This window comes from Roseomonas sp. SRI_022, assembly GCF_057586215.1.
The window spans coordinates 56934-111502 of the sequence record NZ_JBYCZL010000017.1 but is presented as its reverse complement, the minus strand read 5'-3'; the positions used below and the strand labels follow the sequence as shown (position 1 = coordinate 111502).

Genomic DNA, 54569 nt, shown 5'->3' with positions numbered 1-54569 from the left:
CGTTGGCGCGGCGGATGATTTCCGGCGGCAGTCCGGCGGGGCCTTGCAGGGCGATGTGTTCCTCGACCACGACGCCGGGGAAGCCCTGTTCGGCGAAGGTCGGGATCTCGGGTGCGAGCGGGCTGCGTTCGCGCGACGCGATGCCGAGCGCGCGGAGCGTGCCGCCCTGGATCTGCGGCAGGATGCCGGAGGCCGCCTGGAACACCATCGGCGTCTCGTTGGCGATCACCCCCTGCACGGCCGGCCCGCCGCCGCGATAGCCGACATCGGGAATGGTCAGCCGCGCTTCCTGCAGGAAGAGCTCAGTGGCGAGATGCGTGGAGGACCCGATGCCGGAATTGGCGTAGGTGATGCGGTGGTCGGGCCGGCGCGCCATCTCGACGAATTCCGTGAGGGTGCGGGCCGGGAAGTCCTTGTTCACCACCATGATGATCGGCATGGCGGCGAGCAACCCGATGCCGACCAGGTCGCGTTCATTGTCGTAGGGAAGTTGGTAGAGCCACGGCGCCATCGCATAGGTGCTGACGGTGCTGACCAGCAGCGTGTAGCCATCCGGACGGGCGCGGGCGACCGAGTTGAAGCCGATCGTGCCGTTCGCGCCGGTGCGGTTGTCCACGACGAAGGACTTGCCGCTGTCCTGCGACAGGCGCTGCGCGAAAATGCGCGCGACCGCGTCGGTCGATCCACCGGCGGCCCAGGGCACGACGAGGGTGACGGGGCGGGACGGCCAAGCGTCCTGCTGCTGCGCCGCGGCGGTGCGGGCAAGCCCGGTGGCGGCCGCGAGGCCGAGCGTCGAGCGACGGGTGAACATGGCGTTTGCGCCCTCCCAGGGATCGGCCGGTTCAGGCCGTTGCGGGGGGCTTCTAGACGGTCTGCCGCGGCAGGGGGAAGCGGCGTCTAATCCGCCGCCGCCTGCCGGCGCGGCCGCAGCAGCGACCGCCCGGTCATCGCCGTCGGCTGGGTCACGCCGAGCAATGCCAGCAGCGTCGGCGCGATGTCGGCCAGCCTGCCATCGGCCAGCGTCGCGCCGCCCGGCCCGCCGAGCAGAATCGCCGGCACCGGGTTGGTGGTGTGGGCGGTGTGCGGGCCGCCGGTCGCGGGGTCGCGCATCAACTCGGCATTGCCGTGGTCGGCGGTGACGAACAGTGCACCGCCGGCCGCGCGGATCGCCTGCGCGATGCGGCCGAGGCCGGTGTCCACCGCCTCCACCGCCTTGGTCGCGGCGTCCAGGCTGCCGGTGTGGCCGACCATGTCGGCATTGGCGAAGTTGAGCACGATCAGGTCGTAGGCACCCGAGCCGATCGCCGCGACCGCCTTGTCGGTCAGTTCCGGGGCCGACATCTCCGGCTGCAGGTCATAGGTCGCGACCTTGGGGGAGGCGACGAGGATGCGCTCCTCGCCGATATAGGGCGTCTCCTCCCCGCCGTTCAGGAAGTAGGTGACGTGGGGATACTTTTCGGTCTCCGCCATGCGGAGCTGCTTCAGCCCGGCGGTCGCGGCGACCGAACCGAGGATGTCGGCCATGGATTGGGGCGCGAACAGCGTCGCGAGATGCGCGTTCAACGCCTCGCTGTATTCGGTCATGCCGGCGGCGGCGGCGAAGCGCACGACGCGCTTGCGGGGGAAGCCGGTGAAGGCGGGATCGACCAGCGCGGCGAGGATCTCGCGCACCCGGTCGGCGCGGAAGTTGAAGCACAGCAGGCCGTCGCCGTCCTTCATGCCGGCGTAGTCGCCGATGACGGTGGCGGGGATGAACTCGTCGGTCTTGCGGGCGGCGTGCGCGGCGGCGATGGCGGCCTGGGCGGTGGGCGCATGGGCGCCCTCGGCCAGGACCATCGCGTCATGCGCGGTGACGACGCGCTCCCAGCGGTTGTCGCGGTCCATCGCGAAGTAGCGGCCGATGACGGTGGCGATGGAGACGCCAGGCAGGGCGGCGATGTCGGCCTCGAACTTCGCCATGAAGCCGGGCGCGGCCTTGGGCGCGGTGTCCCGGCCATCGGTCAGCGCATGGATCGCGACCTTGATGCCGGCGGCCGACAGGATGCGCGCGAGTGCCGCCGCATGGTCCTGGTGCGCATGCACCCCGCCCGGCGAGAGCAGCCCCATCAGGTGGCAGGTGCCGCCCGAGGCCTTCAGCGCGGCGATCAGCCCGGTCAGCGCCGGCAACGCGGCGATGGACCCATCGGCGATGGCGCGGCCGATGCGCGGCAGGTCCTGCATCACCACGCGCCCGGCGCCGATGTTGAGGTGCCCGACCTCGGAATTGCCCATCTGCCCGTCCGGCAAGCCGACATCCTCGCCCGAGGTGCGCAGGAAGGCATGCGGGGAACCGGCCCAAAGTGCGTTGAAGGCAGGTGTCTTCGCCTGCAGCACCGCGTTGTCGGCACGGTCCTCGCGCCAGCCCCAGCCGTCCAGGATGACGAGCATGACGGGGCGGGGGCGGCTGGCGGACATTGGCGGGTTCCTCGGCTTCGGCGCCGGATTACCCCCCGGCATGGCCGGGCGGCAAGGCCGGGCCGTCAGCCCGGGATCAGCACCGGCACGCCGAACAGGATGCGATGCCCATGCAGCACCGCCGCCCACAGCAGCACCCCGGCCAATGGCGCGATCCAGCCGATCTCGCCCGCCACGAAGCGGTTCCGCCCCGCCAGGATCGCTCCGAAGGGCAGGATCGAGGTGGCCGCGGCGAAGCCCGGCCAAGCGTCCGGATGGCGCTTCGCCATCTTGGCGTCGATGGACGGCATGCCGGCGACAGCGGTGACCAGGAAGGCGCCGAAGAAGACGATCGCTGCCGTGTCGCCATTGCCGAGGATGTGCAGCGCAGCCCAGGCGCTGAAGGCGCACATCATCGGATGCCGCGTGACCCGCTGGACGCCGCGCGGCCCGCGCGCGACCAGCCCAGCCCCGCCCATCGCTGTCGGGTTGCCGATCAGCGAACAGGCGAAGAGCATGAAGACCGGCAGCATCAACGCGGCGATGACCCAGCGAAGCCAGCCCGGCGCGAACCAGACCGGCATCGTCCCGGAACCCTGCCAGGCCATGACCAGCAGCGCGATGGCGGCGAAGGAGGCCGCCGAGAAGGCCATGGTGAAGCCCGCCTCCCCGATGCGCCCGCGCAGCGCGGTGCCGGAGATGCCGACATGCACACCGATCCACAGCAGCGCAGCGAGAATGAGGAACAGCATGCCGGCATCATCGGCGCGCCGCCGCCACGGCGTCCAGCACCGGCGTCAGCCCCAGGCGCGACCTCGCCCAGCCGCCTGGGACCGGAGAGAGACCCCGCGCAGGGCACCACGGTGCAACCATGAAGGATCGGCGCGACCCCATCGGATCGCGGCCTTGCCGCGATCCGCGAGCGCCAAGCACGACCGCGCCCGGGCGGTCCGTCGCACCCAACGCGGCAGTGCATGGCGCGCAAGCCGAGCCGGAGGATGCCGGCGCCGGCGCCTGAGGCCAAACAAAGCCTCAGGGCCGCCAGGCCCTATGATAGGGATGGTTCTGCCGGATCGCCTGGGCGCGGTAGAGCTGTTCCGCCAGCATCCCGCGCACCAGGAAATGCGGCCAGGTCATCGGGCCGAGCGCGATACGGTGATCCGCCCGCGCCGTGACGGAAGGATCCAGGCCCTCCGCCCCGCCGATCAGAAAGCAAGGTGCGCGGCCGGCTTCCTCCCAGCGCGCCAGCAGCGTGGCGAAGCGCTCGCTGTCGGGCTGTTCGCCGCCGAGGTCGAGCGCCACCGCCACCGCATCCGCCGGCAGGGCAGCAAGCAGTGCCATTCCCTCGCGCCGGCGGATCTCGGCGGCGGAACCGCGCGCCTCGGGGATCTCCGTCACCTCGGGCGGTGGGCGGAGACGCGCGGCGTAGTGCGCATACAGCGCCGCCTCCGGCCCAGCCTTCATCCGCCCGACGGCGAGGATCCTAGCCGGGCGCGGCGTTGGATGCCCCCGGGCTTTCCGGGCCCCACATGCGCTCGATGCGGTAGAGCTCGCGCGCTTCGGGGCGGAACAGGTGGATCACCAGGTCGCCCGCGTCGATCAGCACCCAGTCCGGCGAGGCCTGGATGGCATCGCGCCGCAGGTTCAGCCCGGCTTCGCCAAGCGCCTCGTCCAGATGCGTCGCCATGGCCTGGAGCTGGCGCTCCACCTGGCCGGTGGCGATGATCAGGCGGTCGGCGTAGTCGGCCCGGCCGGTGACGTCGAGCAACACGATGTTCTCAGCCTTGTCGTCCTCGAGGCTCTTGACCGCCGCGGCGACGAGCAACGAGAGGCGGTCGGGCGACAGCTTCTCCCGCTTGCGCGTGCGCGAGGGGCGCGGCGCGGCGGGGGCCTCGGCCGGCTTGGCCTTGGGTGTGGCCTTTGCCTTGGGTGCGGCGGCCTTGGCCTTTGATGCAGCCTTTGCCTTTGGCGCAGCCTTCGCCTTTGGCGCGGCCGCCTTGGGCGTGGCCTTCACCTTCGGCGCGGCGGCCTTGGCCTTGGGCGCAGCCTTCGCCTTTGGCGTGGCCTTGGCACTCGGCTTCACCGCCGCCTTCGCCTTGGGCGCCGCCTTGGCCTTCGTCGCCGGCTTCGGGGCTGCGGATTTCGCCTTCGGCGCAACCTTCGCCTTGGCGGCGCGGGCCTTCGGTTCGGCCTCGGCCTTCGCCTTGGTGGCGCTTGCCTTCGGCTTGGCCGCGGCCTTCGCTTTCGGTGCGGCCTTGGCCTTGGCGGCCGGCTTCGTCTCGGTGGTCTTCGGCGTGCGGGCTATGGCCCCCTCCTCTCGCCCGTGGAACCGCTCGCCCGCGCTCTTCGGATGGCGGTGGCGGATGCGGCGTGCTCCCGCGCCGGAACCAAGCACCAAGCGGCGTGCGGCGCAAAGGATTCTGTCAGCAGCCCGCCCGGCGCCCGCCTGTGATGGCGCAGGACATGCGCCGCGCGACCCGCCAATGCCCGCCGCGTCCAGCCCGGCCGCGGCAGTACCGCGAGCGCCACATGCCGCGCAATCCCGCGCCACCGCTTCCAGCGCGGCAATTGCACGAGGTTGTCCGCGCCGACCACGAAGGCGAAGCGCGAACGACGAAACCGTCGCCGCAGCAATGCCAGCGTATCGGCCGTGTAGCGCGTGCCGAGCAGCCGTTCGAGATCCGTCGCGATGACGCGCCGGCCATCCGCGATGCGCCGCGCCGAGGCCAGCCTTTCGGCCAGCGGCGCCATACCCTTCATCGGCTTCAGCGGATTGCCCGGCGAGACGAGCAGCCACACCTCATCGAGCCGCAGCGCCCGCATGGCCATACGCGCGACGTGCCGATGCCCCGCATGCGCCGGATTGAACGATCCGCCGAGCAGCCCGATGCGCCGCCGGCGCGAATCCCCGAATCGGCCTGGCGTCACCGCGTCCGGACGCTCACGCTGACGGGCTGCGCCACCAGCCCTTCATAGCGCACCGTATAGGTCCGCCCGGCCTCCAGCGGCAGCGTCGGCGAATAGCCGGCGACCGAGAGCAACTGCCCCGCCTCCAGCCGCAGCCCCGCACGCGCGAGGTCCTCGATCAGGAAGGCGACGACGTCGAGCGGATGGCCGAGTGCCGCGGTGCCCGGCGCACGCGCGCGTTCCTGCCCGCGGTCATCGACCATGGTCACCGTCATCGAGGCCAACCGATCGACGAAATCCTGCGTAGGCTCCACCGGGATCGGCGTGCCGACCACGCCGAGCCGTGCGCCGACATTGATGGCGAGCAGGTTCGGCCCGTCGAAGCCGCCGGACAGCACCAGGTCCGGCAATTCGATGTAGGGGATGACGACGTCGATGTGGCGCAGGATCGCCAGCCGGTCCCGGCCGGCCTGGTTGATGCCATCGTCGCGCACACGCACCAGGAAGTCGCTTTCGATCACCGGCACGGCCCCGAAGCGGGCTGGCACCTCGGCGCCGTCGCGCAGGCTGACGCTGCTTTCCATCAGCACGCCGCGCACCGGATGGTTCACGCCGAAGCGCTGCTGCACCGGCGCGCTGGTCAGCCCGACCTTGTAGCCGACCGGCCGGCCCCAGGATTGACGCAGCAACTCGACCAGCTGCGCCTGCGCGCAGAACCCATCCGCCAGCGAGGTCATGCCGGTGAAGGCCGGGGAGGATTGGTTGTCGAGCAGCGCCTCGGCGACGCGCCCGACCGCCTCGGCATCCGGGCAGGCGGCGTGGGCCGCGGCGGGCAGGGCGATCAGGCTCGCGAGCAGCAAGCGGCGCATCGTTCGTTCCTCCGGTGGCCGCCGATGCTACCGGCGGCATGGTCCCGCCGTGAAGGCCAGTTCAGCGGAAGTTCAACACCACGGCGCCGAGACCCTCAATGGACAGCCGCCAGGTCTCGCCGGGACGCGGCGCCATCGGCGCTGGGGCGGCGAGCAGCGCGACCAGTTCCCCGCCGCGCAGTGGGCGGCCCTCCGCGAGCAGGTCGCGAGCCAGCGGGTCGATCAGTGCCTGCGGTGGCGCGGCGATGCCAAGGCGCGGCAGCGCCGCGACGGTGCTGCCATCGACCTGCAGCAGGCCATCCGGTGCGGCATCGGGCAGCGGCATCTCCGGCCCCACCACGCCGAGGCGCAGCCCGAGATTGCCGGCGATGCGCGCCGTCGCATCCGTGCCGCCGGCCAGCGCCGCCAGGTCGAGCAGCGCGAGATAGGGGCTGACCGCGACGGCGCGGCCTTCGCCGTTGACGCGCAGCAGCACGCCGGGTGCGACGGCAGGCCGCGCGCCGAAGCGCGCTTCGAGCGTCGCACCGGAACTTTCGCGCAGCGTCGCGTGCAGCAGCGCGCCGCGCAGCGGCGGCAGGGACTCGGCGGCGAGCGCCACGCCCTCGATATCACCCCAGGGCTGGGCGAGCATGGCCACCAGCCGGTCCTGCGCGCACCGCGTGTCGGCGGGCGTGGTGAGGGTGAAGGGCTGCGGCACGCCGCGTTCCAGCAGCGCGCGGGCGAAGCGCGCGACGGTCGCGATGTCGGGGCAATCGGCGCGAGCCGGGGTGGCGAGGCCGAGCGCGGCGACGCAGGCGAACAGGATGCGCTTCATGGCGGTTCTCCCGCCCGTCATCCTACACGGCGACAATCGGTGCTGCCATGTCAGGGATGCGGTTGCCCCCGCATCGGACCAGGAGCGCAAAGCGCGACCGCGCCCAGACCGACAGCCGCCGCAGGCGCGCCAGTGTGGGGCGCGAAGGCAAGCGGGCCGGATGGCCCGCGCCCGCCGATTGAGGGCGTGAGAAATCTACCTCGTCTGGCCGGTGCCGATCACGTGGTAGCGGTAGGTGCAGAGCTGCTCGAGCCCGACTGGCCCGCGCGCATGCATCCGACCCGTCGCGATGCCGATCTCGGCGCCGAAGCCGAATTCGAAGCCGTCGCAGAACTGCGTGGAGGCATTCCACATGCCGACTGCGGAATCGAGGCCGTCGAGGAATTCGCGTGCCGCTGCCTCATCGTTCGTGACGATCGCCTCGGTGTGCTCCGAGCCATAGCGGCGGATATGCGCGAGCGCATCGGCCACGCCATCGACCACCTTCACGGACAGGATGGCGTCGAGCCATTCGGTGCCGAAATCCTGTTCGCTCGCCGCGGGCAGGCCGGCGACGATGGCCCGCGCGCGATCATCGGCGCGGAAGTCACAGCCGAGCGCGCGCAGGTCATCGATCAGCAACGGCAGCAGCGACGGGGCGATGGCGGCGTCGATCAGCAGCGTCTCCGTCGCGCCGCAAATGCCGGTGCGGCGCATCTTCGCGTTGGCGAGGATGCTGCGCGCCATCGCCGGATCGGCGCCGGCGTGGATGTAGGTGTGGCAGAGCCCCTCGGCATGGGCGAGGACCGGCACGCGCGCTTCTTCCATCACCCGCGTCACCAACCCCTTGCCGCCGCGCGGCACGATCAGGTCGATCAGCCCGGCCGCGCGCAGCATCGCGCCGACGAAGGCGCGGTCGGCGGTGGGGGCGACCTGGATCGCGGACTCGGGCAGTTGCGCGGCGCGCAGCCCATCGACCAGGCAGGCATGGATGGCGGCGGCGGAGCGCGTGCTCTCCGACCCGCCGCGCAGGATCACCGCATCGCCGGATTTCAGGCAGAGTGCCGCGGCATCCGCCGTCACGTTCGGGCGGCTTTCGAAGATCATGCCGATGACGCCGAGTGGCTGCGCGACGCGGCGCATTACAAGGCCATTGGGCCGCGTCCATTCGGTGAGCACGCGGCCGACAGGGTCCGGCAGTGCTGCGACATCCTCGAGGCCCGCGGCCATCGCTTCGATGCGTGACGGCGTCAGCGTCAGCCGGTCGCGGAAGGCCGAGGTCAGGTTCGGCGCGCCCTCGAGGTCCGCCGCATTGGCAGTGAGGATCGCCGGCGCGTTGCGGCGCAGCGCCGCGGCGGCTTCCCGCAGCGCCAGGTCCTTCGCCGGGGTCGGGGCGCGCGCGACGATGGCGGCGGCCTCGCGCGCGGCGCGGGCGACGGTGTCGAGAAGGCGGGCAGCGTCCTGGGGGATGGCGTTCACGATAAGGGTCTCCGGTGGGGAGGCTTATCGCGACGGCGCCGCCGGGGGAAGCGGCGGATTGCGGAACGGTGCGTAACCGATGCCGTGCGGGGGGCGAAACATCACACGGCACAGGGCCCGTGCCTTCACATCACGATGCATGGAGAAACTGCTATGTCGAACAGGACCCTGCGTCTTGCCGGTGCCGCGCTGCTCGGCGCGCTCGCTGCCGGCCCGGTGCTGGCCCAGACCGCTCCCACCCCCGAACCGCGCCGCTACGCGGTGACGATCGGCAGCGGCGAGAACCAGATGGTGATCTATGTGGACTCCATGATGATGCCGCGCACCGCGGGTGGCGCGAGCGGCACCCGCGCCGGCCTCGCCGGCTCCTTCGAGGCGGTGACGATCGGCGTCGGCGAAGGCGCGATGACCGTCTATCGCGATACGAATGGACGCATGGCGATGACGCAGACAGCGTTGATGTCAGCACCCGTCGCGCTCGCCCCGGGCCGCGCCGTCACGATCGGCTCCGGCTCCAGCGAGATGGTCGTCTATGTGCAGGAAGTGCAGATGACGACGCCGGCGCGGCGCTAAGCCGTTCCGGCTGACGGCACGTCGCGGTGCCGCCACCTGGTCATGCCCGCTGCGCTTCGTCGCGCAGCGGGCATCATTCGATGCGGATGCCGCTTTCGCGGACGATCGGCTCCCACTTCGTGCGTTCCGAAGCCCAGGCTTCGGCGAAGGCCGCCGGCGTCGTCGGCATGGGTTCGAGGCCACTGCGGTTCAGCGTCGCCGTCACCTCCGCATCGTCGAGCGCCGTGCGCATCGCGGCGGCGAGGCGCGCTATCACCGGCTCCGGCGTGCCGCGCGGCGCGGCCACCGCATACCAGCCCGGCACGTCGAAGCCGGGCACGCCGCTTTCGGCAACGGTCGGCACCTCCGGCAGCAATCGCGAACGATTGATCGTCGGCACCGCCAGCGCGCGCAGCCGGCCGGCCTGCACATGCGGCAGCACGGACGGCGCGGTGGCGAAGGAGTAGTCGATGCGTCCCGACAGCAGGTCCGTCGCGACCAGCGCGCCGCCGCGATAATGCACGGGCACCGTCTCGATCCCGGCCATCCGGTCGAACAGCACGCCCGCGAGATGCGGGCTGCCGGCAATGCCGCTGGTGCCATAGGACAGCCGGCCCGGCGCCGCCTTCGCCGCCGCGATCAGGTCGGCGGTGCTGCGCCAGGGGCGATCCGCCGGCACCACCAGGATGTTGAACAGGTCGACCGCGATGGACACCGGCACCAGGTCGCGCTGCGGGTCGAAAGACAGGCGCATCACCATTGGGCTGATCACCAGCGCGCCGATCGTGCCGAGCAGCAGCGTATGGCCATCGGCCGGAGCGCGCGCCACCGCCTCGGTCGCGATGTTGCTGCCCGCGCCGGGACGATTCTCGATCACGACGGGTTGACCGAGCAACTCACCCATCTTCGGCGCGAAGCTGCGCGCGGCGATGTCCACCGCGCCGCCCGGCGTGAAGCCCACCAGCATGCGGATCGGACGATTGGGGAAGCCATCCTGCGCGATGGCGGGGCTCGCGACCGTGAGTGCGCCGGCAGCCAGCAGGCCGCGTCGAGTGATGCGTTCGATCATGGATATTCGTCCCGGTCGATGATGTCGTTGTGCGGAGTGTCGCATGGTGGTGAATCGCCACAAGTCATCATTCGCCGAACGCATGGCGGTGATAACCATGGTGCGTTGGGATGGTCGCGTTACCGTCCCATCTCCTTTGGCGAAGTGGTGGTCAGGAAGCTTCCGACACCACGACACACCAAAGGACGACAGATCATGAATGCCATCGTCACCCGCATCGCCGCCGCTGCCGTGTTCGGCCTCGCCGTGTCGCAGGCTGCCATCGCGGCGCCGACGACCATCACCGCGCAGGCCTATGTCGGCGGCAGCGGCGAGAATGAATCGGTTGCCTATGCCGGCGCGGTCCCGCAGGGCACGCCGCTTGCGCCTGCGACCATCAGCGGCACGGGCGAGAACATCTCGGTCGAGCTGCCGCGCCCCGTGCTGCCCGCGCAGTCGGGCTACGTCGCGGTGGTCGAGGGCACCGGCGAGAACCAGTCGGTGCGCTACCTGCCCGTCGCGCCGCGCGGCTGATGTGGTGCGGGGGAGGGCAGTGTCCTCCCTCGCTCCGCGCTACAGCAGGACGAGGTCATCCCGGTGGATGATCTCGTCACGCCCGCGCCAGCCGAGGAGCGATTCCAGTTCCTCGCTGCGATGCCCCGCGATCAACCGGGCCGCTTCCGCATCATAGGCCGACAGGCCGCGGGCAAGTTCATGTCCCGCTTCATCGCGCACGCTGATCGGATCGCCGCGCGTGAAGTCGCCTTCCACGGCGCGCACGCCAGCCGGCAGCAGCGATGAACCGCGCCGCAACGCGCGCGCAGCACCCGCATCGACGCGAAGCACACCCAGCGGCGCGAGGCTGCCCGCGATCCAGCGCTTGCGCGCGGTGCGCCCCTCCGGCGCTGCCAGGAACCAGGTGCAGCGCGCTCCATCCACCAAAGCCGCCAGCGGATTGTCGCGCTGGCCGAGCGCGATCGCCATCGCGCAACCCGCGCCGGTCGCGATGCGCGCGGCGATCAGCTTCGTGCGCATCCCGCCGGAGGAATAACCCGGCGGCGGTTCGCCACCCATCGCCATGATCTCATTCGTGATGCGATCGACGGCGGGAATATGCGCGGCAGCCGGGTCCTTGCGCGGATCGGCGGTGTAGAGGCCGTCGATGTCCGACAGCAGCACCAGCGCATCGGCGCTGATCATTTCCGCGACACGCGCGGCGAGGCGGTCATTGTCGCCGAAGCGGATCTCCGCCGTGGCGACCGTGTCGTTCTCGTTGATCACCGGCACGCAGCCCAGCGACAGCAGCGTCGAGATCGTCGCGCGGGCATTGAGGTAGCGGCGGCGGTCCTCGGAATCCTCGAGCGTCAGCAGAAGTTGCGCGGCATTCATGCCGTGCGCGGACAGCGCTTCCTGCCAGGCACCGGCGAGGCGGATCTGTCCGACCGCGGCGGCGGCCTGCTTTTCCTCAAGCCGCAGGGTGCGGCGCGTCAGCCCCAGCGCGCGGCGGGCCAGCGCGATGGCGCCTGAGGACACCAGCACCACCTCCGCGCCCCCGGCGCGCAAGGCCGCGACATCCGCCGCGACCGAGGCGAGCCAGGTGGCGCGCGGAACGGCCGTCTTCTCCTCCACGACGAGGGCGGAGCCGATCTTGATGACGATGCGACGGGCGCTGGCGAGGGAGGGAAGCTTGGTGTCCATGCGATAACGATGACGAAAGGCGGCGTAGCCTTAATGCATTCCGACCCGCGGCGGAACCGGGGGAGGCGCCTTTCCCTCGCATCCGGATGGCAGAAATGCCCCCCATCAAAGTCGGGAGTCCTGTCTGCCTTCTGGCGGCCCGTTGGTGTCCCATCACATGGTCGCAAACCCCAAGGAGGACAGCCGACATGAAGCGTTTCATCATCGAACGGGAACTGCCGGGCGTCGGAGGCTTCGACGCCGGTCAGCTCAAGCAGGCCGCCGCGACGTCCAACGACGCCCTGGCGCAGCTTCAGGGCAAGGTGCAGTGGGTCGAATCCTTCGTCGCCGACAACAAGACCTTTTGCGTCTACCTCGCCGAGGATCAGGCCCTGGTGCAGGAGCACGCCCGCATCAGCGGCTTCCCGGCCAACAAGGTCACCGAGGTCCGCGGCGTCATCAGCCCCATGACGGCGGCGGCCTGAGCGAGCCCCGCGCGCGCCGGATTGCCTGGGCGCGCGCGGGACGCTGGAGGGTGCAAGGCCATGATCGACAGCATCGACGCTTCGCTCGGCCACTTCTGCTGGGTCGACCTGGCGGCGACGGACGCCGCCGCGGCCGCCGGCTTCTACCGCAGCGCCTTCGGATGGACGGCCCGAGAGGAACACGCCGGCGGCGGCACGGTCATCCGGTTCCGGCATGGGGGAGGGGATGTCGGGTCGGCCTACCAGCTGCGGCAGCAGCATCTCGCGGCCGGGGTGCCGTCGCATTGGACGCCCTATCTCCGTGTCGCAGCGCTGGAGGCGGCGATCGGGCGCATCACCGCGTGCGGCGGGCGGGTGATCGTGCCACCCTTGGCGGCCTCGGGCCGGGTGCGGATCGCACTGGTCCAGGACGTGGTCGGTGCGCTTGTCGGTCTGTGGCAGCAGGACGCGACGCGCGAGGAGAGGCAGGCTGATGTCCCGGCGTGACAAGGCACCCGCGGAGGACCGCCGAGCCAAGGATGCGGCGGTGATCGACGTCACCGTGGTGCTGACCGAAGGCAGCTTCGCCTCGACCGCGGTCGCCCCGATCGAGGTTCTGCATTCCGCCGGACTGCTGTGGAACACGCTCCGCGGGGATGCACCCGAGCAACGCTTCAACGTCCGCGTCGCCTCGCTCGATGGCCTGCCCGTGCAAAGCGCCTGCGTCGTCGGCCTGGTGCCGCAATACGCGCTCGAGGACATTGCCCGGCAGGATATCGTGATCGTCGCGGCGAGCGGGCTCGACCTCGACGGCCAGATGCGGCGCCATGCGCCGCTGCTGCCCTGGCTGCGTGCGCGCCATGCCGAGGGTGCGATCATCGCGAGCATCTGCAGCGGCGCCGCCTTCCTTGCCGAGGCGGGGCTGCTCGATGGGCGGCGTGCCACCACGCATTGGGCGATGGCGGAGATCCTACGGCAGCGATACCCCGCCGTGCGCTGGGAGCCCGACAGTTTCGTGACCGAGGACGGGCGGGTGCTGTGCAGCGGCGGTGTCTATGCCGCGATCGACCTTTCGCTTCACCTCGTCGAGATGTTTTGTGGCCGTGAGGTAGCCGTCCGCTGCGCCAAGGCGCTGCTCGTCGGCATGCCGCGCGCGCGGCAATCGGGCTACGCGGTGCTGACCCTCGCGCGGCCGCACGATGACGCGCGCATCCGTGAGGCCGAGGAATGGCTGCAGGCGCGCTTCGACTCCGATGTCTCTCTCGATGCGATGGCCAGCGATCTCGGCATGGCCGCGCGAACCTTCATCCGGCGCTTCAAGGCGGCGACGGGCCGGCAGCCGCTCGCCTACCTGCAGGCGCTCCGCGTCGAGGCCGCGAAGCAGATGCTCGAGCAGGGGGCAAACTCGGTCCAGGCCGTGTGCGACCGCATCGGCTACGAGGACATCGCCTTCTTCCGCACGGTATTCCGTCGCCACACGGGCATGACCCCCGCCGAGTACCGCAAGGCTTTCGCCGGCTTCAACCTTCCGCGACGCCGAATTGAAGGCGCGTCCCACGGCTGAGCCGAGCGAGCAGATTTCATCCCGATCCGGCTGCCGCGCCCGCCAAGGAGGCTCTAGGGTGAGATCCAGGGGGTGGCGCCATGCCGGCGAGCATCTCCGTCACCCATAAGGAGGATGCCATGGCCGATCTGGTGATCATCGCCTACCCCGACGTCGCGACGGCGGAGGCAGCGCGTGCGAAGCTGATGGAGCTTCAGAAGGAATACCTGATCGAGCTCGGCGATGCCGTGGTCGCCGAACGCCAGGCGGATGGTGCGGTGAAGCTGCACCAGCTGATCAACACCACGGCAGCGGGTGCCGCCGGCGGCGCGATGTGGGGGACGCTGATCGGGTTGCTGTTCCTCAACCCGTTGCTCGGCGCGGCGGCCGGGGCAGGGGCTGGGGCGCTCAGCGGCTACCTCACCGATGTCGGGATCGACGACAAGTTCCTCAAGGAAGCCGCCCAGGCACTGACGCCCGGCCAGGCGGCGCTGTGCGTGCTGGTGCGCAAGGTGACGGCGGACAAGGTGCTGCCGGCGATGGCGCATTTCGGTGGCACCGTGCTGCGCACCAACCTGACGAGCGAGCAGGAGACGAAGCTGCGCGAGGCGCTACGCGCAGGCTGAGAGTTCCATGTCCCGATGGCGGCGCGCGCGTTCGCAGCGCGTCAGCCGCCGTCATGCCTGATGATCCCGGCCCCATGCATCGGGCCGGGAACAGCGTCAGAGCGCGGCGTCGGCCTCGGCCTGATTGCGCGTGTGGATGGTGTCGGCGAGCGCGCGCAGGGCTTCGGGCACGCCGTCGCCGGTCGCGCCGCTGATCACCAGCACGGGGCGGCCGCAGGCGCGTTCCAGCGCCTTGATGCGGGAGGCGCGGCCCTGCGGCGTCATCGCATCGGCCTTGTTCAGCGCGACGATCTCCGGCTTGTCGGTCAGGCCGTGACCATATCCCGCCAGTTCGGCGCGGATGGTGCGGTAGGCGCCGGCCGGATCGGCCTGCGTGCCATCGATCAGGTGCAGCAGCACGGCGCAGCGTTCGACATGGCCGAGGAAGCGGTCGCCGAGTCCCGCACCTTCATGCGCGCCCTCGATCAGGCCGGGGATGTCGGCGAGGACGAATTCCTCGGTCGCGTTCAGCCGCACCACGCCGAGCTGCGGATGCAGGGTGGTGAAGGGGTAGTCGGCGATCTTTGGCTTCGCCGCGGAAACCGCCGCGAGGAAGGTGGACTTGCCCGCATTGGGTAGCCCGACCAGGCCGGCATCGGCGATCAGCTTCAGGCGCAGCCAGAGCCAACGCTCCTCGCCAGGCCAGCCCTTGTCGGCGCGGCGCGGGGCGCGGTTGGTGCTGGTCTTGTAGTTGGCATTGCCGAAGCCGCCATCGCCGCCGCGCGCCACGACCACCCGTTTGCCCGGGGCATCGAGGTCGGCGATCAGCGTTTCCTTGTCCTCGGCGAGGATCTGCGTGCCGACCGGCACTTTCAGGATGACTTCGTCCGAGCCCGCGCCGGTGCGGTCGGCGCCCGCACCGTTGCCGCCCTTTCGGGATTTGAAATGCTGCGTGTAGCGATAGTCGATCAGCGTGTTGAGGCCTTCGACCGCCTCGGCGATCACGTCGCCGCCCTTGCCGCCGTTGCCGCCATCGGGGCCGCCGAACTCGATGAATTTCTCGCGCCGGAAGGCGACGACGCCGTCGCCGCCGTCGCCGGCCTTCACCCAAACCTTGGCTTCATCGAGGAATTTCATGGTGCCTGGCGCTCTGCAAACGAAAACGGGGGCCCTGAGGCCCCCGCCAACGCGCGACGCGGATGCGTGCGGTTATTCGGCGGCCTGGGCGGCCGGCACGACCGTCACGTGCACGCGGCCTTCGGCGCGGCGCACGAACTGGACGCGGCCATCGACGCTGGCGTGCAGCGAGTGCGTGCGGCCGGCGTAGACGTTCTCACCGGGGATCATCTTCGTGCCGCGCTGGGTCACGATGACGGAGCCGGCATTCACGGTCTGGCCGCCGAACAGCTTCACGCCGAGGCGCTTGCCGGCGGAGTCGCGACCGTTGCGGGACGAGCCGCCTGCCTTTTTGTGAGCCATTTGTGTGCTCCTTACGCCGCGGTGATGGCGGCGATCTTCAGCACCGTCTGGTGCTGGCGATGGCCGTTCTTGCGCCGGCTGTTCTGGCGGCGGCGCTTCTTGAAGATCAGGACCTTGTCGCCGCGCGACTGCTCGACAACCGTCGCGGTCACGGACGCGCCCGGCACGGTCGGCGCGCCGACGGACAGGCCGCCCTCGCCGCCCACCAGGAGCACGTCATGGAAGGTCACGGTCGAGCCGGGTTCGGCCTCGAGCCTCTCGACGGTAAGCACGGCGTCGGGGGTGACGCGGTACTGCTTGCCGCCGGTGCGGATCACTGCATAGGTCATGGGTCGCCCCGGGACTCTTTCAAACTGCGTGTGGTTTCTGGGTGTCGGCCCAAAAACGACCGTCGGCGGCACCGAGGCGCCGCCGTGGGAGGGGGCCTATAGCGCTGGGCGGGGTCCGCCGTCAACGGCTTGGGGGCGTTGCGCGGCGCGAGGGAGACGACTATACGGCGGGACCCCTCGACCGGGGAACCTTATGCCGGCTTCGGCCGGCGCGCGGAGAGGTGCCGGAGTGGTCGAACGGGTCGGTCTCGAAAACCGAAGTACGGGCAACTGTACCGTGGGTTCGAATCCCACCCTCTCCGCCATCATTAACTCAATGATTAGAAAGCATATCTGGCATTTCCGCGATCTTGGCAGAGGGCTGGCACGTGGCCGCCATTTGCCCGGGGGTGCGGTGGTCTCGGGGAGGCTGCGGTTCAAAGCGATCCGGACGAGTCGGAGGTGACCACGAAGCTTGCCTCCGCCACCTTCAGGCCATTTGACCGCCGGATAGTACGGGCCGCCGAGTAGAGCATGCCGCTCTGGCGCATCGCCGAACTCGGCATCCTAGTCATAGGGCGATAGTCGAACGTCCTTCTGCTGAGCGGCCCAAGCCGTGCCTGGGTGATCCGCTCAGGCCGGTCCCGTATGACCGGATATGTCCAGCAGCGGGGACGGGCGCGGAGGGCGCTGCAACTCGCCGTGCCGAATGCTCCGGACCCTTGCGATCCACCATTGGCAAGGCCGCGCTCCGATCTTTGAACACCACACCGGCGCGGGTGCATGACACGTGAGAATACGTCAGTGACGCTGCCTTGTTGTGGCAGTGACGCCGCTCAAGATCAAAGAGATCAGTAGCGTCGGCATGCGATCGCATCGCAGCCGGGAGATCGGGATGGTTGAACTCCGCGACGTCTTCTCCGAGCACCGCGCGATGCGCGACAGGCGTGGTGAAGTCGAGTTGAGTCTCGCTGACTACTTGGATGCGTGTCGCCAGGATCCCCAATGCTACGCGAGCCCGACCGAGCGGATGCTGCGGGCCATCGGCGAGCCCGAGCTCGTTGATACGGCGCGCGATCCGCGTCTCGCTCGCATTTTCATGAACCGCACCATTCGCGTCTATCCCGCCTTTGCCGAATTCTTCGGCATGGAGGAGACGATCGAGCGGATTGTCGGCTTCTTCCGCCACGCCGCGCAGGGCCTCGAGGAACGCAAGCAGATCCTCTACCTCCTGGGGCCCGTCGGTGGCGGCAAATCCTCGCTCGGCGAGCGCCTGAAGAGCCTGATGGAGCGGGAACCGATCTACGTTCTCAAGGCGGGACCGGATCTCAGCCCGGTATTCGAGACCCCACTCGGCCTGTTCGACCCGGAGCGAATGGGACCGATCCTGGAACAGCAATACCGCATCCCCACCCGATATCTGAGCGGCGTCGCCAGCCCGTGGGCGCTCAAGCGGCTGGAAGAGTTCGATGGCGACCTGAGCCGCTTCCGGGTCGCGAAGGTCTACCCATCGCGCCTGCGCCAGATCGCGGTCACCAAGACCGAGCCCGGCGATGAGAACAACCAGGACATTTCCGCCCTGGTCGGCAAGGTCGATATCCGCAGGCTCGAGACCTTCAGCCAGAGCGATCCCGACGCCTACAGCTTCTCCGGTGGGCTGAACCGGGCCAATCAGGGCATCCTTGAATTCGTTGAGATGTTCAAGGCGCCCATCAAGGTCCTGCATCCCCTTCTGACAGCCACGCAGGAGGGCAGCTATGTCGGCACCGAGAACATCGGCGCCATCCCCTTCCAAGGCATCATCCTGGCCCACTCGAACGAGGCTGAGTGGCAGGGCTTCCGGAACAACCGGACCAACGAAGCGTTCCTCGACCGCGTCAGCGTGGTGAAGGTGCCGTATTGCCTGCGCGTCACGGAAGAAATCCAGATCTACGAGAAGCTGATCCGCGGTTCCGCCCTGGCCGAGGCACCCTGCGCGCCGCACGCGCTGGAGATGCTGGCCCGCTTCGCGGTGCTGTCGCGGCTCAAGCCCCACGAGAACTCGCCGCCCTTCACCAAGATGCGCGTCTATGACGGGGAAAATCTGCGCGAGACCGACCCGAATGTGCGGACCCTGCAGGAATACTGCGACGCGGCCGGCGTGGATGAGGGGATGGACGGGATCTCCACGCGCTTTGCCTTCAAGGTGCTATCCGCCACCTTCAATCATGACCCGACCGAGATTTCGGCCGATCCGGTCCACATGATGTATGTCCTGGAACAGTCGATCAGGCGCGAGCAGTTCCCACAGGAAACGGAGGCGACTTACCTCGCTACCGTCAAGTCCGAACTGGCTTCCCGCTATGCCGAGTTCATCGGCAACGAGATCCAGAAGGCCTATCTCGAGAGCTATCACGACTACGGTCAGAACCTGTTCGACCGTTACCTCGACTATGCGGATGCATGGATGGAGGGTCAGGACTTCAAGGATCCCGACACCCGCCAGATGATGAACCGCGAACTGCTCAACGCCGAGCTGACCAAGATCGAGAAGCCGGCCGGCATCGCCAATCCCAAGGACTTCCGCAACGAGGTGGTCAAGTTCGCCCTGAGAACCCGGGCGAGCAGCGGGGGGCGGAATCCATCCTGGACGTCCTACGAGAAGATCCGCGACGTGATCGAGAAGCGCATGTTCAGCCAGGTGGAGGATCTGCTGCCGGTAATCAGCTTCGGCTCGAAGAAGGATGGCGAGACCGAGAAGAAGCACAGCGAGTTCGTGGCACGCATGGTCGCCCGCGGTTATACCGAACGCCAGGTGCGACGACTGGTCGAATGGTATATGCGGGTCAAGCAGTCGGCCTGAGTCGCGCGGGGTACAACCGCTTGGACATCATCGATCGACGCGCCAATCCACACGGCAAGAACCTCGAGAACCGGCAGCGCGTCCTCGCCCGCGCCCGCGCTGCCCTAAGGCAGGCGGTGCGCGAAGCGGTTGACCGGGGCACCTTGCGCGAAATCGGTCATGGCCAGGTCGTGACCATCCCGGCAGATCCGCTGCACGAGCCTTCCTTTCACACTGTCTTCACCGGTGGCGCGCGCCAACTGGTGCTTCCGGGCAATCGCGAGTTCTCGGTGGGCGATCGGCTCGCGCGGCCATCGAGGGGCGGTGGAACGGGCGGCGGCACCGGCGCTTCCGAAGGCGGCGCTGCGGAGGATAGGTTCCGTTTCGTGCTGACCCGGGAGGAGTTCCTGGACCTGTTCTTCGACGATCTGGAATTGCCCGACCTGGTGAAGCGTCAGATCGTCGAGATGGAGAACCTGGCGCCGACCCGCGCTGGCATCAGCGTTGCCGGGATGCCGTCACAGCTCGACCTCTCGCGCACGATGCGCCAATCCATGTCGCGCCGGGTCGGCCTGCGCCGGCCGAAGCCGGAGGACGTCCGCAAGCTGGAGGTCGACATCGAGGAGCTCGAGGCGAGCGGAGAGGATCACGGGCGGCTCGAGATCATGCGGGCGGAACTGGCGCTCGCGCTGCGCCGGCTCGCGCGGATTCCGTGGATCGACCCCGTGGATCTGCGCTACCGGCGCTTTGCTCTGGTGCCTCGGCCCTCTGCGCGGGCTGTGATGTTCTGTCTGATGGATGTGTCCGGCTCCATGACCGAGGAGATGAAGGACCTCGCCAAGCGCTTCTTTCTCTTGCTCCGAATCTTCCTCGAGCGACGCTACCGCAAGGTCGAGCTGGTCTTCATCCGCCACACGGACATGGCCGACGAGGTGGACGAGAAGACGTTCTTCACGGACCCGCGGACTGGCGGCACGGTCGTCTCCAGTGCGCTTGCGGAGCTCATTCGAATCCAGCGCGAGCGCTACCCCGCTGACTCCTGGAACATCTACGCAGCGCAGGCCTCGGATGGCGACAACCTCGGCGGCGACACGGTGAGAGCGGTCAGCATGCTGGAGGCGGATATCCTGCCGATCGTGCAGTATTTTGCCTATATCGAGATCGCGCCCCCAGGATCGGCGAGGGCGGTAAACTCGGACCTCTGGCAGGGCTACGAGGCAGTCGCGGAACACGCACCCAGTCTCGCGCTGCGCCGCGTGAGCGAGCGCCGCGACATCTTCCCGGTCTTCCGCGATCTGTTCGCGAAACGCATGTTGGCCAGTTGAAAATCCGAAGCCGATCCCAGTGAGGAGGGACCGCCCATGTCCTCCCGGCTCCTGTTCGACGACGCGCACTGGAATTTCCAGACGCTTCAGCGGTGCTACGATGCGGTCGAGCAGATCGCCACCGAGGAACTCGGCCTGGAGGTCTTTCCGAACCGCATCGAGGTGATCACGGCCGAGCAGATGCTCGACATCTATACGGCCCATGGAATGCCGCTGACATATCGCCACTGGTCCTATGGCAAGCGCTTTCTGCAACATGAGACGAGCTATCGGCGCGGTTGGACGAGCCTCGCCTATGAGGTGGTGATCAACTCCAATCCCTGCATCAGCTACCTGATGGAGGGAAACAGCGCGACCATGCAGACACTGGTCATCGCGCATGCCGCCTTTGGCCACAACCACTTCTTCCGCAACAACCATCTGTTTCAGCAATGGACGGAGCCGTCGTCGATACTCGACTACCTGGAGTTCGCACGCGGCTACGTTGGTCGGTGTGAGGATCAGCATGGGCCGGCGGCGGTGGAGCGGATTCTTGATGCGGCGCATGCGCTTTCGCGTCACGGGGTGCACCGCCACGCCGGAAGCCGCCCGCTCAACCTGAAGGCAGAGGAACAGAGGGAACGCGAGCGCCGCGAGCATGACGCGCGCGAGTTCAATGATCTGTGGCGAACCGTGCCGCGCACCCGGACGGCGCGCGACAGCGATGCGTCCGCGGAGCGGCGGCGCCGGCTCGGGCTGCCCGAGGAGAATCTGCTCTACTTCGTTGAGAAGCTGTCGCCACGCCTCAAGCCATGGGAGCGGGAGATTGTTCGCATCGTGCGGCTCATTGCGCAGTACTTTTACCCGCAACCGCAGGTGAAGCTGATGAATGAGGGATGCGCAAGCTGGGTGCATGCGCGCATCATGACGCGGCTGCACGAAGCGGGCCGGATCAATGATTCAGCCTTCATGGAGGCGCTTCATTCCACGAGCAATGTCATGATGCAGCCGGCCTTCGATGAACCAGGCGGCGCAGACTTCAACCCATACGCCCTGGGCTACGCCATCATGAGTGATATTGAACGCATCTGCACGGCGCCCACTGACGAAGACAGGCGCTGGTTCGCGGATATCGCCGGCAATGGTGACCCGCTCGGTTCCCTGCGCCATGCATGGGCGAACTTTCGCGACGAAAGTTTCATCCTTCAGTTCCTGTCGCCCGCCGTCATGCGGCAGTTCCGCATGTTCCGGCTTCTGGATGACGTGAGCGATCCCATGCTGAAGGTCGATGCGATCCACGACCAGGCTGGCTATCGGGAGATTCGTCGTACCTTGGCGCGGCACTACGACCCTGGCGAAACCGATGCCGATCTGCAGATCGTGGATCTTGATCTGGAGGGAGATCGCGAGCTGCGGGTGGAACATCGCACGCGCCCTGGGCGGCTCCTCCATCAAGCCGATGCCGAGGCAACCCTGCGTCACCTCGCGCTACTCTGGGGCTACGGCGTGAAGCTTCAGGAGGTTGACGGCAATACGGGTGCAGTTCTTGCCACTCACCGTGGCAATCCGCCGACGAGCTGACCGGTTCCGCCCCTGGCGCAGGAAGCCGCCAGGAGCCCGCCTGATCAAGGGTCTCGGCGGTGACCTCACCGCGGCGCAGTCAGTGAACTACGCCACCGGTCCGGGTTGATGGCGGCAACGCCAGGCTTGGCAATCAGACGCCCGGCGTGCGCGGCGAGATCCATCACGATCTTCAGCAGGCGCGCATCCGGCCGCGCCGCGATATGCTGTATCGATCCGACAAGCGAGACAGCGGCGATGACGATCCCGTGGTCATCCCGAACCGGTGCCGCCAGTGCGTTCACGCCCAGCAGCACCTCCTCCGGCGCGACGGCATAGCCCTCGGCCCGAACACGCGCGATCTCCGCCCTCAACGCCTCCGCGCCCGTGATGGTATGCGCCGTGAAGGCCGGCAGCGGCGATGCCAGCAGACGATCCAGCAGACCGGCGCCGCCATAGGCCACAAAGACCTTTCCCTGAGCGGAGGCGTGCAACGCCAGGCTGCTGCCGACCCGAACGCCGATATCGACGGCCTGCGTGCCGGACATGGTGGCGAGCACGAAGGCGCCCTGCGGCGTCGGCGTGCTGAGCACGACGGCCAGGCCCGACGCGTCACGCGCCTCGCGCAAGGCCGGCTGAATGGCTGTGGCTAGATCCTGGCCGCCAGGCGCCATGCGGGCCAGGAGGAACACCCTGGATCCCAGGCGGAAGCGGCTGGAGACCGGATCCTGCACCAGATAGCCGCGTTCGAGCAGCGTATGCAGGTGGCGGAAGGCGGCGCTTTTCGCGATGCCAACCGCGGCGGCGACCTGCGTGACCCCGATCGGTTCCTCGGCGAAGGCCACGACCTCCAGCACAGCCAGCACCGTATCGGCCGCCTGGACGCCCGTCGTCAGCCTCGGTTTCGATCCCTGCATCGCTTCGTCCAATACCCGACTGTTCGCCAGTGAAGAACAACAGCACGCGCCGGCCTGGTGTCAAGGCTCCGGTCAAACTGTACCGAGAGGCCATTATTCATCTGATAATTAATAAGAAAGATGGCCGGCCTGCCACTCGTCACCGATATGATGCTTGACACGGCGAGGCGCGTGAAGTTCTCTATACGGGAACGATGTTCGCGTAGGAGGAACGTCAATTGCAGCAAGCAAATCTCGGGTCCGTGCCTGCGCTTGCTCCCGCGGTGGCGCCCGTGCGGGGCCTCCCGGCATGACCGTCGCGCTCGACATCGCGATCGGCGCGCTGCGGCTGAAGAACCCGGTCATCGCCGCGCCGGCCGAACACATGGTGGATGCCGAAGGCGTGCGTGCGGCGATCCGTGCCGGCGCCGGTGCCGTCGTCATCAAGTCCACCAATGAATCGGACGCCGCGAAGGATCAGCTCCAGCGCGCGGAATACGTCGCGCTGGATGAACGCTGGCAGCCCGTGCCGTGGGGCGCGCAGGCGCCGCGTTCCGTCACCCTCGCGACGCGTTCGGGCCTGTCGCCGCAGCCCTTTGACGCCTGGCTGGAATCCGCGGTCGCCTTGGACCGTGAGGCGCGGGCCAGCGACACGCTGCTGGTGCCGAGCCTCATCCTCGGTGCGATGGATCCGGCGCTCGCCATGGCGCGGCGCGTCGAGCAGGCGGGGCTCCGCGTGCTCGAATTCAATATCGGCACGCCCTATGCCAGCCAGGCCGCCAAGGGCGCCGTCGCGACCGAGCTTTCCCCCGCGCGAGTGGCCGAGATCGTCGGCCAGCTTCGCGCCACGGTCTCGCTACCGGTCTGGATCAAGATCACCGGGCAGAGCGAGCGCGTTCCCGAGCTGGCCGAGGCGGCCTTCGGGGCGGGCGCGCAATCGGTCGTCATGGCGGGCCGGCTGCTCGGCATGGTGCCGGATCTCGACACGCTGGCACCGATGCTCGGCACGAGCCTTGGCATCGGCGGCTTCTGGAACCTGCCGCTGACCTGCCATTGGCTGGCGCTGTCCCGCGCACGGCTTGGTCCGGACGCGTCGCTCATCGGCATCAACGGCGCGCAGGACGGGCTGGATGTGGCGCGCATGATGCTCGTGGGCGCGTCAGGTGTGGGCATTGCCTCCAACGTCATGCTGCGCGGCTTTGGCGTATTGACCGACGCGGTGGCGCAACTCGCTGGCTACCTGGAACGCAAAGGTCTGACGGCCGAACAGATCGTCGGCCGCGCCGCGGACGTGCGGCGCAGCTTCGCTGACATGCCGCTGCGCACCGATCATTGGCGCGCATTCATCCCGCCGACGGGCGGGCAAGACACGAAGGAACGCTGAAGTCATGCCGGAAAGGACTCCTCCTATCCCCACGCTTTCTCGCCGCGGGGCGTTCGCCGCGGGTGTGCTGCTTGCCGCACCTGCCCTGCTGCGCGCCCGCCCAGCCGGCGCCGTCGAGGGTTGGCCCGATCGCCCGCTGCGTCTCGTTGTCGGCTTTGGGCCAGGCGGCGCGGGGGATCTCACGGCCCGGCTGATCAGCCCCAAGCTCGCGGAATCGCTTGGCCGTCCTGTCGTCGTCGAGAACCGGCCGGGCGCGGGCAGCATCGTTGCGGCGGAGTCGGTCGCCCGCGCGCAGCCGGACGGCCACACATGGCTGCTCGCCACCAACACCACCGCGACGGCACCGGCGCTCTACAACCGCCTGCCCTTCGACCCGATGGCGGATTTCGAGCTGGTTTCGCGCGTTTCCTTCTTCGACCATGTCATCGCCGTCACGCCGAACTTGCCGGTGCAGAAACTGTCTGACCTGCCGGCCTATGCGCGGGCCAATCGGGGCAAGCTCAACATCGGCTCGATCAGCGTCGGCAACGCGACGAACCTGGGCGCGGAGCTGCTGCGCAGCATGCTCGGTCTGCAGGATGCGACGCTCGTCACCTATCGCAGCACGCCCGAATTGCTGAACGCCACCGCGACGGGGGAGGTGCAGGTGGCTTCCGAGATCCTGCCGCCGGCCCTGCCTCAGATTACCGGCGGGCGCATCCGCGCCATCGCGATCGCAGCACCCGAACGCTTCGCCCGTCTGCCCGATGTCCCGACATCCGCCGAGAGCGGGTTGCCGGGCTACATCGTGCGGTCCTGGAACGGCATCGCACTGCCGGCGCGCACGCCGCGCTCCATCGTGGACAGGCTCAATGCGGAACTGAACCGCATTCTCGGCCTGCCCGATGTCCGCGACAGGCTGCTCGACATGGGCGTCAGCCCGAGCCCGACGACGCCCGAGGCGTTCCGCGCCTTCTTCGTCGAGGAAGCCGCACGCTGGTCCCGTGTGATCGCGGACGCCGGGATCGAGAAGCAATAGGCAACCACTGGAACAATCGGCGTAGAGGAGGAGGAAGCATGACCAAGCAAGACGGGCGCGCGACGCCCTGGCCCGTGCAGCCCGCAATGCGCCGCCGCGCGGTATTGGTCGCGGGCGCAAGCCTGCTCGCCACGCCGGCGCTGGCGCAACAGGCGTGGCCATCGCGGCCGATCCGCTGGATCGTGGGCTTTGCGCCGGGCGGCGTGGGCGACCTGACCACCCGCCTGGTCGCGGCGAAGCTGGGCGCGGCGCTCGGCCAGACGGTCGTGGTGGAGAACCGTCCCAGTGCGGGCGGCATCGTCGCGGCGGAAACCGTGGCGCGCGCCGCACCGGATGGCTACACGCTGCTGCTGCTGACCACCACCGATTCCACGGCCGCCGCGACCTATCAGCGCTTGCCCTACGACATCATGCGCGACCTGGAATTCGTCGGTCAGATGTCCTTCTTCGACCATGTGTTGGTCACCGGCGCCAATTCACCCTACCGCACCTTGGGCGACGTGGTTGCCGCGGCGCGGGCGCGCCCGGGCAGCATCAATCTCGGCTCCATCGCGGTGGGCAATGCGCAGCATCTGGGCGCCGAACTGTTCCGCAGCATGACGGGCACCGAGATGGTCACCGTTCCCTATCGGAGCACGCCGGACCTGCTGAACGCCACCTCGACCGGCGACGTGCAGCTGGCCTCCGAGATCCTCGCGCCGGTGCTGCCGCAGGCGACGGGCGGGCGGCTGCGGGTGCTCGCCGTCGCCGCTCCGCAGCGCTTCTCCGGCATGCCGGATGTGCCGACGGCAGAGGAAGCCGGCGTGCCGGGCTATGTCGTGCGATCCTGGAACGGCATCGCCGTGCCCGCCCGCACGCCGAGGCCGATCGTGGATCGGCTGAATGCCGAGCTGATGCGCGCCGTGGCCCTCCCCGAGATCCGCCAGAAGATGCTGGAACTGGGCGTGCTTCCGGCGGAGGGCAGCACGCCCGAGAACTTCCGTGCCTATGTCGCGCAAGAGAATGCGCGCTGGGCGCAGGTGGTCGCGCAGGCAGGCATACCGCGGCAGTAGGCCGCGGTACTGGATGAGGATCGATTGCCATGTATGACGCTTCCGACCCGCGTGCCGCCCTGGCCGGTGCCCCCACAACCCGTGCGGCTGCGACCGAGTTCGCCGGCGCCGAGATTGCTCGCTTCTATGAGGAACCGCCGCAGGAAAGCGGACCGGCGGGCGACACCTGGTATGTGCGCGGCCAGAATTTCCTGGTCGCCTATACGCGCGCCAAGCCGGGGGCGGTGTTGTCGCGCGGCGCGCAGGCGGACGAATACGTGGTCCTCCTGCAGGATCCCGGAACCTCGGTGGTGATCGAGGCCGGCGAACAACGGGAGGACGTGCCCGGCTATTCCCTCGCGGTGGTGCCGCCTGGCGCGAGCCGCGTCACCGTGCCGGCGGGCGGCGAGGTGGTTCGCATCTTCAGTACCCAATCGGACGATCTGGCCGCGAAATGCAGCAACGCCACCTCCTACGCGAAGCCGCATCCGAACCTGCCGCCCTTCGCCCCCTGGCCGGCGCCGCGCGGCGGATACCGCGTCCGCGCCTACAGCCTGGACGTGCCGCCGGAACCGGGTCGCTTCGGTCGGATCTTCCGCTGCAGCACGCTGATGGTGAACCTCATCGACCCCTATGAGGGGCCGCGCGACGTCACCAGGCTCTCGCCGCATCACCACGACGATTTCGAGCAGGGCTCGCTGGCGCTGAGCGGCGCCTTCGTCCACCACCTGCGCTGGCCCTGGACGGTGGATATGACGCAGTGGCGCGAGGACCTCGCAGCGCATTGCGCCTCACCTTCGGTCTGCGTGATCCCGCCGCCGTCCATCCATACCAGCCGCGGCGTGGATGCGGGCGTGAACCAGCTGATCGACATCTTCTCTCCGCCACGCATCGACTTCTCGGAGAAACCGGGCTGGGTGCTGAACGCGAATGACTATCCGATGCCCGGCCAGGGCTGAGCACCGTTCCGTTTCCATACTTCATCGGAGGACTCCGCATGTCCGCCACCGCTGACGACCTCGATGCCCGCATCGACCGCATCCTGGTCGGTGCCATCGACCCGCATGTGCATTCCGGCCCGTCCATCGCGCCACGCGCCATCGATCATCTCGAACTGGCACGCGCCTACGAGAAGGCCGGCTTCGCCGCGGTGATCACCAAGGATCACGACTACAGCGGCGTGATGACGGCGGCGCTCATCGCGCGCCACAATCCCGATCTTCGCACGAAGGTGTATTCCAGCCTGGTGCTGAACAACGTGGTGGGCGGCATGAATCCTTACGCCGTCGAGCACCACGCGGCGATGGGCGGCAAGATCGTCTTCATGCCGACCCTGGCCGCGGAGAACCATCTGCGCTGGGAGAAGTCCTCCAACTGGAGCCATCCGGCCTCGACGCAGAAGATGCGGCCCGCCGCGCCGGTCCCTGTTCTGGATGCGAATGGCAAGGTCCGCGACGACGTGAAGGAGGTGCTGGACATCGTCGCCCGCACCGGCATGGCGCTGGCCAGCGGGCATATCCATGTCAGCGAAACCTGGCTGGTCTTCGAGGAAGCGCAGCGTCGTGGCGTGAAGCGCCTCGTCTTCACGCATCCCGAGGAGATCGTCGGCGCGAGCCTCAACGATGTGCGCGGCATCGCGGCGATGGGCGCCTTCGTCGAGCATTCGCTCTGCATGTTCATCGAGGGATCGAAGTTCAAGGTCTGTGAGGAGGAGGCGCTGCGCGGCCAGATCGACGCCGCCGGGATCGGCCAGACGATCCTCGCCTCGGATCTCGGCCAGACCGGGACGCTGACGCCGCTTGAGGGCATGCGGCGCGGGGTCCGGCTCTGTCTCGACCTCGGCTATGGCGAGGCGGACATCCATCGCATGGTGTCGAGCAACGCTGCGCGGGCTTTCGAGCTCGAGGCGGAGGTGGCGGCGGCGACCGCCGGCTGATCCGGTCGCGGCGAATCAGGCGCCCTCGCTTGCTCCTTGCGGCATCCCGGCCAGGACGTCGAACACGCGTGCGCCGACCCCTGCCGGCATCGGCGCCAACCAGGGCGATGCCCGCAACGTCGCCTCGGCATCCGCCCGTCCGCGCGCCCAGCGCGCTTCCATCACGCGCCGGCTGAACGCGTAATCCTTGGCGTGGCCCTGGCCTTCGCGCGGACGGTCCACCAATCCGACGATGTCCATGGTGGTGACGCAGCCGAAGGCGTAGAGGAACTGCGCTTCCGGCGTGGCGCGCAGCGGTTTCGGCAGCTTTTCCCAAAGCTCGTTGATGTTGTGCCGCACGTCGTGGATCTGCCGCAGTTCATCGGTGACCATGCGGGTGCGGCTGGAGAAGCGGATGTCCTTCTGCCTCTCCCAGGTCTCGCCGAGGGTGGCAGGCACCGGGCCCCCCGCGGGGAACAGGTCCACCTGAAACACCAAGCGGCTGCGCCGCGGCACGCTGGTCAGCACGTGCTGCAGCGGCGTGTTGGAGACGAGCCCGCCATCCCAATAGTGTTCGCCCCCGATCTCGACTGCCGGGAAGCCCGGGGGCAGGGCGCTGCTTGCCATCACATGCTCGGGCCGGATGGTGATCTCCGCATTGTCGAAATAGGCGAAGTCGCCGCTGCGCACGTTCACCGCACCGACGCTGAAGCGGGTCTCGCGGGCATTGATGCGATCGAAATCCACCAGGGATTCCAGCGTCCCCTTCAAGGCGCCGGTGTCATAGACACTGGCCGGCATCTGGCCGAACAATCATTCGGCCGGTGGCCGCGGGGCGAAGAAGCCGGGCTGGCCATACAGCATCGCGGCGGTGGCGGCGGCCAGCCGGTCGTCGCCCCAGCCGGCGCCCGACGCGCCGTCGAACAGGCCGCACCAGGACGTCGCCGGCGCGGTGACCCGCTCCCAGAATTGCCGCAGCCGCGCGACGCGCTGGTCCGGCGCATTGCCGGCGATGATCGCGGCATTCACCGCCCCGATGGAGATGCCCGCAATCCAGTCCGGCAGGTATTCGGATGCCGAGAGCGCCTCATAGACGCCCGCCTGGTAGCTGCCGAGCGCGCCGCCGCCCTGCAGGACGAGCGCGACCTTCTTGTCGTAGGAGGAAGGCCGGGCCGATGCCGTCGCGGTGCTCATGGGCGAAATCTCCATCTGGCCGGGCGCGCGCATCGGTGCCGTCTCGCTGGCGCCGTCCTGGCGGCAATCCCGGCGCCGCTCCTTCAATCGTCCCCGGCACGGCTTCCGCCCATCGGGGCGCCGCCCTGGGCTGCGGTGCCTTCGCGTTCCATCGTCGCCTCGGCCTCCAGGCTTCCCATGTCTCGGCCGACCGAGGCCATTGCGAGGATCGTCCCGTCGCGACGATAGCGCAGCACGGCGTTGTGCGCGGCCACGTCGCCTTCCACCTCGATCGCATCCCAGCGCGCGGCGTGGCCGACATAGTTGATCGCGCTGTCGTAGTGCTGGCTCCAGAAGAACGGCGGCGCCGTGAAGCGCGCCCGCCCGGGGACGAGCATGTTCAGCGCGGCGACCTGGCCCTGCCGCTGCGCGACCACCCAGTGTTCGATGCGGATCCGCTCACCCGTGCGGGCATCCGGCCATCGGGCGATGTCGCCGGCGGCGAAGATGCCCGGCGCGCTGGTCTCCAGATGGTCGTCCACCAGCACGCCGTGATCCACCGCCAGCCCGGCGCGCTCGGCGAGTTCGGTGCGCGGCCGGACGCCGGTGCCGAGGACCACGAGATCGGCGGCGAGGCTCGCACCGCCCGTCAGGCGAACCCGCCCCGGCTCGATGGCCGCCACGCCGTCCTCCAGATGGAAGACGACGCCGTGCTCCTCGTGAAGGCGGCGCACCATCTCGCCGAGTTGCGGCCCGAGGATGCGTTCGAGCGGCTGTCGTTCGGGTGCGATGACATGCACGTCGAGACCGCGCGCCCTGAGCGCGGCTGCCACCTCAAGGCCGATGAAGCCCGCCCCGACCAGCACCGCGTGCCGCGCGGCCTTCGCGGCCTTCACCAAGGCGCGGCTGTCGCGCAGGGAGCGCAGGGTGTGCACCTGTGGCCCATCGGCGCCGGGGATCGGTGGCCGGATGGGCTCTGCGCCTGTGGCGAGCAGCAGCCGGTCGAACGGAACCTCGGAGCCACCGTCGAGCAGCACGCGCCGGCCGGCGACATCGATCTTCTCCACGGCCGCATTCAGGCGCAGGTCGATCGCGTGCTCCGCGTAGAAGCCGTCCGGACGCAGGGGGATCCATTCCTCCGGCGCCGTCCCGGCCAGGTAATCCTTCGAGAGGTTCGGTCGGTCGTATGGCGCGGCATCGTCCGCGCTGAGCATGGTGAGACCGCCCGCATAGCCCTCGCGCCGCAGTCGTTCGGCCGCGGCGAAACCGGCGGCGCCACCGCCGACGATGACGATGCGTCCGGGCGCCGCCCCGGATGCACGCCGCGCGGCCGGCTGCAGCTTCTCACGCACGAAGGCCCTGCCGTCGCGCTGTTCCACGCGCCAGCAGGCGATGGGGTCGAAGGCCGGTGCCCACACCGCCTCGCCGCTGCGTAGGCTGAAGCAGGCATGGTGCCACGGGCAGCGCAGCGTCTCGCCGACCACGAGGCCCTCAGCGAGCGGCCCGCCGTAATGCGTGCAATGGGCGCCGACCGCGAAGACCTCGGCGCCGCGGCGGATCAGGAGCACGGCCTCCTCCCCGACATGCCCGGTGAGCATGCCGTCCTCGGGCAGGTCGGCCAGGGCGACGCCTTGCGCCAGGTCCGGGCCGGTGGGTGCCGTCTGCTCTCCGCCCATGGGGGCCTCCTTCATGCCGTCGAACGCCACTGCGGGGCAGGGCGCGGCCTCGGGGCTGGCGTCGCTGATCCGCGTGCCTCACCCGTGCATCGGCTTTGATGCACCACCTTCCGAATATGTTCCGGGATATGCCCGGGAACAGGTACGGGCATCGCGGCATCCAATGCATGGCCAACGAAGGCCGGCTACGACATCAGGAGAATTGGCATGGATGCCCTCGCCACGACGATCGAGACCACGACCGACGCCCGCCCGTCACGCCGCGAGGCCGAGGCCGCGGTGCGGACCCTGATCCGCTGGGCCGGTGACGATCCGGGCCGCGAGGGGCTGGCCGACACCCCCGACCGCGTCCTGCGCGCCTATGCCGAATGGTTCGGTGGCTATGAGGAGGACCCGGTCGCCCTGCTGGAGCGGACCTTCAGCGAGAGCGCCGGCTATGACGACATCGTGCTGCTGCGCGGCATCCGCTTCGTGTCCCATTGCGAACACCACATGGCGCCGGTGACCGGGCGGGCGCATGTCGCCTACCTGCCTGGCGCCCGTGTCGTGGGCATCTCGAAGCTGGTCCGCATCGTCGAACTCTATGCGCGGCGCCTGCAGATCCAGGAACGGATGACGGCCCAGATCGCCGACGCCATAGAGACGACCTTGCGGCCGCGCGGCGTCGCCGTGGCGATCGAGGCTACCCATGGCTGCATGGTGACCCGCGGCGTCCACAGGCCCGGCACGGCGATGGTCACGAGCCGTATGCTCGGCGCGTTTCGCGACCATGCCGGGACGCGGGCCGAATTCCTCGCCGCGATCGGGCTTGGGCGGCAGGGACAGGAAGGCGCGGCCGGGAACCTTTTCGGCTGACGGGCATCGAATGGTACGGCATGCGAGGAGCGAGCCGATGCGAGGACAACAACAGCAGCCTCCGGACGGCGCCGGGGCCGATTTGCCGGAAAGCGAGTTGGTCAGCCGCGCCCGCCGCGGCGACCCGGCGGCGTTCCGCGAAATCATCCGGCGCAACAACCGCCATCTGTTCCGGGCCGCGCGCAGCGTGCTGCGCGACGATGCGGAGGCCGAGGACGCGGTGCAGGAAGCCTATCTGCGCGCCTTCCAGGCGCTGGGCGGCTTCCGGGGAGATGCCAGTCTCTCGACCTGGCTGACGTGCATCGCGCGCAATGAGGCGCTCGGGCGCCTGCGCCGCCGGCGGAGCACGACTGGCCTGGAGGCGATCGAGGCGGCGCAGCAGCGCCAGGGAGCATCCATAGTCATGTTTCCGACGGTGCAGGGAGGCGACCCCGAAGGTGCCGCCGCGCGGCGCGAGATCCGGCGGTTGCTGGAGGAGGCGATCGACGACCTGCCGGACGTATTCCGGCCCGTGCTCGTCGCCCGGGATGTCGATGGACTGAATGTCGAGGAGACGGCGGAGATCCTCGGGATCCGGCCGGAGACGGTCAGGACGCGGCTGCACCGCGCGCGGCGGATGCTCCGCGCGGCGTTGGATCAGCGGCTCGGCGACACGCTGCGCCACGCCTTCCCCTTCGACGGGGCACGCTGCGACCGGATGACGGCGGCGGTCCTGGCACAACTCGGCCTCGGCCCGCCGCCGCCATAGAGTTTATCGATCCGGCTGGCGCGGCGCGTGGGAATGCGCCGTCCGGCGCATTCTCGAACAGGCTCTCAGCGCAGACGGTCCTGCGCGCGCTGGATGCCGGCGTTGGCGCATTCCTCGTCGATCTGCCCGCTGGGTGCGCCACCAACGCCGACGGCGCCGATCACCTCATCGCCCGCGCGCACAGGCACGCCGCCGCCGAGCAGCAGCACGCCCGGCAGGTCCACCAGGTTCCGCGCGCCGGGATTGTCGATCGTCGCCTGCTGCAGCGCCGAGGTCGGGCTGCGCATGGAGGCGGAGGTGAAGGCCTTGCGCACGCTCGATTCCACCGTATGCGGCCCGGCGCGGTCGGCGCGCAGGCTCGCGCGCACGATGCCGGCACGGTCCACCACCGTCGCCGTGACGTTCATGTTGCGCGCGGCGCAGGCCTCGACGGCGCCGAGCGCGATCGCCTGCGCTGCGGCGAGCGAGATGTTGCGTTCCTGCAGGACCTGCGCCTGGGCGGCGCCGGTGCCGATCAGCAGGGCTGCGGCGGCGAGGGTGGTGCGAAGCGTCATGGCCGGTCTCTCCATTGCTGCGGCAAGGCTGCCGCGCCGGGCCGGACCATGCCGAAGCGCCCCGGCGCGCGGTATCGCGACCGCCACGGGCCATCCTCCGTAGCGCTACGGAGGCGCCTGCCCGCCGAGCAGCACCAGCCGCGCCATCTCCGCCACCGAGGCAGTGCCGAGCTTGGCGGCGATGTTCGCCCGATGCGTCTCCACCGTGCGCGGCGAAAGGTCGAGCGCGCGCGCGATCTCCTTCGTCGCATGGCCGAGGCCGACCAGGTGCAGGATCTCCGCCTCGCGCGCCGTCAGCCGGGCGAGCAGCGTGCGCGCCTCGGCCCGCTCGGCGTCACGCGCGCGGGTGGTGTCGAGCCGCGTGAAGGCGGCGCGCACCGCTTCGATCAGCGCCTCCTCATCCACCGGCTTGGTCAGGAAATCCACCGCGCCGGCCTTGAAGGCGCGGCGGCAGGCCTCCAACCCGCCATGGCCGGTGAGCAGGATGACCGGCCAGTCGCAGCCCTGCGCGAGCAGCCGTTCCTGCAACTGCAGCCCGGACATCACCGGCATCCGCAGGTCCAGCACCAGGCAGCCCGGTGGCGCGCTGGGCAGGCGGGCGAGGAAGGCGCCCGGATCGGCGTGTTCCTCCACCGTCATGCCGACGGTGCGCAGCAGCAGCGCCAGCGCGCCGCGCACCGCCGCGTCGTCATCCACCAGATGCACCACCGGCTGCGTCATGCTGGCGCGCCCGCGAGCCGCACCACGAAGCGCGCGCCGCCGCCCGGCGCGGCGGCCGCCTCGATGCTGCCACCCATGCGCTCGACGAGCGTTCGGCAGAGCGGCAGGCCGAGGCCCATGCCGCCCGGCTTGGTGGTGAAGAAGGTCTCGAAGAGGCGATCACGGATCGCCGGCGGCAGGCCCGGGCCGGTGTCCTCGACCGCGATCTCGGCGCCGCCGCCGGGCAAGGGCCGGGCGGCGAGGCCGACGCGGCGCGGCACGCCGGCAGGATTCTCCTCCATCGCATCAGCAGCGTTGCGAAGAAGGTTGTGCACCACCTGTTCCGCCTGCACCGGTTCGACCAGGGCGATGGGGGAAGGTTCGGGCAGGTCCAGCGCGACCTCGACGCCGCGCGCCTGCATGTCGCGCGCGTTCAGCGCCGCGACGCCGCGCAGGATGGCATTGATCTTGATGGGGCGCGGCGGTGGCAGGTCGTTCGCCGCCCAGTCGCGCAGTCGCGCGAGGATGTCACCGGCGCGGCGCGCCTGCGCGACATTGGCCTCCAGCGCGCCAAGCAGGGTCGCGGCATCGCCCGCGGCCCCGCGGCGCGCGAGGTGCAGCGCCGCCTGGCTCTGGCTGAGCAGCGCGGTCAGCGGCTGGGTGAGTTCATGCGCGATGCCCGACGCCATCTCCCCCAGCGCATTGACGCGCCCGGCATGGGCGAGGCGCGCCGCCTGCTCGCCGAGCTCGGCGCGGCCGCGCGCTTCCCGCGCCGCCCTGCGGGACCGCGCCAGACCAAGGCCAAGCGCCGCGACCACCGCCGCCGCCGCGCCGAAACCCGCGACCAGCCCCCAGGGCACGAGCGCCAGCAGCGACGGCCGGCGTTCGAGGCGCAGCAGCATGGGCTGGCTGGCGCTGCCGATGGGCGCGGCGAAGGCGAGGGTGACGGCGAGTGGCTGGCCCGGCGGGTCACCCCTGCGCGCGAGCAGCGGCGTGCCGTCCGGCAGGGTAAGCGACAGGCTTGCGCCCGATGCAGCCTCGCCCGTCGCGGCTTCGGCTTCCAGCAGCCGCGCGGCGTCGATCTCGACGGCCAGGGCGCGCGTCGCGAGCCCTTCGCCAACCCGTTTGGCGAGCAGGTAGCGCCCTGGCCCCTGGGGCAATGGCACGGGCATGGCGTCGGTGGCGACAGCCGCTGCTCGGACGGCGTCCGCGGCGCAGGCGCCGTCCGGCGCGCAGTCCTCGCGCGTGGTGAAGGCAAGCGCGGGCGCCTGGCCCGGTGGCAGCGCGACGGCATCCACGGCGAGGATGCGCGGATAGAAGCGCAGGATGCCGTCCGCGACCTGCCGCAGGGCCTCGGCCGTGCCGGGCAGGCCGGCGGCCAGGGCGGAGATGGCGGTCAGATGCGCATCATGCTGGTCGGCGCGCTGCGCGAGCAGGCGTTGCAGGTCGCGCCCTTCCTCCTGCAACCGGGTTTCGGCCTCGGTATGGCGCAGCGCGGTAGCGCCGGCTGCGAAGCCGAGCGTCGCCAGTGCCCAGAGCAGCACCGCGGCGGGCGCGCCTGCCGTCATCGAACCGAACCTCTCGTCTGCTGGCGCCCTCGGCCTGGCGAATTGGGGCGTAGGGTCCGCAGCAGGGCAATACGCACGGCATTCATGGTTCGCGACCCCTCCCTGATCGCCGCTATAGGATGGATCGAGGCGACGTCCCAATGGCATCGGGGGGCGCGGGCTGTGCGGTGGCTGGCTGGCCACCGGCCCCGAAGGGCCGCAGGATCAGCCCTCCGGCGCCGCCGGCATGGTCGCGGCCATGCACGGGCGCGGCCATCCTGCCGACGGACCGATGCATGACCGCACCACCCCTGCCGCCGAGCCTCTACGCCGCCACCGCGCGCCCCGCGCCGATCACGCCTCCGCTCGACGGCGATGCCCAGGCCGATGTTCTGGTGATCGGTGCCGGCTTCACCGGCCTGTCCACCGCGCTGCATCTCGCCGAGGCCGGTGCGCGGGTGATCGTGCTCGAGGCTGCGGAGCCGGGCTGGGGTGCCTCCGGCCGCAATGGCGGCCAGGTGAATCCCGGCCTGAAGCCCGACCCGGATGAGGTGGAGCGCGATTTCGGCCCCGATCTCGGCGGCCGCATGGTGCGCTTTGCCTGGGGTGCGCCGGAGACGACCTTCGGCCTGATCCGCCGTTGGCAGATCGAATGCGACGCGCGCCAGGGCGGCACGCTCCGCGCTGCCTACCAGCCGCGCCACGCGGATGGCGTCAGGCGGTCCGCCGAACAAGGCATGCGGCGCGAAATGCCGGTGACGCTGCTGGAAGGCGATGCGGCGCGGGAGGCAACGGGGCATGACCGCTATCTCGCCATCATGCTGGATGCGAGCGGCGGTGACGTGCAGCCGCTCGACTATGCGCGCGGCCTGGCCGGCGCGGCGCAGCGCGCCGGGGCGGTCATTCATGGTGGCACGCGCATCACGGGGCTGGCACGGGATGCCGGCACCTGGCGCGCGACGACGCCGACCGGCACCGTACGGGCCGACAAGGTCGTGCTCGGCACCAATGGCTACACGGACGATCTCTGGCCGGGGCTGCGGCGATCCGTGGTGCCGGTGTTCAGCTCGATCGCCGCGACCGCGCCGCTGGCGCCCGATATCGTCGCCGGCATCATGCCGCATCGCGGCTCGCTCTACGAAAGCGGCCACATCACGGTCTATCTGCGCGTCGATCAGGCTGGCCGGTTGCTGATCGGCGGGCGTGGGCCGCAGCGGCCGATCGGCGACCATGGCCCGGTGCAGTACCTGATCCGTTATGCCGAACGCCTCTGGCCGCGTCTGCGCGGCGCGGCATGGACACATGGCTGGAACGGCCAGCTCGCCATGACCAAGGACCACTACCCGCATATCCATGAGGCCGCGCCGGGCCTCTATGCCTGCCTCGGCTACAATGGCCGCGGCGTGGCGCTGTCCACGGCGATGGGTGGGGAGATCGCGAGGCTCGCCACCGGCACGCCGGCGCGCGACATCGCCATGCCGGTCACGCCGATCCGCCCCATCGCCTTCCACGGCTTCTGGCGCCTGGGCGTGATGGCGAAAGTGATGAAAGGGCGCATCCGCGACCGCTTCGGGCTGTAGCGGCCGCCGGCTTGCCCGCCCGCGCCTTCCGACGCAGGCTGCCGCCCGCAACGCCGCGCCAGGCGCGCCGCGCGCAGGAGGAAACGCATGGAACTCAAAGGCGCCGTCGCCCTGGTGACGGGCGGCAATGGCGGGCTTGGGCAGCGCATCTGTCACGCCCTAGCGCGCGAAGGTGCGAACATCGCCGTCATGTATGCCGCGAGCCGCGACCAGGCCGAGACGGTCGCCCGTGACCTGGCCTCGACCCATGGCGTGCAGGCCGCGGCCTTCGCCTGCGACATCACCGACGCTGGCGCTGTCGGCCGGCTGGTGGCCGATGTCACGACCCGCTTCGGCCGGCTCGACATCCTCGTGAACGATGCCGCCTTCAACAAGGCGATCCCGTTTCCCGACCTCGATTCCCTGACCGAGGATGTCTGGGAGAAGATCATGGCCGTGAACCTGACCGGCCCGATGCGTCTGACCAAGGCGGTCGCGCCGGTGATGAAAGCGCAGGGGCGGGGTCGGATCGTGAACATCGCCTCGGTCGCGGGGTTGACGCCCACCGGGTCGTCCATCGCCTATGCCGTGTCCAAGGCCGGGCTGATCCACCTGACGCGTTGCATGGCCGTCGCGCTGGCGCCGGAGGTGCTGGTGAACTGCGTCGCCCCGGGCCTGCTCGAAGGGACACGTGCCACCGCCAATCTGCGACCCGAGCAGGTCGAGCGTGCCGCCGCCACCGCCCTGCTGGGCGTGCCGGCGGACAAGGACGATTGCGCGGACTTGGTCGTGACCATGTGCCGGACCGGCACGATGACGGGCCAGACCGTGGTCATCGACGCCGGCCGCGTCTTCCATTGAAGGCGGCGGCGACCACCGCCCCCCGCCCGGCGCATGCCAGACCCGGGCCGGGCGGGCCTTTCCCGTTCCGCCGCCCTGGGCGAGATGTTTCTCCATGACCGCGCCCGGACAGACGATTCAGCGCCTGGATGGGCGCAGCAAGGCCAATCTCTTCCTCCTCGCCACCTGCCAGGCGCTGGGGCAGGCCTGCAATACGATGATGTTCGCGGCCACCGCGCTGTCGATCGTCACCTTCTACCCGAACCGCGATCTCGCCACGTTGCCGGTCACGCTGCAGCACCTCGGCGTCATGCTCTCGGTGTTTCCCGCGGCGATCCTGATGCAGCGGCGTGGCAGGCGGCTCGGCTTCCGCCTGGGGTCGAGCTTCGGCATGGCGGGCGCGACGGTGATCGGCACCGGATTGTACCTTGCGAGCTTCTGGATCATGTGCCTGGGCGGGCTGATCCTGGGCTATTCGGTCGCGTGCCTGCACCAGTACCGCTTCGCGGCTGTCGAACTGGTGCCCGGCGCCTGGCGCGCCAAGGCGATCTCCTGGGTGACGGCAGGTGGCGTGGCCGCCAGCGTGATCGGGCCGGGCCTGGTGCGGCTGACCCACGACCAGATGATGCCGGTCTACCTCGCCACCTACGCGACCATGTTCGTCGTGCATGCGATTGTCTTCGTGGTCGTGTCCTTCATCCGTTTCCCCACGGTGCCGCTTGGGACGCCCGGCGTGGGCGGCGCCGCGCCGGTCGCCCCTGCGCCGCCGCGCCCGCTGTTGCGCATCGCTGCGCAGCCGCGCTTCATCGCCGCGGTGATCGCAGGCATGGTCGCCTTCGGCGTCATGTCCTTCCTGATGAGCGCATCGCCGCTCGCCATCGTCGCCTGCGGGCTTCCGCATACCGAGGCGCATTGGGTCATCTTCATGCACGTCATGGGGATGTTCCTGCCGGCTTTCTTTACCGGCCACCTGATCACGCGCTACGGCACCACCCCGGTGATGCTCTGCGGCATCGCGCTGTTCGTGGTCGGTGTCACGGCGGGGCTCGGCGGCGTCGACGCGTGGAACTTCCGCATCGCCCTGACGCTGAACGGCATCGGGTGGAACTTCCTGTTCGTCGGCGCGACCACGCTGGTCACCACCTGCTACCGCCCTAATGAACGCGGTAAGGTGCAGGCCATGAACGACTTCCTGGTCTTCGGCACGACGGCGAGCGCGTCCTTCCTCGCCGGCTTCCTGCAGGAACGGCTCGGGTGGTTCCCGCTGAACTGGTTCTCGCTGGTGCTGCTGGCGGTGGCGCTGGCCGCCGTTGCCTGGCTCTGGGCGCAGGACCGGCGGCAGGCGGTGGTCGCCGCCTGAACCGGGGCTATCGTGCGAAGGCCCGCGCCGCCAGCGCGGCGGCGTGGTCATGGCCCATGCGGGCATAGGTGAGGGGATGCGCCTTGGCCGGGTCCTGCTCTGCCTCGACCACCAGCCAGCCGGCATAGCCGCCCTTCGCCAGCGCGCCGAACACGGCGGCGAAATCCACCGCGCCGTCGCCGGGGACGGTGAAGACGCCCTCCAGCACCGCGACCAGGAATGGGAGGTCGCGCCGGAGCGCATCCGCCATCGCCACCGCGCGCACATCCTTGCAATGCACATGGGCGATGCGCGCGGCGTGGCGATGCGCCGCGCGGACCGGGTCGCCGCCGGCATAGGTCAGGTGCCCGGTGTCGAGCAGCAGCGCCACGTCCCGCGTCTGCGCCATCAGCCGGTCGATCTCGGCCTCGGCCTGGATCACCGTGCCCATGTGGTGGTGGTAGGCGAGGCGCAGGCCGCGCGCTTCCATGCGCCGTGCCATCTCATCCATGCGCGGCGCCAGCACCGCCCAATCGGCATCCGACAGCACCGGGCGGTGCGACAACGGTGTGGTGCGCTCGCCATGGATGGCACGCGAGACCTCGGCGAAGACGCAGGCGGTGCAGCCCATCGCCTGCAACAAAGCGAGGTGCGGTTCGGCCGCCGCCATCTCCGCATCCACGTCGCGTTCCAGCAGCCGCGAGCCATACCAGCCCGAGGCCAACGCCAGCCCGTGGCGTGCCAGGATCGGCCCCAGCGTCGCGGCGTCGCGCGGGAACTTGTTGCCGAGTTCCACACCAGCGAAACCGGCCTGCTTCGCTTCCGACAGGCAGGTTTCGAGCGGCGTCTCCGCGCCGAGCTCGGGCATGTCGTCGTTGGTCCAGGTCAGCGGATTGATGGCGAGGCGGATGGACATGTCAGGCTCCGAGGTGCTGGCGCGCGCGGTTCGTCTCGTATTCAGCGCGGGCACGCTTTTGGGCGTCATCGCGCGGGGCGGCGGTGACCGGCACATCCCACCAGGCGCCGCCTTCGGCCGTGGAGGTCTGCGGGTCGGTCGCCACCACCAGCACGGTGGTGCGCTTCGCACGCAGGGCGCCGGGCAGGGCGGCTTCCAACCCCGCGATGCCCGCCACCGCGACGGCATCGGCGCCAAGGCTTGCGGCATGCGCAGCGAAATCGACCGGCGGCGCGGCATCCGCCAGCAGGTTGTTGAAAGGCGCACCGCCAGTGCCGCGCTGCAGCCGGTTGATGCAGCCGAAGCCGCGGTTGTCGAGCAGCACGATGGTCAGCTTCGCCCCCAGCGCCACCGAGGTCGCGATCTCGCTGTTCATCATCAGGTAGGAGCCGTCGCCGACCAGCACCACGACCTCCCGCTTCGGCACGGCGAGCTTGGCGCCGAGGCCGCCCGCGATCTCGTAGCCCATGCAGGAGAAACCGTATTCGAGGTGGTAGGACGCCGCATCCGTCGCGCGCCACAGCTTGTGCAATTCCCCCGGCAATCCGCCCGCGGCGCAGACCACCACGCCGTCGCGCGGCATGGCGCGGTTCACCGCGCCGAGCACCTGCGCGTCCGTCGGCAGCGCGCCGGCCTTGGGTGCTGCGGTGATGCGATCGACCGCGTCGTTCCAGCGCGCGGTGGCGGTGCTGGCACGCCGTGTCCAGGCTTCGGGCGCCGTCCAGCCTTCCAAGGCAGCGTCCAGCGCGGCCAGCCCGCGCCCGGCATCCGCGACCAGCGGCAGCGCGTCGTGCTTCGCGGCATCGAAGCCCGCGACGTTCAGCCCGATCAGCCGCGCCTGCCCGAACAGCGCGCGCGATCCGGTGGTGAAGTCTTGCAGGCGCGTGCCGATCGCGAGCACCAGATCCGCCTTGGCCGCCAGCTCATTCGCTGCCGCCGAGCCGGTCACGCCGATCGCGCCGGTGTTGCGTGCGTGGTCCCAGGGCAGGGACCCCTTGCCGGCCTGGGTCTCGGCGACGGGGATGCCATGCGCCTCAGCGAAACGCGCCAGGGCCGCTTCCGCGCCGGCGTACTTCACCCCACCGCCGGCGATGATCAGCGGGCGTTTCGCGCGGCCGATCGCCTCCGCGGCATCGGCAAGGTCGCGCGTGTCGGGTTCCGGGGCGCGCGGCCGGTGCAGGCGGGGGCGGAAGAAGTCCTCCGGCCAGTCGATCGCCTCCGCCTGCACATCCTGCGGGAAGGCGATGGTCGCTGGGCCGCATTCCGTCGGGTCGGTCAGCACGCGCAGCGCGGTGGGCAGGCTCGCGAGCAATTGCTCCGGCCGAGTGATCCGGTCGAAGAAGCGCGAGACCGGACGGAAGCAGTCATTGGCGCTGATCGTCGGATCGCCGAAATCCTCGACCTGCTGCAACACCGGGTCGGGCCGCCGGTCGGCGAAGACGTCGCCGGGCAGGAACAGCACCGGCAGCCGGTTCACATGCGCGACCGCCGCGGCCGTGACCATGTTGGTGGCACCCGGCCCGACCGAACTGGTGCAGGCCATCATCCGCCGCCGCGCATGCGCCTTGGCATAGGCGACCGCGGCATGGGCCATCGCCTGCTCATTATGCGCGCGGAAGGTCGGCAGGCGCTTGCCCGCCGCCTGCAAGGCCGGGCCGAGTCCCGCCACGTTGCCGTGGCCGAAGATGGCGAAGACGCCGCCGAACAGGGGCAAGCGCCTGCCGTCGATCTCCGTCTCCTGCGCCGCCAGGAATCGGACAGTCGCCTCGGCCGCGGTGAGGCGGATGGTCGCCATGACGTTTCCCCCGAGGATTTGACGGCGCAGCAGTGTTACGGATGGATGGTGGGGGCCACAAGCGGGCCCTCGAGGAAACGCCATGCTCACCTTCGCGCAATTCGGTGCCGGCCGGATCGGGGCCATCCACGCCGCCAACCTGGCTGCCAGCGGCCGGGCGCGCCTGGCCCATGTGGTCGACGTGCATGAGGCGGCCGCCGCCTCCCTCGCCGCCCGGCATGGCGCCGAGGCCTCCGATCCGGTGATGGCGCTGCGGGATCCCAAGGTGGGCGCGGTCATCATCGCGTCGTCCACCGACACCCATGCGGACCTGGTGATCGCCGCCGCCAAGGCCGGCAAGGCGATCTTCTGCGAGAAGCCGATCGACCTGTCGCTGGCGCGGGTGGACCAGGCGCTCGCCGCGGTGAAGGCGGCCGGCGTGCCGATGCTGGTCGGCTTCAACCGGCGCTTCGATCCGAGTTTCGCGGAGTTGCACCGCCGCATCCGCACCGGCGCGGTCGGGGAGGTGGAGCAGGTGATCATCACCAGCCGCGACCCTGGCCTGCCGCCGGTCGAATACCTGAAGGTCTCCGGCGGGCAGTTCCGCGACATGACCATCCACGATTTCGACATGGCGCGCTGGATGCTGGGGGAGGAACCGGTCGAGGTTTTCGCCTATGGCGCCGCCCTGGTCGATCCGGCGGTGGCCGCGGTGGGCGACATCGATTCCTGCATGGTGCTGCTGCGTACTGCCTCGGGCCGCATGGCGCATATCAACAATTCCCGCCGGGCTTCCTACGGCTACGACCAGCGCGTCGAGGTGCATGGCAGCCTCGGGCGGCTGATGGCTGGCAACCGCGTGGCGACGACTGTCGAGCAGGCCGATGCGCAATCGGTCAGCAGCGAGAAGCCGCTGCATTTCTTCCTCGAACGCTATGCCGAGGCCTACCGCATCGAACTGGCCGCCTTCATCGACGCGGTGGCGAAGGGCGCGCCCATGCCGGTCGGCCCGCAGGATGGGCGGCAGGCCTTGGTCCTCGCCGAGGCGGCGCTGCAATCGCTGCGCGAGAACCGCCCGGTGCGCGTGGCATGACCGCGCTGCCGACGGTCTCGCTGGCGGGCCGCGTGGTGCTGGTCACCGGCGGCACCCAGGGCATCGGGGAAGGCATCGCCCGCGCCGCGGCCGAGGCGGGTGCTGCGGGCATCTGCATCACCGGGCGCAACGCCGAGCGCGGAGCACGGGTCGCGGACTCGCTCGGCGTGCCCGCCCGCTTCATCGCAGCGGACCTTGCCGATGCCGCTGCGACGGTGCGAATCGTCGACCAGGCGGAAGCCGCCCTCGGCCCAGTCGATGCGCTGGTGAACGCGGCAGGGCTGACGGATCGCGGCACCATCACGGATACGCCGGTCGAGCTCTGGGACCGGCTGTTCGCGGTGAATGCCCGCGCGCCCTTCATCCTGACCCAGGCCGTCGCGCGGCGGCTGAAGGCGCTCGGCCGGCCCGGCGCCATCGTCAACGTCATCACCATGTCGAGCCATGGCGGCCAGCCGTTCCTGACCGCCTATGCGGCGTCGAAGGGCGCGCTGGCGACGCTGACCAAGAACACCGCGCATGGGCTGCGCGCCGACCGCATCCGGGTGAACGGGATCAATCTTGGTTGGGCCGATACGCCGGGCGAGCACGCCATCCAGGCGCGCGACGGCAATCCGCCGGACTGGCTCGACCGCGCAGCACCCGGCCAGCCCTTCGGCCGGCTGATCGAACCACGCGACGTGGCCGGGCTTGCGGTCTACCTGCTGTCGGATGCCGCGGTGATGATGACCGGCGCGCTGATCGACTTCGACCAGAATGTGATGGGAGCCTACGGATGAACGACCTTGCCCGCCGCCGCGACGCGGCCGCCGCCATCGCCATCGACGCGGCCGCGCTGGCCGCGCGGCTGCGCGCGGAAGGCGGTGGCGTCGCCAGCCTGAAGGGCGCGCAGGATTTCATCACCGAGGCCGATGGCGCCACCGAGCGCTTCATCCGCGCCAAGCTGGAACAGGATTTCCCGGGCGAGGCGATCCTCGGCGAGGAGATGGGCGGCACGGTGGATGGCACCGGCCCGCTCTGGGTGCTCGACCCGATCGACGGCACCTCCAATTTCTCGCGCGGTGGGGATCGCTGGTGCGTCTCGATCGGGTTGGTGATGAACGGCCGCGCCGTGGCCGGTGCCATTGCCCGCCATGCGCCCGCCGAGATCTTCGCCGCCGCCGAAGGGCAGGGCGCGACGCTGAACGGCAGTCGGATGCGCGCCGCGCCGACCACGGATATCGGCCGCGCCATCATCGAATGCGGCTGGTCGCTGCGCCGGCCGATCGGGGATTTCCATCGCCTGGCCGCCGGGGTCACGGCGCTGGGCGCCGGGCTGCGCTCCGGCGGGTCGGGTGCGCTCGGGCTGGTGGACAGCGCGGCCGGACGGCTCGACGCCTACCTCGAACTGCACATCAATTCCTGGGATGCGACGGCGGCCATCGTGATCGCGCGGGAAGCCGGCTGCTGGACGAATGATTTCGACAGCGGTGACTGGCTGGCCTCGGGCAACCCCATCGGCGTCGGCGCGCCGGCGCTGGGCTCGACGCTCGCCGCCCTCCTCAAGGCTTGAACGCGGCGCGGGGACAGGGCGTAATCGCTGGCACACAACCGGACCGCGGCAGCAAGCCCGGCCGTGGGAGGTCCAGACGTCATGGCGATTCGCCGCTCGCTCATCCTCGCTGCCGTCGCATTCTCCGCCCTGCTGCCGGGGGCGGCGCAGGCGCAGGGCAACCTGACAGTGTACTGCTCGGTTCAGGAGGAATGGTGCCGCCCGATGATGGCGGCCTTCGAGCGCGCCACGGGCGTGCGCGTGGCGATGACGCGCAAATCCTCCGGCGAGACCATGACGCAGGTGCGCGCCGAGGCATCCAACCCGCGCGGCGACGTCTGGTGGGGCGGCACGGGCGACCCGCACATGCAGGCGGCGCAGGAGAACCTGCTCGCCGAGTATCGTTCCCCGCGCCTCGCGGAATTGCAGCCATGGGCGGTGCGACAGGCGGAGCAGGCGCAGTTCCGCACCGTCGGCATCTATGCCGGCGCGCTGGGGTATTCCTACAACGCGCCGGAACTCGCCCGGCGCCGCATCGCGGCACCACGCTGCTGGGCAGACCTCGCCAAGACGGAATTCCGCGGGGAGGTGCAGGTGGCCGATCCCAATACCTCCGGCACCTCCTACACCATGCTCGCGACGCTGGTGCAGCTGATGGGGGAGGAACCGGCCTTTGCCTATCTCCGCGCACTGCATCGCAACGTGAACCAGTACACGCGGTCCGGCGCCGCACCAGCACGTGCTGCGGCGACCGGGGAGACGCTGGTCGGCATCACCTTCCTCCATGATGCGGTGACGCAGAAGGTCGGCGGCGCGCCCGTCGAGATCGTCGCTCCCTGCGAGGGCACGGGCTACGAGATCGGCTCCATGTCCATCATCCGCGGCGCGCGGAACATGGACAATGCGCGCCGCTTCTACGACTGGGCCCTGAGTGCGGAGGCGCAGGCGATCGGCGCCCAGGCCAATTCCTTCCAGCTGCCGTCCAACCGCAACGCACCGATCCCGCCGCAGGCGCCGCGCTTCGAGGATGTGCGCCTGATCGACTACGACTTCGCCCGCTGGGGCAGCAGCGAGGAACGCACCCGCCTGCTGCAGCGCTGGGAACGCGAGGTGCGCGCCGGCGCGCGCTGACCCGCGATGGGGGCGCTGACGCTCGGGCGCGCCGCGCTCCTCGCCATCCTCGCCGGGGTGCTGCTCGCACCCTGGCACGGGCTGGAGAACGGAACCGCGGACCTTGCCGTCTGGCCGTCGGGTGTGGCGGCGCCGCTGGTCGCGCTGCTGTTCGGCGGCGACCGATGGTGGTTGTGGCCCGCCGTTCTGCTGGCGCTCGTACCTGCGCCGGCGTTGCTGGCCGGGCGCGTTTCGGCGCGGCTGCTGGCGTGGTGTGGCGCGGCGGCCGTCGCGTTGGTCTTCATCCAGGGCTACGCGATCGGACTGCGCGGCGGCGAGTTGCCGCTGTTCGGCGCCATCGCGCCGCAGGCCGCGCTTGGCTGGGGCGGGGCGTTGTTCCTCGCCGGCGCCGTGGGCTTGCTGTCAGCGGGGCTGGCGGCGCAGGGGCGTTTCGGCGGCGATGCCTTCATCGCCTTCCTGGTGACGGGCAGCGCGGGGCTGCTGCTGTTGTTCGTCTTCCTGCCGCTGGCGACAATCCTCACCGCGGCGGTGATGGAGGACGGGCATTTCTCGCCCGGCGCGCTGGCGCAGCGGCTGTCGGCGCCGGAGGCCTGGAGCACGGCCTGCATCACCTCCCACCAGGGCTGCGGCGTGGTGTGGAACACGCTCGCGCTGGCCTGCCTGACCGCGGTGATCTCGACGCTGCTCGGCCTCGCCTTCGCGCTGCTCGCCGCGCGCGGCAACGTGCGGGCTCAGCCGGCCTTCCGGGCGATGACGATCCTGCCGCTGATCACGCCACCCTTCGTGGTCTCGCTTGCGCTGATCGTGCTGTTCGGCCGCACCGGGCTGGTGACGACGGCGCTGTGGGAGTGGTTCGGCATTCCGCGCAGCCGCTGGATCTATGGCCTGCCAGGCGTGCTGCTGGCGCAGGTGCTGGCCCAGGCGCCGATTGCCTTCGTGCTGTTGGAAGGTGCGGTGCGGGCGATCGGCCCGTCGCTGGAGGAAGCCGCGTCCACCATGGGCGCGCGGCGCTTCACCGTCTTCCGCACTGTAACTTGGCCGCTGCTGCGCCCGGCGGTTGCGGCGTGCCTGCTGCTCGCCTTCGTCGAGAGCCTCGCCGATTTCGGCAATCCGCTGGTGCTGGGCGGCGATTTCGACGTGCTGTCCACACGCATCTTCTTCGCCATCGCGGGTGCGCGGCACGATCCGGGGCGGGCAGCCGCGCTTGCGCTGCTGCTGCTGGCGCTGACCTTCGGGGCCTTCGCACTGCAAGCGTTGTGGCTCGGGCGGCGGCGCTACACGACGGTGACGGGCAAGGGCGATTCCGGCGTGCCGGCGCCGCTGCCGCGCGGGCTGAAGCTCGCCTGCGGGGCGCTGGCGTGGCCATGGATGGCCTTCACCGTCGCAGTCTATGGCATCATCCTGGTCGGCGGCTTCGTGCGCGACATCGGGCGCGGCGACATGTCCTTCACCTGGCGGCACTTCCTTACGGGGTTCGAGGTGGAATGGCTGGACGGCCCGGCCTTCCGCGGTTCCGCCTGGGACAGCCTGTTCACCACCATCGAGGTCGCGGCGATCTCGGCGCCGCTCACCGCCGGGCTCGGCATCCTGCTCGCCTGGCTGCTGGCGCGTCAGGCCTTTCCGGGGCGTCGGACGCTGGAATTCATGACCATGCTGTCCTTCGCCATTCCGGGGACCGTGGTCGGCGTGTCCTACATCATGGCCTTCAACGAGCCACCGGTGGAACTGACGGGGACGGCGCTGATCCTCATCATCTGCTTCGTCTTCCGCAATCTGCCGGTCGGCGTGCGCGGCGGCATCGCGGCCCTGGCGCAGATCGACAAGTCGCTCGACGAGGCATCGGCGACGATGGGCGGCGGTGCCTTGCAGACGCTGCGCCGCGTGGTGCTGCCGCTGCTGCGGCCGGCGATCGTCGCGGCACTCGCCTTCAGCTTCGTGCATGCGATGACGGCCGTCTCGGCGGTGATCTTCCTGGTGTCGGCGCGACACAACCTCGCCACGGTCTATATCGTCGGACGGGTGGAAGCGGGCGAGATGGCCCTCGCCATCGCCTATTCCACCGTGCTGATCGTGGTGATGCTGGGCGTGGTGCTGGGCATCGAGAAGATCGTCGGGCGCGCGCAGATCGGGCGCCGCGCGGCGACGCCGGTGCCCGCCACACCGATGCGGGCAGGGGCTTGATGCAATGACCGACGCGGCGATCCGCTTCACCGATGTCACCAAGGCCTTTGGCCTGGTGCGGGCGGTGGACGACATCTCCTTCGACCTGCCGCAGGGTGCGTTGGTGACGCTGCTCGGCCCATCGGGCTGCGGCAAGACGACGACGCTGCGGCTGGTGGCGGGCCTCGAACTGCCGACCGAGGGACGCATCGAAATCGAAGGGCGCGACGTCACGCGTCTCGCCGCCGCGGAACGCCGCATCGCGATGGTGTTCCAGTCCTATGCGCTGTTCCCGCACATGAACGTGCTGGAGAACGTCTCCTACGGCCTTGTCGTGAACGGCGCGCGGCGCCAAGCGGCGGAGACCGAGGCAAATGCCATGCTGAAGACGCTCGGCCTTGAAGGGCTCGGGGCGCGGCTGCCGGCGGAACTCTCCGGTGGGCAGCAGCAGCGCGTCGCGGTGGCGCGCGCGCTGGTGCTGCGCCCGCAGGTGCTGCTGTTCGATGAGCCGCTGTCCAACCTGGACGCCCGGCTGCGCCGCCGGGTGCGGGAGGATATCCGCGACCTGCAGAAGCGGCTCGGCCTGTCGGTTGTCTATGTCACGCATGACCAGCAGGAGGCGCTGGCGGTCTCGGACCTGGTGGTGGTGATGCGTGACGGGCGCATCGCGCAGAAGGGTACGCCGACCGAACTCTACGAGGACCCCGCCGACGCCTTCATAGCCGACTTCATGGGGGAGGCGAATGTGCTGGAAGGCGAGGTACTCGGCCCAGGCCGCATCTCGGTGGGCGGCGTGGTGCTGGAGACGGTGATGCGCGACCATCCGCCCGGCGCGGCCACGCTTGCCGTCAGGCCGGAATCGATCCGCCTGGCCGCAGCCGGCGAGGCCGGGCTGCCCGGCCGCGTGCAGCGCGCCGCCTTCCTTGGCCAGACCCGCGAATACGAGATCGACACCGCCGCCGGGATGCTGTTCGTCGTCACCCCCGCCGCAGCGCCGGCCTGGGCGGAGGGTGCTGCCGTCACCTGCGGCATGGAGCGCGTGATCCCGCTGCGCGGCTGATCAGGCGCCTGCCGGGCGGAAGGCGCGGCAGATGTCCGGGTTGGTCTCCAGCCGCGGCCCGCCGATCAGGTCGATGCAATAGGGGATCGCCGGGAAGACCGCACTGAGGCATTCCGCGATGGCCGAGGGCTTGCCCGGCAGGTTGACGATCAGGCAGGACCCGCGCGTGCCCGCCGTCTGTCGCGATAGGATCGCCGTCGGCACGGCCATCAGCGATACCGCGCGCATCAACTCCCCGAAGCCCGGCAGCATGCGCTCGCAGACCGCTTCGGTCGCCTCGGGCGTCACGTCGCGCGGAGCAGGGCCGGTGCCGCCGGTCGTCACCACCAGGCAGCAGCCCTGCCGGTCGGCGAGGTCGCGCAGCGCCTCCTCGATCAAGGGCTGCTCGTCCGGCACCAGGCGCGGCACCGCGTGCCAGGGTGAAGCGAGGATGCGGGCGAGCTCGGCCGTGATGGCCGGCCCGCCCTTGTCCTCATATTCCCCGCGGCTCGCGCGGTCCGAGATCGTGAGGATGCCGATCGCGGCCGCTGTCATGGTCAGCCGACGAAGCGCGGGAACAGGATGTTGTTCTCGATGTGGACGTGCTCGACCAGGTCCTCGGCGAATTTGCGCGTGCCGGCATAGAGCGCGCGCCAGGTGTTGCAGGCACCTTCAGGCGGCACGCCGCCATGGGTCAGGCGGTCCATCGTCTCCAGATGCTCGCCATGGTCGTCATGCTCGTCGCGCATCATGGCGATGGGCTGGGCGATCATCGGATGGCCGCCGCGGCGCATCATGGGGAACAGGACGTTCTCCTCCTTCGCCATGTGGTCGCCGAGCTCCTCGGCCATGGTGGTCAGCAGGTCGGCGAGTCCGGCCGGCACATCCGGGTTTCCGGCATGCACACGCTCGACGCGTCGTGCGAGGCTGATCAGCTCCGGCAATTCGCGGCGATGCGTCGCGTGGTAGCGTTGCTCGATCAGATCGACCAACGCGGCGGTGGATTGTGGCAGGGCAGCGTCGGACGGCGTGAGGGCCGCAAGATCCGCCTCGATCTCACTGAGCGGCGCGGCGCGCTTCGCCGCGGCCTCGGCCAGTGGCACGCCGCCGCCGCAGCAGAAATCGAGCTTGTGGCGGCGGAAGATCGCGGTCGCGCCGGGCAGCGTGGCGGCGATCTCGCCGATGTTGCGGTCTGCGAAGCTGGCGCTCATGACAGGGCTCCTTGAAGCGCGCTCGCGCGCGCGGTGGGCGGCAGCTTGAAAGGGATCAGGCCCATCTCCAGGCTGCGGGCGATGCGCTGCGCACGCTCGATCATGTGCGTCGCACCTTCGGCGGTGAAATGCGCGCGCGCGATCTCCTCGAACAGCGCGAGCCAACGGGCGAAATGCGCCGGCGTCAGCTTGAGATGCGCGTGTGCCTGCATCGGCTGGCCGTGATACCCGCCGGTCATCAGCGCGACCGAGGACCAGAAGCGCGCGATGGTGGCGATATGCGCCTCCCAATTTGCCACGCCATCAAAGGCGGGACCGAGCAGCGCATCGGTGCGCGCGGCGCCGTAGAAGGCGCGCAGGAAGCGCTCGATGCCGCCCGGGTCGAGGCTGGTGCGCGCCATGATCTCGGCGGTCAGGGCGGCGCGGCGCTCGGGGCCTTCGGGGATGGGCGGGGAGGGCTGCAATGTGGTATCTCCAATGCCAATTACCTATCTCGCGTATTGTGGTATCGTCAATACCAATTCAGCGGAGCCACCCAAGTGCGCCTTCTCGCCGCCACCGATGTCGCGCTGCGCGTGCTGATGCGCCTCGGCGCGGAACCGGCGCGCCGCCGCAGCGCCGAGGATCTCGCGCAGTCGGTCGGCGTGCCGCGCAACCACGTCCACAAGATCATCCAGGACCTTGCCGAGGCCGGGCTGGTGCGCACCTGGCGCGGCGCGGGCGGCGGCGTGGAACTGGCGATGGCGGCGGAGACGATCCGCCTCGGTGACGTGGTGCGCCGCTTCGAAACCGGCCAGGCGCTGGTCGAATGCTTCCGCCCCGATGGCGGCGCCTGCTGCCTGTCGCCTGATTGCCGACTGCGCGGCGTGCTGTGGCGGGCGCGGGAGTCATTCCTCGCGACGCTGGACGCGGCGACGCTTGCGGATTGCCTGGCCGTCCCTGCCGCCTGACCGTGGCGCGTGCTATCGCGCCTGTCGGATCAGGAGGAACGCATGGCCGCAGCACTCGCAGGCAAGGTCGCGCTGGTGACGGGCGCGGGGAAGAATATCGGGCGCGCCATCGCGCTGACGCTGGCGCGGGATGGCGCGACGGTGGTGGTGAATGGGCGGTCCGACGCCGCTGCGATTGAGGCAGTGGCGGCAGAGATCACCGCTGCCGGCGGCAAGGCCATCGCATCGCTGGCCGATGTGTCGGATGAAGCCGCGGTTGCCGGGATGGCTGCCGAGGTTGCGCGGCAAGCGGGCGGCGTCGATATCCTGGTCTGCAATGCCGGGCTGCGGCGGCAGACCGCCTTTCTCGACATGTCGCTGGCGGAGTGGCGGGAGATCCTGTCGGTCGCGCTTGACGGCGCCTTCATCCTCTCCCGCGCCTTCCTGCCGCAGATGATCGCGCGCGGCGGCGGGTCGGTGATCGCGCTGTCGGGCATCTCGACGCATGTCGGCACGCCGAACCGCGCGCATGTCTCGGCGTCGAAGTCGGGGCTGGAAGGACTGATTCGCGCCCTCGCCGTGGAGTTCGGCCCGCAGGGCATCCGCGCGAACTGCGTCGCCCCCGGCGCGGTGGACACGACGCGCGGTGCGAGCGCCGGCGCCATGCCGAACGCCCTCGGCCGCGACGATTCCATCCCGCAGCGCCGCAAGGCGAGCGTGCAGGAGATCGCCGATGTGGTGCGCCTGCTGTCGGGGCCGGAGGGCGGCTACATCACCGGCCAGACCATCCATGTGAATGGCGGCGCCTTCCTGACCTGAATGCTCTGCCCTAGGCTTCCCTCAACGATCAGGAGGAAGCCATGGCCAAGGAAGGCAGCGGCGCATCGCGCCGCGACGTCATGCTCGGTGCGGCAGGCGCGCTGCTCGCAGCGCCTGCGCTCGCGCAGCAGGGTTACCCCGACAGGCCGATCCGCCTGGTGGTGCCCTATGGCGGCGGCGGACAGACCGACATCGTCTCCCGCGTCACGGCCGAGGCGATGTCCCAGCGGCTCGGGCAGCCTGTCGTCGCCGACAACCGCCCCGGCGGCGCCGGCAACACGGCGGCGGAGGCGGTCGCCCGCGCCGCGCCAGATGGCTACACCATGCTGGTCGCCACCATGGGCACCAACAGCGGGCTGAACGCGCTGATGTATCGCTCGGTCGGCTATGATGCGGCGCGCGATTTCACCGGGGTGGGCATGTTCTGCACCACCTCCAACCTGCTGATCGTGCACAACTCCATCCCAGGTGCGAACTTCGCCGAGGTGGTCGCCTGGATCCGCGCCAACCCGGGCAAGTTCAACTACGCCTCGGCCGGTGTCGGTGCGATCACCCACATCATCATGGAGGATATCGGCTCGCGCCTGAACCTCGACATGGTGCATGTGCCGTATCGCCAGACGACCAATGCGATGACCGATCTGATGGCCGGGCGCGTGCACGCGCGCTGCCTTGGCCTGCCGGAAGGCGAGCCGTTGCGTTCCGTGACCAGCGTGCGGCCGATCGCCGTCACCACGCCGCTGCCGCGCCCCGAATGGCCCGGCGTCGGCACGGTGGCGGAGATGATACCGGGATTCGAGGCCTCGACCTATTTCGGCCTCGCCGTGCCGTCGCGCACGCCGCCGGCGATCGTGGCGCGGCTGAACGAGGCGCTGCAGGCCGCGCTGCGCGACCCGGAGGTGCGCGCCGCCTATGCCCGCGTCGGTGCCGACCCGGCCGACCCGCATCCGCCGGAGGTCTTCGCGGAACGTGCGAAGCGCGATGGCGAACGCTGGTCGCCGCTGATCCGGCGGCTCAACCTCGTGGCCGAATGATCAACGCTGCAGCGCATTGGCGGGGGCATCAAGCGGCAGCAGATACGCCCGCCAGCGCAGCATGATCGCGCCCGTGCAGGCGATCGCCAGCCCGGCATAGGCCAGCCCTGTCGCCGCGAAGCCGAACCAGGCGATCAGCGGCCCGGAGGCGAGCAACCCGAGCGGCAACCCATAGACCGCGAGCATCCGCAGCCCCATCACCCGCCCGCGCATGCGGTCCTGCGCGACGCGCAGGATCACCACCGCCATCGGCACCATGCAGAAGGATTGCACGAAGCCTGCGACGGCCAGCAGCACCATGCCCGTCGCGGGGCTGCGCACCACGGCGAAGACCAGCAGCAGCGCGAACCACAGCAGGGCGCCGGCCAGCATGGTGCGCGCCGGATGCATGTGCCCGCCGCGCGCGCTGAGGATGACGGACCCGGCGAGCGCCCCGGCCGCGAAGCAGGCCACCAGAGAACCGAGCCCCGTCCGCCCGATGTCGTAGATGTCGTGCGCCACATAGGCGAGCAACCCGCCCGTCAGCGGATAGGCGAGTGCGTTGGCAAGGAAGGCGAGCCACATCGCTGCCAGCAGCGGCGGTGTCGCCCGCACATGGGCGATGCCTTCGCCGAGTTCCTCCCAAACCGCGCGGACGGACCGCGCGCCGCCATTGGGTCGTGATTCGTCGACGCCGAACATCAGCAGCACGCTGAGCAGGTAGAAGCCGCACACCGCGACATAGGCGAGGCCGATGCCGATCCAGGCCACCAGCGCCGCCCCGGTCAGCGCGCCGATGACGCGCGCCGCATCGGCGCTGCTGCGCTCGACGCCGAGCGCGCCCATCAGCCAGGGCGCGGGCATGGTCGCCCCGATCAGCGCGTTGCGCATGCCGTAGTCGGATGGCCGCACCAGGCCGGAGACGAAGGCCACCGCGAAGACCGCGACGATGGTCAGCGTCCCGGTCAGCGCCAGCGCCGCCAGCACGCCCGCCAGCACCGCATAGGACACGCGCATCATGATCAGCAGCCGGCGATGGCCGATCCGGTCGCCCATCACGCCATAGACCGGGGAGATCAGCGTGCCGACGAATTGCAGCGCCGCGAAGGCCGTCAGCCAGACAACCGAACCGGTGGCGGCCAGCACGAACCAGGAGAGGATCAGGGTCTCCATCTCGAAGGCCCAGGATGTGGCGAGATCGGCCGGCCATTGGAAGCGGAAGGAGCGCAGGCGGAACGGCGCCAGCGCGGAGCCGCGCGGAACGGTGGTCACCCGGCGAACCCGGCAGCCATGGACGATTTCCCCCTCGGCGCGGCTTGTTGCCGCTGCCGGGGGCACTATGCGCGTGGTGCAACGGGACGCGAAGGGGGCCGGCTTGCCATGACCGCGTCATGCGGAAACCCGTCCGCCCGGCCAGGAAAGCGCCGGCCACCCTCCCGGCTGCATGCCGAATCATGCGCCAACTGCGATTGATACTGCGACTCGCTTGCAATATAGCGTCGGAACTGAAGTCGCCCGCTCGAGAGGTCCTCGCATGTCGTCGCAGCCCAGCGCCCTGCCGTCCCGGCGGCGCATGCTCCTGTCCGGCCTTGTCGCGACGGGCCTTCTTGCCCTGCCGCGGCCCTCGCGCGGCGCGGATGCCATCACCGTGACGGACCTCGCCGGCCGCACCGTGACGCTGCGCGCCCCGGCGCGGAAGGTGATCCTGGGCGAGGGGCGGCTGATGTATGGCTTCAGCACCCTGGTGCCGCGCGCGCCCTTCGAGCGCATCGCCGGCTGGGCCGACGACATGATCCTCTACGATCCCGGCACCTGGCGGAAATACCGCGCAGCCTTCC

The 54569-nt window shown here is 69.9% G+C and carries 56 protein-coding genes and 1 tRNA gene (2 of these 57 cut by a window edge); 30 read left to right on the top strand and 27 right to left on the bottom strand.

Annotation, left to right across the window (positions count from 1 at the left end; translation table 11 throughout):
* From AC2YHJ_RS17635 to AC2YHJ_RS17595, 9 genes are all read right to left on the bottom strand, one after another.
* Positions 1–811, bottom strand: the 5' portion of a protein-coding gene (locus tag AC2YHJ_RS17635) for a Bug family tripartite tricarboxylate transporter substrate binding protein (protein WP_487397399.1). It extends 164 nt beyond the left edge of the window; the window shows 811 of its 975 coding nt (coding positions 1–811); it begins with the start codon at positions 809–811; its stop codon lies beyond the left edge, outside the window.
* A gap of 86 nt (positions 812–897) precedes the next feature.
* Positions 898–2454 (bottom strand): 2,3-bisphosphoglycerate-independent phosphoglycerate mutase, encoded by a 1557-nt coding sequence (gpmI, locus tag AC2YHJ_RS17630; RefSeq protein ID WP_487397398.1) that lies wholly within the window; start codon positions 2452–2454, stop codon positions 898–900.
* A 65-nt stretch (positions 2455–2519) separates the two neighbouring features.
* Positions 2520–3185 (bottom strand): NnrU family protein, encoded by a 666-nt coding sequence (locus tag AC2YHJ_RS17625; protein ID WP_487397397.1) that lies wholly within the window; start codon positions 3183–3185, stop codon positions 2520–2522.
* A gap of 280 nt (positions 3186–3465) precedes the next feature.
* A complete protein-coding gene (locus AC2YHJ_RS17620; RefSeq protein WP_487397403.1) occupies positions 3466–3915 on the bottom strand; it encodes a 23S rRNA (pseudouridine(1915)-N(3))-methyltransferase RlmH in 450 nt (149 codons plus the stop codon).
* 1 nt (position 3916) lies between these two features.
* Positions 3917–4828 (bottom strand): ribosome silencing factor, encoded by a 912-nt coding sequence (gene rsfS / locus AC2YHJ_RS17615; RefSeq protein ID WP_487397396.1) that lies wholly within the window; start codon positions 4826–4828, stop codon positions 3917–3919.
* Positions 4735–5361 (bottom strand): nicotinate-nucleotide adenylyltransferase, encoded by a 627-nt coding sequence (locus AC2YHJ_RS17610; protein WP_487397395.1) that lies wholly within the window; start codon positions 5359–5361, stop codon positions 4735–4737. Before AC2YHJ_RS17610 ends, rsfS begins: the two co-directional genes overlap by 94 nt.
* Positions 5358–6209, bottom strand: coding sequence for a 2-keto-4-pentenoate hydratase (locus AC2YHJ_RS17605; protein ID WP_487397394.1), 852 nt, complete (start codon positions 6207–6209; stop codon positions 5358–5360). Before AC2YHJ_RS17605 ends, AC2YHJ_RS17610 begins: the two co-directional genes overlap by 4 nt.
* Positions 6210–6270: 61 nt before the next feature.
* Positions 6271–7023: a hypothetical protein gene (locus AC2YHJ_RS17600; RefSeq protein WP_487397393.1), complete on the bottom strand. Its 753-nt coding sequence runs from the start codon at positions 7021–7023 to the stop codon at positions 6271–6273.
* A 195-nt stretch (positions 7024–7218) separates the two neighbouring features.
* Complete coding sequence (locus AC2YHJ_RS17595) at positions 7219–8481, bottom strand: glutamate-5-semialdehyde dehydrogenase (protein WP_487397392.1); 1263 nt, start codon at positions 8479–8481, stop codon at positions 7219–7221.
* Between the two features lie 153 nt (positions 8482–8634).
* On the opposite strand from AC2YHJ_RS17595, the gene AC2YHJ_RS17590 reads away from it, so the two are divergent.
* Positions 8635–9054 (top strand): hypothetical protein, encoded by a 420-nt coding sequence (locus AC2YHJ_RS17590; protein ID WP_487397391.1) that lies wholly within the window; start codon positions 8635–8637, stop codon positions 9052–9054.
* Positions 9055–9127: 73 nt separating this feature from the next.
* On the opposite strand, the gene AC2YHJ_RS17585 is transcribed toward AC2YHJ_RS17590, so the two are convergent.
* Entirely contained in the window at positions 9128–10102 is a 975-nt protein-coding gene (locus AC2YHJ_RS17585) for a Bug family tripartite tricarboxylate transporter substrate binding protein (RefSeq protein WP_487397390.1), read from the bottom strand.
* Between the two features lie 195 nt (positions 10103–10297).
* Between AC2YHJ_RS17585 and AC2YHJ_RS17580 the strand changes: the two genes are divergently transcribed.
* A complete protein-coding gene (locus AC2YHJ_RS17580; protein WP_487397389.1) occupies positions 10298–10615 on the top strand; it encodes a hypothetical protein in 318 nt (105 codons plus the stop codon).
* A gap of 39 nt (positions 10616–10654) precedes the next feature.
* Here AC2YHJ_RS17580 and proB read toward each other — a convergent pair whose 3' ends face one another.
* Positions 10655–11779 (bottom strand): glutamate 5-kinase, encoded by a 1125-nt coding sequence (gene proB / locus AC2YHJ_RS17575; protein WP_487397388.1) that lies wholly within the window; start codon positions 11777–11779, stop codon positions 10655–10657.
* 188 nt (positions 11780–11967) lie between these two features.
* On the opposite strand from proB, the gene AC2YHJ_RS17570 reads away from it, so the two are divergent.
* The 4 genes from AC2YHJ_RS17570 to AC2YHJ_RS17555 all read left to right on the top strand — a co-directional run bounded on the left by AC2YHJ_RS17570 (position 11968) and on the right by AC2YHJ_RS17555 (position 14391).
* Positions 11968–12243, top strand: a complete 276-nt coding sequence (locus AC2YHJ_RS17570; RefSeq protein ID WP_487397387.1) for a DUF4242 domain-containing protein — start codon at positions 11968–11970, stop codon at positions 12241–12243.
* Positions 12244–12303: 60 nt separating this feature from the next.
* Entirely contained in the window at positions 12304–12729 is a 426-nt protein-coding gene (locus AC2YHJ_RS17565; RefSeq protein ID WP_487397386.1) for a VOC family protein, read from the top strand.
* Entirely contained in the window at positions 12716–13786 is a 1071-nt protein-coding gene (locus tag AC2YHJ_RS17560; RefSeq protein ID WP_487397385.1) for a GlxA family transcriptional regulator, read from the top strand. The genes AC2YHJ_RS17565 and AC2YHJ_RS17560 overlap by 14 nt, the downstream gene beginning before the upstream one ends.
* Positions 13787–13905: 119 nt before the next feature.
* The gene (locus tag AC2YHJ_RS17555; RefSeq protein WP_487397384.1) at positions 13906–14391 is read left to right on the top strand and encodes a DUF1269 domain-containing protein; all 486 of its coding nucleotides are present in this window, start codon (positions 13906–13908) and stop codon (positions 14389–14391) included.
* A 96-nt stretch (positions 14392–14487) separates the two neighbouring features.
* Here the strand turns inward: AC2YHJ_RS17555 and obgE are convergent, their stop codons facing one another.
* The 3 genes from obgE to rplU form a co-directional block, all read right to left on the bottom strand.
* Entirely contained in the window at positions 14488–15507 is a 1020-nt protein-coding gene (gene obgE, locus AC2YHJ_RS17550) for a GTPase ObgE (protein WP_487397383.1), read from the bottom strand.
* A 72-nt stretch (positions 15508–15579) separates the two neighbouring features.
* Positions 15580–15849, bottom strand: coding sequence for a 50S ribosomal protein L27 (gene rpmA / locus AC2YHJ_RS17545; protein WP_487397382.1), 270 nt, complete (start codon positions 15847–15849; stop codon positions 15580–15582).
* An 11-nt stretch (positions 15850–15860) separates the two neighbouring features.
* The gene (rplU, locus tag AC2YHJ_RS17540) at positions 15861–16178 is read right to left on the bottom strand and encodes a 50S ribosomal protein L21 (protein WP_347543464.1); all 318 of its coding nucleotides are present in this window, start codon (positions 16176–16178) and stop codon (positions 15861–15863) included.
* Positions 16179–16393: 215 nt separating this feature from the next.
* Between rplU and AC2YHJ_RS17535 the strand changes: the two genes are divergently transcribed.
* The 4 genes from AC2YHJ_RS17535 to AC2YHJ_RS17520 all read left to right on the top strand — a co-directional run bounded on the left by AC2YHJ_RS17535 (position 16394) and on the right by AC2YHJ_RS17520 (position 21863).
* Positions 16394–16483: transfer RNA gene (locus tag AC2YHJ_RS17535), tRNA-Ser, on the top strand.
* Between the two features lie 500 nt (positions 16484–16983).
* The gene (locus AC2YHJ_RS17530) at positions 16984–18999 is read left to right on the top strand and encodes a PrkA family serine protein kinase (protein WP_487397381.1); all 2016 of its coding nucleotides are present in this window, start codon (positions 16984–16986) and stop codon (positions 18997–18999) included.
* Positions 19000–19019: 20 nt separating this feature from the next.
* A complete protein-coding gene (locus tag AC2YHJ_RS17525; protein WP_487397380.1) occupies positions 19020–20303 on the top strand; it encodes a YeaH/YhbH family protein in 1284 nt (427 codons plus the stop codon).
* A 36-nt stretch (positions 20304–20339) separates the two neighbouring features.
* Complete coding sequence (locus AC2YHJ_RS17520; RefSeq protein ID WP_487397379.1) at positions 20340–21863, top strand: SpoVR family protein; 1524 nt, start codon at positions 20340–20342, stop codon at positions 21861–21863.
* Positions 21864–21928: 65 nt separating this feature from the next.
* Here AC2YHJ_RS17520 and AC2YHJ_RS17515 read toward each other — a convergent pair whose 3' ends face one another.
* Positions 21929–22771 (bottom strand): IclR family transcriptional regulator, encoded by an 843-nt coding sequence (locus AC2YHJ_RS17515; protein WP_487397378.1) that lies wholly within the window; start codon positions 22769–22771, stop codon positions 21929–21931.
* Positions 22772–23048: 277 nt separating this feature from the next.
* Between AC2YHJ_RS17515 and AC2YHJ_RS17510 the strand changes: the two genes are divergently transcribed.
* From AC2YHJ_RS17510 to AC2YHJ_RS17490, 5 genes are read left to right on the top strand one after another with little or no spacing between them, the layout of a single operon-like run.
* Positions 23049–24122: a beta/alpha barrel domain-containing protein gene (locus AC2YHJ_RS17510; protein WP_487397377.1), complete on the top strand. Its 1074-nt coding sequence runs from the start codon at positions 23049–23051 to the stop codon at positions 24120–24122.
* A gap of 4 nt (positions 24123–24126) precedes the next feature.
* Positions 24127–25140, top strand: coding sequence for a Bug family tripartite tricarboxylate transporter substrate binding protein (locus AC2YHJ_RS17505; protein WP_487397376.1), 1014 nt, complete (start codon positions 24127–24129; stop codon positions 25138–25140).
* Between the two features lie 38 nt (positions 25141–25178).
* The gene (locus AC2YHJ_RS17500) at positions 25179–26192 is read left to right on the top strand and encodes a Bug family tripartite tricarboxylate transporter substrate binding protein (protein WP_487397375.1); all 1014 of its coding nucleotides are present in this window, start codon (positions 25179–25181) and stop codon (positions 26190–26192) included.
* Positions 26193–26221: 29 nt separating this feature from the next.
* On the top strand, positions 26222–27130 hold the full coding sequence (locus AC2YHJ_RS17495) for a cupin domain-containing protein (RefSeq protein WP_487397374.1): 909 nt from the start codon (positions 26222–26224) through the stop codon (positions 27128–27130).
* A gap of 38 nt (positions 27131–27168) precedes the next feature.
* Complete coding sequence (locus AC2YHJ_RS17490) at positions 27169–28107, top strand: DUF6282 family protein (RefSeq protein ID WP_487397373.1); 939 nt, start codon at positions 27169–27171, stop codon at positions 28105–28107.
* 15 nt (positions 28108–28122) lie between these two features.
* Here AC2YHJ_RS17490 and AC2YHJ_RS17485 read toward each other — a convergent pair whose 3' ends face one another.
* The 3 genes from AC2YHJ_RS17485 to AC2YHJ_RS17475 form a co-directional block, all read right to left on the bottom strand.
* Positions 28123–28887, bottom strand: coding sequence for a DUF3734 domain-containing protein (locus tag AC2YHJ_RS17485; RefSeq protein ID WP_487397372.1), 765 nt, complete (start codon positions 28885–28887; stop codon positions 28123–28125).
* A gap of 12 nt (positions 28888–28899) precedes the next feature.
* Complete coding sequence (locus tag AC2YHJ_RS17480) at positions 28900–29280, bottom strand: patatin-like phospholipase family protein (protein WP_487397371.1); 381 nt, start codon at positions 29278–29280, stop codon at positions 28900–28902.
* 83 nt (positions 29281–29363) lie between these two features.
* Complete coding sequence (locus AC2YHJ_RS17475; protein ID WP_487397370.1) at positions 29364–30935, bottom strand: FAD-dependent oxidoreductase; 1572 nt, start codon at positions 30933–30935, stop codon at positions 29364–29366.
* A gap of 207 nt (positions 30936–31142) precedes the next feature.
* On the opposite strand from AC2YHJ_RS17475, the gene folE reads away from it, so the two are divergent.
* Both folE and AC2YHJ_RS17465 read left to right on the top strand, forming a co-directional pair.
* Complete coding sequence (gene folE / locus AC2YHJ_RS17470; RefSeq protein ID WP_487397369.1) at positions 31143–31790, top strand: GTP cyclohydrolase I FolE; 648 nt, start codon at positions 31143–31145, stop codon at positions 31788–31790.
* A gap of 37 nt (positions 31791–31827) precedes the next feature.
* Positions 31828–32538 (top strand): RNA polymerase sigma factor, encoded by a 711-nt coding sequence (locus tag AC2YHJ_RS17465; protein WP_487397368.1) that lies wholly within the window; start codon positions 31828–31830, stop codon positions 32536–32538.
* A gap of 65 nt (positions 32539–32603) precedes the next feature.
* Here the strand turns inward: AC2YHJ_RS17465 and AC2YHJ_RS17460 are convergent, their stop codons facing one another.
* The 3 genes from AC2YHJ_RS17460 to AC2YHJ_RS17450 all read right to left on the bottom strand — a co-directional run bounded on the left by AC2YHJ_RS17460 (position 32604) and on the right by AC2YHJ_RS17450 (position 35359).
* Entirely contained in the window at positions 32604–33092 is a 489-nt protein-coding gene (locus tag AC2YHJ_RS17460; protein WP_487397367.1) for a GlcG/HbpS family heme-binding protein, read from the bottom strand.
* Between the two features lie 105 nt (positions 33093–33197).
* The gene (locus tag AC2YHJ_RS17455; RefSeq protein ID WP_487397366.1) at positions 33198–33812 is read right to left on the bottom strand and encodes a response regulator transcription factor; all 615 of its coding nucleotides are present in this window, start codon (positions 33810–33812) and stop codon (positions 33198–33200) included.
* Positions 33809–35359 (bottom strand): sensor histidine kinase, encoded by a 1551-nt coding sequence (locus AC2YHJ_RS17450; RefSeq protein ID WP_487397365.1) that lies wholly within the window; start codon positions 35357–35359, stop codon positions 33809–33811. The genes AC2YHJ_RS17455 and AC2YHJ_RS17450 overlap by 4 nt, the downstream gene beginning before the upstream one ends.
* Positions 35360–35634: 275 nt before the next feature.
* On the opposite strand from AC2YHJ_RS17450, the gene AC2YHJ_RS17445 reads away from it, so the two are divergent.
* From AC2YHJ_RS17445 to AC2YHJ_RS17435, 3 genes are all read left to right on the top strand, one after another.
* The gene (locus AC2YHJ_RS17445) at positions 35635–36918 is read left to right on the top strand and encodes an NAD(P)/FAD-dependent oxidoreductase (RefSeq protein ID WP_487397364.1); all 1284 of its coding nucleotides are present in this window, start codon (positions 35635–35637) and stop codon (positions 36916–36918) included.
* 87 nt (positions 36919–37005) lie between these two features.
* Positions 37006–37758, top strand: coding sequence for an SDR family NAD(P)-dependent oxidoreductase (locus AC2YHJ_RS17440; RefSeq protein WP_487397363.1), 753 nt, complete (start codon positions 37006–37008; stop codon positions 37756–37758).
* 94 nt (positions 37759–37852) lie between these two features.
* Complete coding sequence (locus AC2YHJ_RS17435; RefSeq protein WP_487397362.1) at positions 37853–39097, top strand: MFS transporter; 1245 nt, start codon at positions 37853–37855, stop codon at positions 39095–39097.
* 7 nt (positions 39098–39104) lie between these two features.
* Here the strand turns inward: AC2YHJ_RS17435 and iolE are convergent, their stop codons facing one another.
* Together iolE and iolD are read right to left on the bottom strand one after the other, a co-directional pair.
* Complete coding sequence (iolE, locus tag AC2YHJ_RS17430; RefSeq protein WP_487397361.1) at positions 39105–39992, bottom strand: myo-inosose-2 dehydratase; 888 nt, start codon at positions 39990–39992, stop codon at positions 39105–39107.
* Position 39993: 1 nt separating this feature from the next.
* The gene (gene iolD, locus AC2YHJ_RS17425) at positions 39994–41826 is read right to left on the bottom strand and encodes a 3D-(3,5/4)-trihydroxycyclohexane-1,2-dione acylhydrolase (decyclizing) (protein WP_487397360.1); all 1833 of its coding nucleotides are present in this window, start codon (positions 41824–41826) and stop codon (positions 39994–39996) included.
* Positions 41827–41908: 82 nt separating this feature from the next.
* Here iolD and iolG point away from each other — a divergent pair, with 82 nt between their 5' ends.
* From iolG to AC2YHJ_RS17395, 6 genes are all read left to right on the top strand, one after another.
* Positions 41909–42898: an inositol 2-dehydrogenase gene (gene iolG / locus AC2YHJ_RS17420; RefSeq protein WP_487397359.1), complete on the top strand. Its 990-nt coding sequence runs from the start codon at positions 41909–41911 to the stop codon at positions 42896–42898.
* Positions 42895–43677, top strand: a complete 783-nt coding sequence (locus AC2YHJ_RS17415; protein WP_487397358.1) for an SDR family oxidoreductase — start codon at positions 42895–42897, stop codon at positions 43675–43677. Before iolG ends, AC2YHJ_RS17415 begins: the two co-directional genes overlap by 4 nt.
* Positions 43674–44450, top strand: a complete 777-nt coding sequence (locus tag AC2YHJ_RS17410; protein ID WP_487397357.1) for an inositol monophosphatase family protein — start codon at positions 43674–43676, stop codon at positions 44448–44450. The genes AC2YHJ_RS17415 and AC2YHJ_RS17410 overlap by 4 nt, the downstream gene beginning before the upstream one ends.
* A gap of 81 nt (positions 44451–44531) precedes the next feature.
* Positions 44532–45560, top strand: a complete 1029-nt coding sequence (locus tag AC2YHJ_RS17405; RefSeq protein WP_487397356.1) for an ABC transporter substrate-binding protein — start codon at positions 44532–44534, stop codon at positions 45558–45560.
* A gap of 6 nt (positions 45561–45566) precedes the next feature.
* Positions 45567–47741, top strand: a complete 2175-nt coding sequence (locus tag AC2YHJ_RS17400; protein WP_487397355.1) for an ABC transporter permease subunit — start codon at positions 45567–45569, stop codon at positions 47739–47741.
* 4 nt (positions 47742–47745) lie between these two features.
* Entirely contained in the window at positions 47746–48780 is a 1035-nt protein-coding gene (locus AC2YHJ_RS17395; RefSeq protein ID WP_487397354.1) for an ABC transporter ATP-binding protein, read from the top strand.
* Here the strand turns inward: AC2YHJ_RS17395 and mog are convergent, their stop codons facing one another.
* Genes mog through AC2YHJ_RS17380 form a run of 3 tightly spaced genes read right to left on the bottom strand, consistent with a single transcriptional unit; the run spans position 48781 to position 50434 of the window.
* Positions 48781–49314 carry a molybdopterin adenylyltransferase gene (gene mog, locus AC2YHJ_RS17390; RefSeq protein ID WP_487397353.1) on the bottom strand — a complete coding sequence of 178 codons (534 nt, stop codon included), beginning with the start codon at positions 49312–49314 and terminating at the stop codon, positions 48781–48783.
* Between the two features lie 2 nt (positions 49315–49316).
* On the bottom strand, positions 49317–49970 hold the full coding sequence (gene ytfE, locus AC2YHJ_RS17385) for an iron-sulfur cluster repair protein YtfE (protein ID WP_487397352.1): 654 nt from the start codon (positions 49968–49970) through the stop codon (positions 49317–49319).
* Positions 49967–50434 carry a group III truncated hemoglobin gene (locus tag AC2YHJ_RS17380; protein ID WP_487397351.1) on the bottom strand — a complete coding sequence of 156 codons (468 nt, stop codon included), beginning with the start codon at positions 50432–50434 and terminating at the stop codon, positions 49967–49969. The genes ytfE and AC2YHJ_RS17380 overlap by 4 nt, the downstream gene beginning before the upstream one ends.
* Before the next feature lie 75 nt (positions 50435–50509).
* Between AC2YHJ_RS17380 and AC2YHJ_RS17375 the strand changes: the two genes are divergently transcribed.
* From AC2YHJ_RS17375 to AC2YHJ_RS17365, 3 genes are read left to right on the top strand one after another with little or no spacing between them, the layout of a single operon-like run.
* Complete coding sequence (locus AC2YHJ_RS17375; RefSeq protein ID WP_487397350.1) at positions 50510–50920, top strand: RrF2 family transcriptional regulator; 411 nt, start codon at positions 50510–50512, stop codon at positions 50918–50920.
* Positions 50921–50962: 42 nt separating this feature from the next.
* Positions 50963–51718, top strand: a complete 756-nt coding sequence (locus tag AC2YHJ_RS17370) for an SDR family NAD(P)-dependent oxidoreductase (protein WP_487397349.1) — start codon at positions 50963–50965, stop codon at positions 51716–51718.
* 41 nt (positions 51719–51759) lie between these two features.
* Positions 51760–52752, top strand: coding sequence for a Bug family tripartite tricarboxylate transporter substrate binding protein (locus tag AC2YHJ_RS17365; RefSeq protein ID WP_487397348.1), 993 nt, complete (start codon positions 51760–51762; stop codon positions 52750–52752).
* On the opposite strand, the gene AC2YHJ_RS17360 is transcribed toward AC2YHJ_RS17365, so the two are convergent.
* Positions 52753–54003: an MFS transporter gene (locus AC2YHJ_RS17360; RefSeq protein WP_487397347.1), complete on the bottom strand. Its 1251-nt coding sequence runs from the start codon at positions 54001–54003 to the stop codon at positions 52753–52755.
* A 262-nt stretch (positions 54004–54265) separates the two neighbouring features.
* Between AC2YHJ_RS17360 and AC2YHJ_RS17355 the strand changes: the two genes are divergently transcribed.
* Positions 54266–54569, top strand: the 5' end (the start) of a protein-coding gene (locus AC2YHJ_RS17355) for an ABC transporter substrate-binding protein (protein WP_487397346.1). Its footprint extends 857 nt past the window's final position; only the first 304 of its 1161 coding nucleotides appear in the window; the start codon lies at positions 54266–54268; its stop codon lies off the right edge, out of view.

Excerpts from the sequence above, each read along its gene's own strand:
- AC2YHJ_RS17505 (WP_487397376.1), top strand. The coding sequence starts at position 24,127 with ATGCCGGAAAGGACTCCTCCTATCCCCACGCTTTCTCGCCGCGGGGCG.
- AC2YHJ_RS17480 (WP_487397371.1), bottom strand. The coding sequence starts at position 29,280 with ATGAGCACCGCGACGGCATCGGCCCGGCCTTCCTCCTACGACAAGAAG.
- AC2YHJ_RS17370 (WP_487397349.1), top strand. The coding sequence starts at position 50,963 with ATGGCCGCAGCACTCGCAGGCAAGGTCGCGCTGGTGACGGGCGCGGGG.
- AC2YHJ_RS17440 (WP_487397363.1), top strand. The coding sequence starts at position 37,006 with ATGGAACTCAAAGGCGCCGTCGCCCTGGTGACGGGCGGCAATGGCGGG.
- AC2YHJ_RS17625 (WP_487397397.1), bottom strand. The coding sequence starts at position 3,185 with ATGCTGTTCCTCATTCTCGCTGCGCTGCTGTGGATCGGTGTGCATGTC.
- AC2YHJ_RS17580 (WP_487397389.1), top strand. The coding sequence starts at position 10,298 with ATGAATGCCATCGTCACCCGCATCGCCGCCGCTGCCGTGTTCGGCCTC.
- ytfE (WP_487397352.1), bottom strand. The coding sequence starts at position 49,970 with ATGAGCGCCAGCTTCGCAGACCGCAACATCGGCGAGATCGCCGCCACG.
- proB (WP_487397388.1), bottom strand. The coding sequence starts at position 11,779 with ATGGACACCAAGCTTCCCTCCCTCGCCAGCGCCCGTCGCATCGTCATC.
- iolE (WP_487397361.1), bottom strand. The coding sequence starts at position 39,992 with ATGTCCATCCGCCTCGCCATCAATCCGCTGACCTGGACCAACGACGAC.
- iolD (WP_487397360.1), bottom strand. The coding sequence starts at position 41,826 with ATGGCGACCATCCGCCTCACCGCGGCCGAGGCGACTGTCCGATTCCTG.
- AC2YHJ_RS17495 (WP_487397374.1), top strand. The coding sequence starts at position 26,222 with ATGTATGACGCTTCCGACCCGCGTGCCGCCCTGGCCGGTGCCCCCACA.
- AC2YHJ_RS17465 (WP_487397368.1), top strand. The coding sequence starts at position 31,828 with ATGCGAGGACAACAACAGCAGCCTCCGGACGGCGCCGGGGCCGATTTG.
- obgE (WP_487397383.1), bottom strand. The coding sequence starts at position 15,507 with ATGAAATTCCTCGATGAAGCCAAGGTTTGGGTGAAGGCCGGCGACGGC.
- AC2YHJ_RS17520 (WP_487397379.1), top strand. The coding sequence starts at position 20,340 with ATGTCCTCCCGGCTCCTGTTCGACGACGCGCACTGGAATTTCCAGACG.
- AC2YHJ_RS17410 (WP_487397357.1), top strand. The coding sequence starts at position 43,674 with ATGAACGACCTTGCCCGCCGCCGCGACGCGGCCGCCGCCATCGCCATC.
- AC2YHJ_RS17565 (WP_487397386.1), top strand. The coding sequence starts at position 12,304 with ATGATCGACAGCATCGACGCTTCGCTCGGCCACTTCTGCTGGGTCGAC.
- mog (WP_487397353.1), bottom strand. The coding sequence starts at position 49,314 with ATGACAGCGGCCGCGATCGGCATCCTCACGATCTCGGACCGCGCGAGC.
- AC2YHJ_RS17460 (WP_487397367.1), bottom strand. The coding sequence starts at position 33,092 with ATGACGCTTCGCACCACCCTCGCCGCCGCAGCCCTGCTGATCGGCACC.
- AC2YHJ_RS17400 (WP_487397355.1), top strand. The coding sequence starts at position 45,567 with ATGGGGGCGCTGACGCTCGGGCGCGCCGCGCTCCTCGCCATCCTCGCC.
- AC2YHJ_RS17445 (WP_487397364.1), top strand. The coding sequence starts at position 35,635 with ATGACCGCACCACCCCTGCCGCCGAGCCTCTACGCCGCCACCGCGCGC.
- rpmA (WP_487397382.1), bottom strand. The coding sequence starts at position 15,849 with ATGGCTCACAAAAAGGCAGGCGGCTCGTCCCGCAACGGTCGCGACTCC.
- AC2YHJ_RS17435 (WP_487397362.1), top strand. The coding sequence starts at position 37,853 with ATGACCGCGCCCGGACAGACGATTCAGCGCCTGGATGGGCGCAGCAAG.
- AC2YHJ_RS17600 (WP_487397393.1), bottom strand. The coding sequence starts at position 7,023 with ATGAAGCGCATCCTGTTCGCCTGCGTCGCCGCGCTCGGCCTCGCCACC.
- iolG (WP_487397359.1), top strand. The coding sequence starts at position 41,909 with ATGCTCACCTTCGCGCAATTCGGTGCCGGCCGGATCGGGGCCATCCAC.
- AC2YHJ_RS17555 (WP_487397384.1), top strand. The coding sequence starts at position 13,906 with ATGGCCGATCTGGTGATCATCGCCTACCCCGACGTCGCGACGGCGGAG.
- AC2YHJ_RS17560 (WP_487397385.1), top strand. The coding sequence starts at position 12,716 with ATGTCCCGGCGTGACAAGGCACCCGCGGAGGACCGCCGAGCCAAGGAT.
- AC2YHJ_RS17455 (WP_487397366.1), bottom strand. The coding sequence starts at position 33,812 with ATGACGCAGCCGGTGGTGCATCTGGTGGATGACGACGCGGCGGTGCGC.
- AC2YHJ_RS17570 (WP_487397387.1), top strand. The coding sequence starts at position 11,968 with ATGAAGCGTTTCATCATCGAACGGGAACTGCCGGGCGTCGGAGGCTTC.
- AC2YHJ_RS17365 (WP_487397348.1), top strand. The coding sequence starts at position 51,760 with ATGGCCAAGGAAGGCAGCGGCGCATCGCGCCGCGACGTCATGCTCGGT.
- AC2YHJ_RS17450 (WP_487397365.1), bottom strand. The coding sequence starts at position 35,359 with ATGACGGCAGGCGCGCCCGCCGCGGTGCTGCTCTGGGCACTGGCGACG.
- AC2YHJ_RS17590 (WP_487397391.1), top strand. The coding sequence starts at position 8,635 with ATGTCGAACAGGACCCTGCGTCTTGCCGGTGCCGCGCTGCTCGGCGCG.
- folE (WP_487397369.1), top strand. The coding sequence starts at position 31,143 with ATGGATGCCCTCGCCACGACGATCGAGACCACGACCGACGCCCGCCCG.
- AC2YHJ_RS17605 (WP_487397394.1), bottom strand. The coding sequence starts at position 6,209 with ATGCGCCGCTTGCTGCTCGCGAGCCTGATCGCCCTGCCCGCCGCGGCC.
- AC2YHJ_RS17585 (WP_487397390.1), bottom strand. The coding sequence starts at position 10,102 with ATGATCGAACGCATCACTCGACGCGGCCTGCTGGCTGCCGGCGCACTC.
- rplU (WP_347543464.1), bottom strand. The coding sequence starts at position 16,178 with ATGACCTATGCAGTGATCCGCACCGGCGGCAAGCAGTACCGCGTCACC.
- gpmI (WP_487397398.1), bottom strand. The coding sequence starts at position 2,454 with ATGTCCGCCAGCCGCCCCCGCCCCGTCATGCTCGTCATCCTGGACGGC.
- AC2YHJ_RS17485 (WP_487397372.1), bottom strand. The coding sequence starts at position 28,887 with ATGCCGGCCAGTGTCTATGACACCGGCGCCTTGAAGGGGACGCTGGAA.
- AC2YHJ_RS17500 (WP_487397375.1), top strand. The coding sequence starts at position 25,179 with ATGACCAAGCAAGACGGGCGCGCGACGCCCTGGCCCGTGCAGCCCGCA.
- AC2YHJ_RS17405 (WP_487397356.1), top strand. The coding sequence starts at position 44,532 with ATGGCGATTCGCCGCTCGCTCATCCTCGCTGCCGTCGCATTCTCCGCC.
- AC2YHJ_RS17415 (WP_487397358.1), top strand. The coding sequence starts at position 42,895 with ATGACCGCGCTGCCGACGGTCTCGCTGGCGGGCCGCGTGGTGCTGGTC.
- AC2YHJ_RS17475 (WP_487397370.1), bottom strand. The coding sequence starts at position 30,935 with ATGGGCGGAGAGCAGACGGCACCCACCGGCCCGGACCTGGCGCAAGGC.
- AC2YHJ_RS17395 (WP_487397354.1), top strand. The coding sequence starts at position 47,746 with ATGACCGACGCGGCGATCCGCTTCACCGATGTCACCAAGGCCTTTGGC.
- AC2YHJ_RS17490 (WP_487397373.1), top strand. The coding sequence starts at position 27,169 with ATGTCCGCCACCGCTGACGACCTCGATGCCCGCATCGACCGCATCCTG.
- AC2YHJ_RS17510 (WP_487397377.1), top strand. The coding sequence starts at position 23,049 with ATGACCGTCGCGCTCGACATCGCGATCGGCGCGCTGCGGCTGAAGAAC.